General features: G+C 63.0%; 58 protein-coding genes, 1 tRNA gene and 1 riboswitch (1 of these 60 cut by a window edge). Of the genes, 7 read left to right on the forward strand and 52 right to left on the reverse strand.

The genetic code is table 11. From position 1 onward, the window contains the following. Positions 1–263 precede the first annotated feature (263 nt). The 7 genes from QCE58_RS14080 to QCE58_RS14110 form a co-directional block, all read right to left on the reverse strand. A tRNA-Thr gene (locus QCE58_RS14080) sits at positions 264–339 on the reverse strand. Between the two features lie 18 nt (positions 340–357). Beyond that, positions 358–840 (reverse strand): ClpXP protease specificity-enhancing factor, encoded by a 483-nt coding sequence (locus QCE58_RS14085; RefSeq protein ID WP_008344157.1) that lies wholly within the window; start codon positions 838–840, stop codon positions 358–360. Between the two features lie 62 nt (positions 841–902). Then, complete coding sequence (locus QCE58_RS14090; protein WP_008344155.1) at positions 903–1,514, reverse strand: glutathione S-transferase N-terminal domain-containing protein; 612 nt, start codon at positions 1,512–1,514, stop codon at positions 903–905. Between the two features lie 93 nt (positions 1,515–1,607). Then, complete coding sequence (locus tag QCE58_RS14095) at positions 1,608–2,363, reverse strand: cytochrome c1 (protein WP_008344153.1); 756 nt, start codon at positions 2,361–2,363, stop codon at positions 1,608–1,610. A gap of 23 nt (positions 2,364–2,386) precedes the next feature. Beyond that, a complete protein-coding gene (locus QCE58_RS14100) occupies positions 2,387–3,769 on the reverse strand; it encodes a cytochrome bc complex cytochrome b subunit (RefSeq protein ID WP_250435251.1) in 1,383 nt (460 codons plus the stop codon). Continuing rightward, positions 3,770–4,390, reverse strand: coding sequence for a ubiquinol-cytochrome c reductase iron-sulfur subunit (gene petA / locus QCE58_RS14105; protein ID WP_008344151.1), 621 nt, complete (start codon positions 4,388–4,390; stop codon positions 3,770–3,772). It abuts the gene before it with no gap. A 218-nt stretch (positions 4,391–4,608) separates the two neighbouring features. Beyond that, positions 4,609–5,355 (reverse strand): Nif3-like dinuclear metal center hexameric protein, encoded by a 747-nt coding sequence (locus tag QCE58_RS14110; RefSeq protein ID WP_250481685.1) that lies wholly within the window; start codon positions 5,353–5,355, stop codon positions 4,609–4,611. Between the two features lie 20 nt (positions 5,356–5,375). Here QCE58_RS14110 and QCE58_RS14115 point away from each other — a divergent pair, with 20 nt between their 5' ends. Further along, positions 5,376–6,593, forward strand: coding sequence for a S1C family serine protease (locus QCE58_RS14115; RefSeq protein WP_008344149.1), 1,218 nt, complete (start codon positions 5,376–5,378; stop codon positions 6,591–6,593). A 97-nt stretch (positions 6,594–6,690) separates the two neighbouring features. Here QCE58_RS14115 and tatC read toward each other — a convergent pair whose 3' ends face one another. From tatC to QCE58_RS14260, 29 genes are all read right to left on the reverse strand, one after another. Next, complete coding sequence (tatC, locus tag QCE58_RS14120; protein WP_008344148.1) at positions 6,691–7,467, reverse strand: twin-arginine translocase subunit TatC; 777 nt, start codon at positions 7,465–7,467, stop codon at positions 6,691–6,693. 44 nt (positions 7,468–7,511) lie between these two features. Then, on the reverse strand, positions 7,512–8,039 hold the full coding sequence (gene tatB / locus QCE58_RS14125; RefSeq protein WP_008344147.1) for a Sec-independent protein translocase protein TatB: 528 nt from the start codon (positions 8,037–8,039) through the stop codon (positions 7,512–7,514). 36 nt (positions 8,040–8,075) lie between these two features. Continuing rightward, on the reverse strand, positions 8,076–8,312 hold the full coding sequence (gene tatA, locus QCE58_RS14130; protein WP_008344146.1) for a Sec-independent protein translocase subunit TatA: 237 nt from the start codon (positions 8,310–8,312) through the stop codon (positions 8,076–8,078). 155 nt (positions 8,313–8,467) lie between these two features. After that, a complete protein-coding gene (locus QCE58_RS14135; RefSeq protein WP_008344145.1) occupies positions 8,468–8,830 on the reverse strand; it encodes a histidine triad nucleotide-binding protein in 363 nt (120 codons plus the stop codon). Positions 8,831–8,860: 30 nt separating this feature from the next. Then, the gene (locus tag QCE58_RS14140) at positions 8,861–9,253 is read right to left on the reverse strand and encodes a membrane protein (RefSeq protein ID WP_008344144.1); all 393 of its coding nucleotides are present in this window, start codon (positions 9,251–9,253) and stop codon (positions 8,861–8,863) included. A 32-nt stretch (positions 9,254–9,285) separates the two neighbouring features. After that, a complete protein-coding gene (locus QCE58_RS14145) occupies positions 9,286–9,654 on the reverse strand; it encodes a phosphoribosyl-ATP diphosphatase (protein ID WP_008344143.1) in 369 nt (122 codons plus the stop codon). Then, positions 9,651–10,043, reverse strand: coding sequence for a phosphoribosyl-AMP cyclohydrolase (hisI, locus tag QCE58_RS14150; RefSeq protein WP_174447750.1), 393 nt, complete (start codon positions 10,041–10,043; stop codon positions 9,651–9,653). The genes QCE58_RS14145 and hisI overlap by 4 nt, the downstream gene beginning before the upstream one ends. Before the next feature lie 16 nt (positions 10,044–10,059). Beyond that, positions 10,060–10,833 (reverse strand): imidazole glycerol phosphate synthase subunit HisF, encoded by a 774-nt coding sequence (gene hisF / locus QCE58_RS14155; RefSeq protein WP_008344141.1) that lies wholly within the window; start codon positions 10,831–10,833, stop codon positions 10,060–10,062. 77 nt (positions 10,834–10,910) lie between these two features. Further along, positions 10,911–11,663 carry a 1-(5-phosphoribosyl)-5-[(5-phosphoribosylamino)methylideneamino]imidazole-4-carboxamide isomerase gene (gene hisA / locus QCE58_RS14160; protein WP_008344140.1) on the reverse strand — a complete coding sequence of 251 codons (753 nt, stop codon included), beginning with the start codon at positions 11,661–11,663 and terminating at the stop codon, positions 10,911–10,913. Between the two features lie 152 nt (positions 11,664–11,815). Further along, positions 11,816–12,457, reverse strand: a complete 642-nt coding sequence (hisH, locus tag QCE58_RS14165; RefSeq protein ID WP_008344139.1) for an imidazole glycerol phosphate synthase subunit HisH — start codon at positions 12,455–12,457, stop codon at positions 11,816–11,818. Next, positions 12,454–13,074 carry a YchE family NAAT transporter gene (locus QCE58_RS14170; RefSeq protein ID WP_008344137.1) on the reverse strand — a complete coding sequence of 207 codons (621 nt, stop codon included), beginning with the start codon at positions 13,072–13,074 and terminating at the stop codon, positions 12,454–12,456. Before QCE58_RS14170 ends, hisH begins: the two co-directional genes overlap by 4 nt. Before the next feature lie 41 nt (positions 13,075–13,115). Further along, positions 13,116–13,703, reverse strand: a complete 588-nt coding sequence (gene hisB / locus QCE58_RS14175) for an imidazoleglycerol-phosphate dehydratase HisB (RefSeq protein ID WP_008344136.1) — start codon at positions 13,701–13,703, stop codon at positions 13,116–13,118. A 16-nt stretch (positions 13,704–13,719) separates the two neighbouring features. After that, complete coding sequence (gene hisC / locus QCE58_RS14180; RefSeq protein WP_250481687.1) at positions 13,720–14,796, reverse strand: histidinol-phosphate transaminase; 1,077 nt, start codon at positions 14,794–14,796, stop codon at positions 13,720–13,722. 75 nt (positions 14,797–14,871) lie between these two features. Beyond that, on the reverse strand, positions 14,872–16,194 hold the full coding sequence (hisD, locus tag QCE58_RS14185) for a histidinol dehydrogenase (RefSeq protein ID WP_008344133.1): 1,323 nt from the start codon (positions 16,192–16,194) through the stop codon (positions 14,872–14,874). A gap of 46 nt (positions 16,195–16,240) precedes the next feature. Then, the gene (hisG, locus tag QCE58_RS14190) at positions 16,241–16,933 is read right to left on the reverse strand and encodes an ATP phosphoribosyltransferase (protein ID WP_008344130.1); all 693 of its coding nucleotides are present in this window, start codon (positions 16,931–16,933) and stop codon (positions 16,241–16,243) included. Beyond that, positions 16,930–18,201, reverse strand: a complete 1,272-nt coding sequence (gene murA / locus QCE58_RS14195; protein ID WP_008344128.1) for a UDP-N-acetylglucosamine 1-carboxyvinyltransferase — start codon at positions 18,199–18,201, stop codon at positions 16,930–16,932. Before murA ends, hisG begins: the two co-directional genes overlap by 4 nt. 151 nt (positions 18,202–18,352) lie before the next feature. Continuing rightward, entirely contained in the window at positions 18,353–18,592 is a 240-nt protein-coding gene (locus QCE58_RS14200; RefSeq protein WP_008344127.1) for a BolA family protein, read from the reverse strand. A gap of 20 nt (positions 18,593–18,612) precedes the next feature. Next, positions 18,613–19,368 carry an ABC transporter permease gene (locus QCE58_RS14205; RefSeq protein WP_008344126.1) on the reverse strand — a complete coding sequence of 252 codons (756 nt, stop codon included), beginning with the start codon at positions 19,366–19,368 and terminating at the stop codon, positions 18,613–18,615. Continuing rightward, positions 19,365–20,291 (reverse strand): ABC transporter ATP-binding protein, encoded by a 927-nt coding sequence (locus QCE58_RS14210; protein ID WP_008344124.1) that lies wholly within the window; start codon positions 20,289–20,291, stop codon positions 19,365–19,367. The genes QCE58_RS14205 and QCE58_RS14210 overlap by 4 nt, the downstream gene beginning before the upstream one ends. Positions 20,292–20,489: 198 nt before the next feature. Continuing rightward, entirely contained in the window at positions 20,490–20,777 is a 288-nt protein-coding gene (locus QCE58_RS14215) for a lipid asymmetry maintenance protein MlaB (protein ID WP_081851876.1), read from the reverse strand. Then, positions 20,774–21,403, reverse strand: coding sequence for a phospholipid-binding protein MlaC (locus tag QCE58_RS14220; protein WP_008344118.1), 630 nt, complete (start codon positions 21,401–21,403; stop codon positions 20,774–20,776). The genes QCE58_RS14215 and QCE58_RS14220 overlap by 4 nt, the downstream gene beginning before the upstream one ends. A gap of 124 nt (positions 21,404–21,527) precedes the next feature. Beyond that, a complete protein-coding gene (locus QCE58_RS14225; RefSeq protein ID WP_008344117.1) occupies positions 21,528–22,430 on the reverse strand; it encodes a VacJ family lipoprotein in 903 nt (300 codons plus the stop codon). A gap of 10 nt (positions 22,431–22,440) precedes the next feature. After that, positions 22,441–23,037 carry an outer membrane lipid asymmetry maintenance protein MlaD gene (gene mlaD, locus QCE58_RS14230; protein WP_008344116.1) on the reverse strand — a complete coding sequence of 199 codons (597 nt, stop codon included), beginning with the start codon at positions 23,035–23,037 and terminating at the stop codon, positions 22,441–22,443. A 93-nt stretch (positions 23,038–23,130) separates the two neighbouring features. After that, positions 23,131–23,898, reverse strand: coding sequence for a lipid asymmetry maintenance ABC transporter permease subunit MlaE (gene mlaE, locus QCE58_RS14235; protein ID WP_008344114.1), 768 nt, complete (start codon positions 23,896–23,898; stop codon positions 23,131–23,133). Continuing rightward, positions 23,895–24,710, reverse strand: a complete 816-nt coding sequence (locus QCE58_RS14240) for an ABC transporter ATP-binding protein (protein ID WP_008344112.1) — start codon at positions 24,708–24,710, stop codon at positions 23,895–23,897. The genes mlaE and QCE58_RS14240 overlap by 4 nt, the downstream gene beginning before the upstream one ends. A 97-nt stretch (positions 24,711–24,807) precedes the next feature. After that, positions 24,808–25,881, reverse strand: a complete 1,074-nt coding sequence (thiE, locus tag QCE58_RS14245) for a thiamine phosphate synthase (RefSeq protein WP_250521405.1) — start codon at positions 25,879–25,881, stop codon at positions 24,808–24,810. Continuing rightward, on the reverse strand, positions 25,878–26,684 hold the full coding sequence (locus tag QCE58_RS14250; protein ID WP_008344109.1) for a thiazole synthase: 807 nt from the start codon (positions 26,682–26,684) through the stop codon (positions 25,878–25,880). Before QCE58_RS14250 ends, thiE begins: the two co-directional genes overlap by 4 nt. Before the next feature lie 23 nt (positions 26,685–26,707). Further along, entirely contained in the window at positions 26,708–26,905 is a 198-nt protein-coding gene (thiS, locus tag QCE58_RS14255) for a sulfur carrier protein ThiS (RefSeq protein WP_250480712.1), read from the reverse strand. 16 nt (positions 26,906–26,921) lie between these two features. After that, positions 26,922–28,064: an FAD-dependent oxidoreductase gene (locus QCE58_RS14260; protein ID WP_250435260.1), complete on the reverse strand. Its 1,143-nt coding sequence runs from the start codon at positions 28,062–28,064 to the stop codon at positions 26,922–26,924. A 187-nt stretch (positions 28,065–28,251) separates the two neighbouring features. After that, positions 28,252–28,376, reverse strand: a riboswitch (TPP riboswitch). Positions 28,377–28,607: 231 nt separating this feature from the next. Between QCE58_RS14260 and QCE58_RS14265 the strand changes: the two genes are divergently transcribed. Next, entirely contained in the window at positions 28,608–30,350 is a 1,743-nt protein-coding gene (locus tag QCE58_RS14265; RefSeq protein ID WP_008344104.1) for an ABC transporter ATP-binding protein/permease, read from the forward strand. A gap of 69 nt (positions 30,351–30,419) precedes the next feature. On the opposite strand, the gene QCE58_RS14270 is transcribed toward QCE58_RS14265, so the two are convergent. The 3 genes from QCE58_RS14270 to QCE58_RS14280 form a co-directional block, all read right to left on the reverse strand. Further along, a complete protein-coding gene (locus QCE58_RS14270; RefSeq protein ID WP_008344103.1) occupies positions 30,420–31,886 on the reverse strand; it encodes a glutamate synthase subunit beta in 1,467 nt (488 codons plus the stop codon). A gap of 68 nt (positions 31,887–31,954) precedes the next feature. After that, on the reverse strand, positions 31,955–36,658 hold the full coding sequence (locus QCE58_RS14275; RefSeq protein ID WP_250440239.1) for a glutamate synthase-related protein: 4,704 nt from the start codon (positions 36,656–36,658) through the stop codon (positions 31,955–31,957). Between the two features lie 330 nt (positions 36,659–36,988). Next, positions 36,989–37,696 (reverse strand): transposase, encoded by a 708-nt coding sequence (locus tag QCE58_RS14280; RefSeq protein ID WP_008344100.1) that lies wholly within the window; start codon positions 37,694–37,696, stop codon positions 36,989–36,991. Between the two features lie 206 nt (positions 37,697–37,902). On the opposite strand from QCE58_RS14280, the gene QCE58_RS14285 reads away from it, so the two are divergent. Both QCE58_RS14285 and QCE58_RS14290 read left to right on the forward strand, forming a co-directional pair. After that, positions 37,903–38,628, forward strand: a complete 726-nt coding sequence (locus QCE58_RS14285) for an OmpW family protein (protein WP_034473121.1) — start codon at positions 37,903–37,905, stop codon at positions 38,626–38,628. A 294-nt stretch (positions 38,629–38,922) separates the two neighbouring features. Beyond that, positions 38,923–39,300 carry a YqjD family protein gene (locus tag QCE58_RS14290; protein WP_033536968.1) on the forward strand — a complete coding sequence of 126 codons (378 nt, stop codon included), beginning with the start codon at positions 38,923–38,925 and terminating at the stop codon, positions 39,298–39,300. A 10-nt stretch (positions 39,301–39,310) separates the two neighbouring features. On the opposite strand, the gene ugpQ is transcribed toward QCE58_RS14290, so the two are convergent. The 12 genes from ugpQ to pilM form a co-directional block, all read right to left on the reverse strand. Then, a complete protein-coding gene (gene ugpQ, locus QCE58_RS14295) occupies positions 39,311–40,060 on the reverse strand; it encodes a glycerophosphodiester phosphodiesterase (protein WP_008344094.1) in 750 nt (249 codons plus the stop codon). A 13-nt stretch (positions 40,061–40,073) separates the two neighbouring features. Further along, a complete protein-coding gene (locus QCE58_RS14300) occupies positions 40,074–41,159 on the reverse strand; it encodes a sn-glycerol-3-phosphate import ATP-binding protein UgpC (protein WP_250480715.1) in 1,086 nt (361 codons plus the stop codon). A 3-nt stretch (positions 41,160–41,162) separates the two neighbouring features. Beyond that, a complete protein-coding gene (gene ugpE / locus QCE58_RS14305) occupies positions 41,163–42,008 on the reverse strand; it encodes a sn-glycerol-3-phosphate ABC transporter permease UgpE (RefSeq protein WP_008344090.1) in 846 nt (281 codons plus the stop codon). Beyond that, positions 42,005–42,889, reverse strand: a complete 885-nt coding sequence (gene ugpA, locus QCE58_RS14310) for a sn-glycerol-3-phosphate ABC transporter permease UgpA (protein WP_008344088.1) — start codon at positions 42,887–42,889, stop codon at positions 42,005–42,007. The genes ugpE and ugpA overlap by 4 nt, the downstream gene beginning before the upstream one ends. Positions 42,890–42,938: 49 nt before the next feature. Beyond that, positions 42,939–44,264 (reverse strand): sn-glycerol-3-phosphate ABC transporter substrate-binding protein UgpB, encoded by a 1,326-nt coding sequence (gene ugpB / locus QCE58_RS14315; protein WP_034473119.1) that lies wholly within the window; start codon positions 44,262–44,264, stop codon positions 42,939–42,941. Between the two features lie 29 nt (positions 44,265–44,293). Further along, positions 44,294–45,514, reverse strand: coding sequence for a deoxyguanosinetriphosphate triphosphohydrolase (locus QCE58_RS14320; RefSeq protein WP_034473118.1), 1,221 nt, complete (start codon positions 45,512–45,514; stop codon positions 44,294–44,296). A gap of 44 nt (positions 45,515–45,558) precedes the next feature. Further along, on the reverse strand, positions 45,559–46,635 hold the full coding sequence (gene aroB, locus QCE58_RS14325; protein ID WP_034473117.1) for a 3-dehydroquinate synthase: 1,077 nt from the start codon (positions 46,633–46,635) through the stop codon (positions 45,559–45,561). Positions 46,636–46,651: 16 nt separating this feature from the next. Further along, positions 46,652–47,197, reverse strand: a complete 546-nt coding sequence (locus tag QCE58_RS14330; protein ID WP_008344080.1) for a shikimate kinase — start codon at positions 47,195–47,197, stop codon at positions 46,652–46,654. A gap of 93 nt (positions 47,198–47,290) precedes the next feature. Continuing rightward, positions 47,291–48,745 (reverse strand): type IV pilus secretin PilQ, encoded by a 1,455-nt coding sequence (locus QCE58_RS14335; RefSeq protein WP_241484882.1) that lies wholly within the window; start codon positions 48,743–48,745, stop codon positions 47,291–47,293. Between the two features lie 53 nt (positions 48,746–48,798). Continuing rightward, positions 48,799–49,668, reverse strand: coding sequence for a type 4a pilus biogenesis protein PilO (pilO, locus tag QCE58_RS14340; protein WP_250480718.1), 870 nt, complete (start codon positions 49,666–49,668; stop codon positions 48,799–48,801). After that, the gene (locus QCE58_RS14345) at positions 49,665–50,345 is read right to left on the reverse strand and encodes a fimbrial assembly family protein (protein ID WP_250481692.1); all 681 of its coding nucleotides are present in this window, start codon (positions 50,343–50,345) and stop codon (positions 49,665–49,667) included. Before QCE58_RS14345 ends, pilO begins: the two co-directional genes overlap by 4 nt. After that, a complete protein-coding gene (pilM, locus tag QCE58_RS14350; protein ID WP_175983049.1) occupies positions 50,342–51,343 on the reverse strand; it encodes a type IV pilus biogenesis protein PilM in 1,002 nt (333 codons plus the stop codon). The genes QCE58_RS14345 and pilM overlap by 4 nt, the downstream gene beginning before the upstream one ends. A gap of 262 nt (positions 51,344–51,605) precedes the next feature. Here pilM and QCE58_RS14355 point away from each other — a divergent pair, with 262 nt between their 5' ends. Further along, the gene (locus QCE58_RS14355; RefSeq protein ID WP_175983048.1) at positions 51,606–54,014 is read left to right on the forward strand and encodes a penicillin-binding protein 1A; all 2,409 of its coding nucleotides are present in this window, start codon (positions 51,606–51,608) and stop codon (positions 54,012–54,014) included. Positions 54,015–54,076: 62 nt separating this feature from the next. Here the strand turns inward: QCE58_RS14355 and cyaY are convergent, their stop codons facing one another. Then, complete coding sequence (gene cyaY / locus QCE58_RS14360; RefSeq protein WP_008344070.1) at positions 54,077–54,394, reverse strand: iron donor protein CyaY; 318 nt, start codon at positions 54,392–54,394, stop codon at positions 54,077–54,079. A 35-nt stretch (positions 54,395–54,429) separates the two neighbouring features. On the opposite strand from cyaY, the gene lptM reads away from it, so the two are divergent. Both lptM and lysA read left to right on the forward strand, forming a co-directional pair. Continuing rightward, positions 54,430–54,711, forward strand: a complete 282-nt coding sequence (gene lptM, locus QCE58_RS14365; RefSeq protein WP_008344068.1) for an LPS translocon maturation chaperone LptM — start codon at positions 54,430–54,432, stop codon at positions 54,709–54,711. A gap of 44 nt (positions 54,712–54,755) precedes the next feature. Beyond that, a protein-coding gene (gene lysA, locus QCE58_RS14370; protein ID WP_250481693.1) for a diaminopimelate decarboxylase crosses the window boundary here: on the forward strand, positions 54,756–55,397 show its 5' portion. It continues 621 nt past the right edge of the window; 642 of the gene's 1,263 nt are visible here — the first part of the coding sequence; it begins with the start codon at positions 54,756–54,758; the stop codon falls past the right edge of the window.

Below are 55,397 nucleotides of genomic sequence, written 5' to 3' on the forward strand. Positions count from 1 at the left end.
CGATTCCGAAGAACCAGCCGCACTCGCCATCAAGCGCCCACACTTATCGGCTGTTAGTTTTTAAAGAGCACATCGCAAGACAAGCCTTACTTCAACTTCTGTCTTGCGTCGCTGCATCAGCAGCAGAGAAACGAGATTATGAAGAACGTTTCGGTTCGTGTCAACAAGTTTTTGAAACGTTTCTTATCGATTCGACCTACTCGTCTTACCGACTCAAAGCAAACGGGTCGTGCGGACATCGCACGACCCGTCGACATAAGTCTTGGTGCCGGCTGCAGGACTCGAACCCGCCACCTGATGATTACAAATCAACTGCTCTACCAGATGAGCTAAGCCGGCGAAGCACCGAATTCTACTTCATTTAACGACTTTGAGGTGAGACCTCGCAGGCGATTTCGAATCGTCATCCGCTGCAGTTTGCGCATCCTCTTTCGGCGCGGTGTCTGCGGGTTCCTCGATCTGCCGCGTATCGCGCTCGGCCGATCGCGCGCCCACGGGAGCGCTCGTCAAATCCGAGCCGGAATGCGACTGCTCGACCGGGAACGCCATCCCCTGTCCGTTCTCGCGTGCGTAGATAGCGAGCACGTTCGCGACCTGCACTTCGATCTTGTGTGACTTGCCGGAGAAACGCGCGCTGAACTCGATCCACTCGTTGCCCATCTGCAACTGGCTCGTCGCCTCGAAACTGATGTTCAACACGATCTCGTCGTTGCGGACGAACTGGCGCGGCACGCGCGTAGCCGCATCGACCCGAACGGCGATGTGAGGCGTAAAACCATTGTCCGTGCACCATTCGTACAGTGCGCGCAACAAATACGGCTTGGTGGAAATCTCTTGCATCAACTTTCCTCTGTCGGAATGCGGCCGCGCAACGCGCGCCGCCGCGTCCCAACGCACTCAAACTATCGACGCATCACCTTTTCGGAAGGCGTCAGCGCTTCAATATAGGCCGGACGGCTGAAAATCCGCTCGGCGTACTTCATCAACGGTGCTGCGTTCTTCGACAGTTCGATGCCGTAGTGATCCAGACGCCACAGCAGCGGCGCAATCGCGACGTCGAGCATCGAGAACTCCTCTCCCAGCATGTACTTGTTCTTCAGGAAGATCGGGGCGAGCTGAGTGAGGCGATCGCGGATCGCGCTGCGCGCCTTCTCGTGATTCTTCTCGGCGGCCTTGCCCTTTTCGTTTTCCAGCGTGCCGACGTGAACGAACAGTTCCTTTTCGAAGTTCAGCAGGAACAGGCGTGCGCGGGCGCGCTGCACCGGATCGGCCGGCATGAGTTGCGGATGCGGAAAACGCTCGTCGATATATTCGTTAATGATATTCGACTCGTACAGGATCAGGTCACGCTCGACGAGGATCGGGACCTGTCCGTAAGGGTTCATCACCGCGATGTCTTCCGGCTTGTTGAACAGGTCAACGTCGCGAATCTCGAAATCCATGCCCTTTTCGAACAACACCAGCCGGCAGCGCTGGGAGAAGGGGCAAGTAGTGCCGGAATACAGAACCATCATGTTTTTAAAGTTCCTTCAGTAAACTCGAAGGGCCGGCCGCGGCGTTTCCTCGCGGAAAACGCCGTCGCGCCGACCCACGCCTTCGAAGGCGCGCTATTTGATATCTTTCCAGTATGCCGCGTTCAGGCGCCACGCGAGGAAGCTCAAGAACGCCAGGAACAGCAAAACCCAGACGCCGAGCCGCTTGCGCGTCTGCTGCGCGGGTTCCGCCATCCACGACATGTACGAAACGAGATCGGCCACAGTTGAATCATAATCCACGGACGACATGGCACCAGGTGTAACCTGAGTGTAACCGACGAATCTTCGTACCTTTTCGCCCGTCTTTTCGTCCGTATCGGTCTCGAATTTCGCGTCCCGGACGCCTTGGAGCGTCCAAAGCACGTGCGGCATGCCGACGTTTTCGTAGACGCGATTATTCCAGCCGGTCGGCCGCGTCGGATCGTGATAGAAACTCCGCAGGTACGTGTAGAGCCAGTCCCTGCCGCGCGCCCGCGCTTCGACGGACAGATCCGGCGGCGACGCACCGAACCACGCTTTCGCATCTTCCGGGCGCATCGCGATCGACATCGTGTTGCCGACCTTGTCCGTAGTAAAGAGCAGATTCTCTCGAATCTGCTTCTCGCTGATGCCGATATCGGTCAGCCGGTTGTACCGCATCAACGTCGCGCTGTGGCAATTCAGGCAGTAGTTTACAAAAACTTGTGCGCCGTGCTGCAAGGACGCGAGATTGTCCGAACTGTCGGGCGCCCGATCGAGCACCGCTTCTTCCTGCGCGAACGCCGGCGGTGCGCAGAACGAGAGCATCGCCGCACCGATCATCGCTATTGTAGAGAGCCATTTTTTCATCGTATTCGTCTCCGGACGTGCGCTCAGTGAGGTTTGTAGTGCACTCGCTCAGGCGGCGTCTTGAATTTGCCGCGCGGCGTCCAGAAAGGCATGCCGAGGAAGAACGCGAAGTAGATCAGCGCGCAGATCTGCGCGATCAGCGTCGCGGCCGGCGATGGCGGTCGCGTGCCCAGGAAGCCGAGCATCAGGAACGCGAACACGAATATCGCGTAGAAGACCTTGTGAAAGAGCGGCCGATAGCGAATCGACTTCACCGGACTGCGGTCCAGCCAGGGCAGGAAGAACAGCGACACGACCGCCGTGCCCATCACGACGACGCCCCAGAACTTCGATTCCGTCAGCGCCATGAAAACCAGCACCACCACGGCGAGCACCGGCAGGCCGAGCTTCCATTTCCCGCGCGCCTTGACGAGCGCGAGCACGCCGAGCAGCGCGATCACGATCATCAGCACGATCTTGAACGGATCGGTCGTCGCGCGAAGCATCGCGTAGAACGCGGTGAAGTACCACACCGGCGCAATTTCCGGCGGCGTCTGCAACGGATTGGCCGGCACGAAGTTGTTGGCTTCGAGGAAATAGCCGCCCATTTCCGGCGCGAAAAAGATGATCGCCGCGAAGATCAGCAGGAACACGCACACGCCCATGAAGTCGTGCACCGAGTAGTACGGATGAAACGGAATGCCGTCGAGCGGAATGCCGTTCGCGTCCTTCTTCGCCTTGATCTCGACGCCGTCCGGATTATTCGAGCCGACTTCGTGCAGCGCGACGAGGTGCGCGACCACGAGTCCGATCAGCACAAGCGGAATCGCGATGACATGGAACGCGAAGAAGCGGTTCAGCGTGACATCGGAGACGACGTAATCGCCGCGAATCCACAGCGACAGATCCGGACCGATGAACGGAATCGCCGAGAACAGGTTGACGATCACCTGCGCGCCCCAGAACGACATCTGCCCCCACGGCAGCAGATAGCCGAAGAACGCTTCGGCCATGAGGCACAGGAAGATCGCGCAACCGAAGATCCACACGAGTTCGCGCGGCTTGCGATACGACCCGTACATCAGCCCGCGGAACATGTGCAGATACACGACGACGAAGAACATCGACGCGCCCGTCGAATGCATGTAGCGAATGAGCCAGCCCCACGGCACCTCGCGCATGATGTACTCGACCGAGGCGAACGCGAGCGTCGCATCGGGCTTGTAGTTCATCGTGAGGAAAATACCGGTGACGATCTGATTCACCAGCACCAGCAACGCGAGCGAGCCGAAGAAGTACCAGAAGTTGAAGTTCTTCGGCGCGTAATACTCGGATACGTGTTTCTTCCAGGTCGAGGTCAGCGGAAACCGGCGATCGATCCAACCGGTCAGGCCCGTTGTCTCTACTTCCTTGTCTGCGGTCGCCATTTACGCCTCTCCCTTTTCGTCCTTGCCGATCACGAGTTGCGTCGCGGAAGTGAACATGAACGGTGGAATGTCCAGGTTCTGCGGCGCGGGCTTGTTCTTGAAGACGCGGCCGGCCATGTCATAGGTCGAGCCGTGGCACGGGCAAAGGAAGCCGCCCGGCCAGTTATCGGGGAGATTGGGTTGGGGACCCTCGGTGAAACGCGGCGTCGGCGTGCAGCCCAGATGCGTGCACACGGCAACCGCCACGAAAATGTTCTTGTGATCCGCGCGCGAACGATACTCGTTGTTGCAGTACTCGGGCAACGGCATCGAGAATTCCATCTTCGACTTCGGGTCGGCTACTTCGTTGTCGGCCTTCTTGACGTCGGCCAGCATTTCGTCGGTGCGATTCACGATCCACACCGGCTTGCCGCGCCAGGCGACGGTCATCATGTCGCCCGGCTTCAGTCCGCTGATATCGACCTCGACAGGCGCGCCCGCCGCCTTGGCCTTCTCCGATGGAGCAAACGAACCTACAAAGGGAACTACGGTTGCCACTGCTCCGAAACCACCTGCTGCGGTCGTCGCAATCAGCCAGGTACGGCGGCCGCCGTCGACGCGTTTTTCATCCTTGTCTCGCATCACACGCCCCACTTCTGAGTTGGATTTATACCGTCACATCAGTTGTTCCGCCGTTAGTGTGCGCGAATGGAGTTGGCATTTACAAGGGCTGACTAGCAAAAATCACTCGAAGTGATTGATGCTTCAGGGTTTTCCCCACGTTTTTCGCGCAACATCGTGAAGCGTTCATTTAAGGCAACCGCAAGCGCAGATAATCGCGCCCACAGCTTAATCGGTCATTAAACCGGATTATCGATATCGATAAAAAGATGCTCGATATCGAATTGCTCGGACAGATGCGCGCCCAGGGCCTGCACGCCATAGCGCTCCGTCGCGTGATGCCCGGCCGCGATGTACGCCACGCCCGATTCCGCCGCGATATGCATGGTTTGCTCCGAGACTTCGCCGCTCAGATACACGTCCGCGCCCGCCGCGATGGCCTCTTCGAAGTAACCTTGTGCGCCGCCCGTGCACCACGCCACGCGGCGCAATTCCTTGTCTGTGTCGCCGAACACGAGCGGCTTCCTGCCGAGCGCGTTCTCGACCATCGCGCTGAAGTGCTCGAGCGGGAGCGGCATGCCGAGCGTCGCGATCCAGCCGAGATCCTGATTCGCGAAGCGCGCGTCCGCGATCAGTCCGAGGCGTGCGCCGATCTGCGCGTTGTTGCCGAGTTCCGGATGCGAGTCGAGCGGAAGATGATAGGCGAAGAGATTGATGTCGTTGGCAATCAGCGTGCGCAATCTTCGATGCTTGCGCCCGGTGATCTGCGGCGCCTCATTGCGCCAGAAGTAGCCGTGATGCACGAGCACCGTGTCCGCGCCCCACTCCAGCGCGGCTTCGAGAAAGGCTTGCGAGGCGGTCACGCCGGTTGCGATCTTCTGCACGCGGCGCGCGCCTTCAACCTGCAGACCGTTCGGGCAATAGTCCTTGAAGCGGCCGATTTCCAGCAGATTGTTCAGATACAATTCGAGTTCGATCCGATCCATGAATTCCTCTATCCCTTCAAATGCTTAGACGCTTCTGGCTATTTTTTGCCCAAGCGGTCACCGTGCTTTTGGCCCTGATGTTCATCATCGCGACCTTGAAGCCGCAGTGGCTTCAACGTCAGGGTCAATTCGGCAAGCAGCTTGCCGAGCCGATCGTCGCGTTGCAGGAAGTGGCGCCGAGCATCGGCTCGCGCCCCGTTCAGTCGTCCTTTTCGGAAGGCGCGCAAAAGGCGATGCCGGCCGTCGTGAACGTGTTCTCCAGCAAGGACGGCAATCTGCCGCCCGACCCGCGCGCGAAAGACCCGCTGTTCCGCTACTTCTTCGGCGACAAGAACAAGCGCAAGAGCGACGAGCCGCCCGCGTCGAATCTCGGCTCCGGTGTCATCGTCAGCTCGGAAGGTTACATTCTAACGAACCAGCATGTCGTCGACGGGGCGGATCAAATCGAAGTCGCGCTCGCCGATGGTCGCACGTCCAGCGCGAAAGTGATCGGCGTCGATCCGGAAACCGACCTCGCCGTGCTGAAGATCAACATGACCAACCTGCCGACCATCACGCTCGGGCGAATGGATCAGACGCGCGTCGGCGATGTCGTGCTCGCGATCGGCAATCCGTTCGGCGTCGGCCAGACGGTCACGATGGGCATCGTCAGCGCGCTCGGGCGTAATCACCTCGGCATCAACACGTTCGAGAACTTCATCCAGACCGACGCCGCCATCAACCCCGGCAATTCGGGCGGTGCGCTGGTCGACGTGAACGGCAACCTGCTGGGCATCAACACGGCGATCTATTCGCGCAGCGGCGGCTCGCTCGGCATCGGCTTCGCGATTCCCGTGTCGACCGCGCGCAGCGTGCTGGAAAGCATCATCACGACGGGCAGCGTGACGCGCGGCTGGATCGGCGTCGAACCGCAGGACGTGACGCCGGAGATCGCCGAATCGTTCGGGCTGGATCAGAAGTCCGGCGCGATTGTCGCGGGCGTGCTGCAGGGCGGCCCGGCGGACAAGGCGGGCATCAAGCCGGGCGATATCCTCGTGTCAATCAACGACGACACGATCACCGACACGACGCGCCTGCTCAACGTCGTCGCGCAGATCAAGCCGGGCACGTCGGTGAAGGTCCATCTGATGCGCAAGAACAAGGAACTGGATCTCAACGTGATGATCGGCAAGCGCCCCGCGCCGCCGCGCGCACCGCAAATGCCGGATGACGATCAAGGCGATCAGGGCGACGAGTAAAACGCGACGTCCGTAAAACGAAAAGGCAGCTTCGATGGCTCGAAGCTGCCTTTTTCTTATCTCGAACACTCGCTCTGGCGCGACAATACGCCGCACTTTACTCCGCCGCCGGCTCCTCGTTCTTGACCTGTTCCTTGCCGACGACGAGCCGCGCCGCGATGATCCCCGCTTCATAAAGAATGACGAGGGGAATCGCGAGAATGAGTTGCGAGAAAACGTCGGGCGGCGTGACGACCGCGGAAATGATGAACGCGCCGACGATCACGTAAGGACGAATCTGCTTGAGCTTTTGAATCGACACGACGCCCATGCGCGCAAGCAGCACGACGACGATCGGCACCTCGAACGTCACGCCGAACGCGATGAACATCGTCAGCACGAAGCTCAGGTAATTGTCGATATCCGTGGTCATCTCCGCGCCGAGCGGCGCGTTGTAGTGCGCCATCACGCGGAAGATGGTCGGGAACACGACGAAGTACGCGAACGCCATGCCGCACAGAAAAAGCGTATAGCTGCTGAAAACGAGCGGCCCGACGAGCTTCTTTTCATGCTGATACAAACCCGGCGCGACGAACGCCCAGACCTGATACAGCACGAAGGGCAGCGCGATCACGAAGGCGACGAGCATCGTGACTTTCATCGGCACGAAGAACGAGCCGGTGACGTCCGTGACGATCATCTTGCCGTCCGCGGGCAGGTTCTGCATCAGCGGACGCGCCAGCAACTTGAAGATGTCCGGCGCCCAATACACAAGCGCGATGAACACGACGATGACCGATGCGCCCGCGCGGATGATGCGGTCGCGCAATTCGACCAGATGCGAAATGAACGTCTCTTCGACGGGCTCTTCTTTAGTGTGTTGCGGGTCGCTCACGCCGGCCCTCGGTAGAAATCATCGATGAAGGAATCGCGGCACGCTCAGAAGAACTTCGTCTGCCGGCGCAGGGTGGCGGGCGTGTGGCGAGCGACGCGCGCCGCGCCCGATTGAACCCGCGTGCGACGCGAGGTCGTGCGCTTGTACCAGTTGGGAATCGCCGCCTGCTTCACGCGCCAGTTCTTGCGCCGGGTCGACGTCGATGAAGACGTAGCGGCCCAGGGCTTGTCCGACGCGGCGCTGTCCGCTGAATCAGCGCCGCCAGCGATGCTCGGCGCGACCGACGTGCCGTCTTTCCAGGCATCGTTCAGCTCGGATTCGTGGCGCTTCAGCGTGTCGTGAATCGTCGATTCGACATTCGACGCCGCGTTTTCGAACTCGGTCCGCATTTTCTTCAGCTCATCGAGTTCCATCTCGCGCGCGACTTCCGATTTGACGTCGTTGATATAGCGCTGCGCGCGCCCGAAGAGCGCCCCCGCCGTACGTGCGACGCCGGGCAGGCGCTCCGGCCCGAGGACCACCAGCGCCACGACGCCGATGACCGCCATTTTGGTCAGACCGAGATCGAGCATTGAACGAAAAGTGGAGAGTTACCGTCGGCAGACGGATCAGCGATAGTCGCCCGAGCGCGACTTGTCTTTCGCCTCGACGTCCACGGCGCCGTTACGCGGCAGTTCGCGCTGATCGGCCGAATTCGCCGGCGTGTCGCCCTCGCGCATACCTTCCTTGAAGCCCTTCACCGCGCCGCCCAGATCGCCGCCGATATTGCGCAGCTTCTTCGTGCCGAACACGAGCGCCACGATCAGCAGAACGATCAACCAATGCCAAATGCTTAACGAACCCATGAATGAAAACTCTCCGTGATTCCGCCCCGATTTGGGTACCGATGACGGAAGATCGGCCTGGCGGCCCCGGCCGAGGCACGTCGCCTCGGCTCAACTATCGATTTTGCTCGCCCAATATTTCATTGGAAAGGAGAATGCAAACAAAGATTGCAGCATTACCCCATTCGGCGCCACGGGCGCTCGCCGGCCAACAAATGCGCGTGGATGTGATACACCTCTTGCCCGCCGCCCGGACCGGTATTGATTACCGTTCGAAAGCCGGTGTCGCCTCCCGTGTAGGAGACACCCAGATCTTTCGCCAACCGTCCGACGAGACTCACCATTCTACCAAGTAGCGGACTGTCACTTTCTGTGCAGTGGGAAAGTGTTTCAATATGTTTGCGCGGAATGACCAGCACGTGCACCGGCGCGGCAGGATTGATGTCGTTGAAGGCGACGAACTCATCGTCCTCATAGACCTTCGTGCTCGGCAGTTGCCCGGAAGCGATCTTGCAGAAAATGCAGTTGTCTTGACTCATTGAGTTGCCGGATTTCGTTGACGGATGTGATCAAAACCACGCGCGCGGTTCGATCGGCTTGTTCTCGTAGAGAAACAGCCAGCCTTTGATGATGCGATAAAGCGTCCAGATGCTGACCGCACCGAGAATCAGAAAGCCGATGCCGATCCAGATCGTCGCGAAACCGATCACGTGGCCCAGCACCGCCCACCAGAAGGTGCGGATCTGCCAGGTGAAGTGATCTTCGTACGGCGTGCCCGCCGCATCGCCGCGCTTGATGTAGTTGAGGATGATCGCGACCAGTCCCGTGAGACCGCCGGTCAGCCAATAGACGGCGTACAAGCCGTACAGAACATGCGTGAACGTGCGCATGTTGCGCAGGCGTTCGGGATCGTTCGCGTTCTGAACGACGGGCGGCGGATAGGGTTCATATTGCCGGTTCATTCGTGCCCTCCTTCGCTGATGCCAGACGCTCGTCAGCCGCCGTTCTGCTCACGCTCGCGCGACTTGCGCAGCGCCTTTTCCTCGATTCCCGACAGACCTTCGCGACGTTCCAGTTCCGCGACCACGTCGGCGGGGCTCAGATCGAAATGGGACAGCATGACGAGACAATGAAACCACAGATCGGCGACTTCGCCGACGAGCGCCTTCGGCGCGCCGCCATGACGGGCGTCCTTCGCGGCAAGCACGACTTCCGTCGCTTCCTCGCCGATCTTCTTCAGGACCGCATCGTCGCCCTTGTGAAAGAGTCGGGAAACGTAAGATTGTTCCGGATCGCCGCCCTTGCGACTGTCGATGACCGAGGCGAGGCGCAGCAGCGTGTCCAGCGTATTGGCTTGCGTCATTTGTAGATGCTTTCTGGGTCTTTCAGGACCGGCTCGACGGCGACCCACTCGCCGTTCTCCGCCGTGCCTTCGAATTTCTGGAAAAAACAGGAATGGCGGCCGGTGTGGCACGCGATGCCCGAAACCTGCTCGACCTTGAGCAGCACGACGTCTTCGTCGCAATCGAGGCGCACGTCGTGAACGTGCTGAACGTGGCCCGACTCTTCTCCCTTGAACCACAGGCGCTGCCGCGAGCGCGAGAAATACACCGCGCGCTTCAGTTCGATGGTCTTTGCGAGCGCCTCGCGATTCATCCACGCGAACATGAGCACGTCGTTGGTCGATGCTTCCTGCGCGATCACCGGCACGAGGCCGTTCGCGTCCCACTTGACTTTGTCGAGCCAGATCATCTGATCGCTCACGGTTTCAAGTCCTCACCGAAATGCCGTGATCGGCCATGAAGCGCTTCGCTTCGCCGACGGTGTGCTCGCCGTAGTGGAAGATGCTCGCGGCAAGCACCGCGTCCGCGTGACCTTCGACGATGCCATCCGCCAGATGCTGCAACGATCCGACGCCGCCCGACGCGATCACCGGCACCGGCACCGCGTCCGACACGGCGCGCGTCAACGCGAGATCGAAGCCGGCTTTGGTGCCGTCACGATCCATGCTGGTGAGCAGGATTTCGCCCGCGCCGAATTCGGCCATCTTGCGCGCCCATTCGATCGCGTCGATGCCCGTCGCCTTGCGGCCGCCGTGCGTGAAGACTTCCCAGCGCGGCGTTTCGCCTTCGGCCGACACGCGTTTCGCATCGATCGCGACGACGATGCACTGCGAGCCGTGCTTGTCCGACGCGTCGCGCACGAGTTGCGGATTCGCGACCGCCGACGAATTCATGCTGATCTTGTCCGCGCCCGCGTTGAGCAGACGCCGCACGTCTTCGACCGCGCGCACGCCGCCGCCGACCGTCAGCGGAATGAACACCTGCGACGCCACCGATTCGATGATCGGCAGAATGAGATCGCGTTGATCGGAAGTCGCGGTGATATCGAGGAACGTGAGTTCGTCGGCGCCCTGATCGTCGTAACGCCGCGCGATTTCGACGGGATCGCCCGCGTCGCGCAGTTCGACGAAATTGACGCCCTTCACGACGCGGCCGGCGGTCACGTCGAGACAGGGAATGATGCGTTTTGCGAGAGCCATGTTCTTGCCACTTACGGAGTAAGGGCGGCGCCGCGGCCGCCCGGAGTGCTGCTCAGATGTGCTCGCGCTCGGGCGTATCAGGCGCCGTCGGCCTCGCGCAGCGCGTCGGCGCGGGTCTGGGCGGCCTTGAAATCGAGATCGCCGGAGTAGATCGCGCGGCCGCAGATCACGCCTTCGATGCCTTCGTCCTCGACTTCGCAGAGCGATTCGATGTCCGCGATGCTCGACAGCCCGCCGCTCGCGATCACTGGAATCTTCACCGCCCGCGCGAGACGCACGGTTGCTTCGAGGTTGAGGCCCTGAAGCATGCCGTCACGGCCGATGTCCGTGTAGATGATCGATTCGCAGCCGTAGTCTTCGAACTTGCGGCCGAGATCGACGACCTCGTGACCGGTGAGCTTGCTCCAGCCGTCCGTCGCGACCTTGCCGTCCTTCGCGTCCAGTCCGACGATGATGTGTCCCCCGAACGCGCTGCACGCGTCCTGCAGGAAGCCCGGATTCTTCACCGCCGCCGTGCCGATGATGATGTACGACAGGCCGTCGTCCAGATAGCGCTCGATGGTTTCCAGATCGCGGATGCCGCCGCCCAACTGCACGGGAATCTCGCTGCCGACTTCATCGAGGATCGCGCGGATCGCGTCGCCGTTTCTGGGCTTGCCGGCGAACGCGCCGTTCAGATCGACCAGATGCAATCGCCGTGCGCCGCGATCGACCCAATGTCGGGCCATGGCCGCCGGATCCTCTGAAAAAATGGTCGCCTGGTCCATATCGCCCTGCTTGAGGCGCACGCACTGACCGTCCTTAAGATCGATGGCCGGAATGAGCAGCATAGGTATCGCGTATTTTCTGGGTGAAGTTGATCAAAACGGCGCGCGTGCGGTCTTTCGTGCCTGTGCCGCGGGCCGTCTCGCTAGTGTAGTACAAGTCTTGCAACGGTCATGCGCCCGTAGTAATAGGCGAAAACGCTAGCGGGCACGGTATTTCACGGGTTCCAGTGCACGAAATTGCGATAGAGACGCAATCCTGCGTCCGCGCTCTTTTCGGGGTGGAATTGGGTGGCGAAGATATTGTCGCGCGCCACCGCCGACGTGAACGCGCTGCCGTACACGGTCTCGCCGGATGTGTGAGCCGGATTGTCCGGCACCACGTAGTAGCTGTGGACGAAGTAGAAGAACGCGCCGTCCGCGACGCCGTCCCAGACCGGATGCGCCTGTGTCTGACGCACGCGATTCCAGCCCATTTGCGGCACCTTGAAGCGCGAGCCGTCGTCCTGCAGCAGACCGTCGAGCTGGAAGCGCACGACCTTGCCGGGCAGAAGACCGAGGCCCTTCGTGTCGCCTTCCTCGCTCCAGTCGAAGAGCATCTGCTCGCCGACGCACACGCCGAGCATCGGCTTTTCGCGCGCCGCCTGCATCACCGCTTCCTGCAGGCCGGATTCGGCGAGATGCCCCATGCAGTCGCGCATCGCGCCCTGGCCCGGCAGCACGACGCGATCCGCCGCGTGAATGCCTTGCGGCTGATCGACGATCGCCACGTTCGCTTCGGGTGCAGCCTTCTTCAGCGCCTGGTAGACCGAGCGCAGGTTGCCCATTCCGTAATCAACAATCGCAATCGAAGTATTCATTTCAAAGATGGCATCAAGGCCTTCAACCCGTCGACGATGAACTCCACCGCCAATGCGGACAACATCAAACCCATGAGACGCGTGCCGATGTTGATTCCCGTGCGCCCGACGACGCGCGCGATCGGCTCGGCGAGATTCAGCGCGCCGAAGCACAGCCCCGCGATGATCGCGCCCAGCACGACGAGCCCGAAGCGGTCGTACCAGTGTTGCGCATTCGCAGCATAGACGATCACCGTGCTGATCGAGCCGGGACCGGTGAGCAGCGGAATCGCGAGCGGCACGACCGCGATGCTATTGCGCTCCTCGGCTTCCATGCGTTCTTCCGGCGTCGAACGCGCATTGCCGACCTGCGCGTTCAACATGCTGATCGCCATGAGCAGCATGATGATGCCGCCGCCCACTTCGAACGACCCGACCGAAATCCCGAAGAACGCGATGATCTGCTGGCCGAGCAGCGCCGTCACCGCGATCACGCAGAAGACTGAAATCGAAGCGACGCGAATCGTGTTGCGTCTTTCGAGATCGGATTGCTGCGAGGTCAGGCTGAGAAAAAACGGTATCGCGCCGATCGGGTTGATCAGCGCGAGCAATGAGATAAACGACTTGAACAAATCCATCTTTTTTCCGGCGCAGCAACGCGCCGAACCGGTCAGTCGGCTTAGAGACTGCCTTTGGTCGACGGAATCTGCCCCGCCGCGCGCTCGTCGACTTCGCACGCCATGCGCAGCGCGCGGCCGAACGCCTTGAACACGGTTTCGACCTGATGATGCGCGTTGATGCCGCGCAGGTTGTCGATATGCAGCGTCACGCCGGCGTGATTCACGAATCCGCGGAAGAATTCGATGGTCAGATCGACGTCGAACGTGCCGATGCGCGCGCGCGTGAACGGCACATGGAACTCGAGCCCCGGACGCCCCGAAAAATCGATGACGACGCGCGACAGCGCTTCGTCGAGCGGTACGTACGAATGCCCGTAACGGCGAATGCCCTTGCGGTCGCCGATGGCCTTCGCGATGGCCATTCCGAGCGTGATGCCGGTGTCTTCTACCGTATGGTGATCGTCGATATGGAGGTCGCCATGCGCTTCGATGTCGAGATCGATGAGCCCGTGACGGGCAATCTGGTCGAGCATGTGATCGAGGAACGGGACGCCGGTGGCGAGCTTCTGCTTGCCGGTGCCGTCCAGATCGAGCTTCACACGGATCTGCGTTTCGCTGGTGTTGCGAACGACTTCCGCAATACGCATGGTGATTCCTTGAGACTTAATCGAGAGTGGGGAGCTTCTTGAGCGCGGCGATCATTTGCGCGTTTTCTTCGGCAGAGCCGACCGTCAAACGCACGCAGTTAGCCAGCAATGGGTGCATTTTACCCACGTTTTTTACCAAAACCCGCGAAGTCAGAAGGGTTTCGAAAGCAACGGCGGCGTCCGGAACGCGCACGAGCAGGAAATTGCCCGCGCTCGGGAATACCGTCATGCCGGGCAGCGCCGCCACTTCGCGTGCGAGTTTCGTGCGTTGCGCGCGCAGTTCGGCCGCTTGAGCGTCGAGCACGTCGAGGTGATCGAGCAGGAAATCGGCCGTGGCCTGCGTCAGCACGTTGATGTTGTACGGCGGGCGCACTTTGTCGAACTGCGTGATCCACGAGGGCCGGCCCGCCATGTAGCCGAGACGGATGCCCGCGAGCCCGAGCTTCGAGACAGTCCGCATCACGACGACGTTGTCGAACTCCGCCGCGCGCGGCATCCAGCTTTTTTCGGCGAACGGCTGATACGCCTCGTCGATCACGACGAGACTCTTCTTCGACGCGGCGATCACGCGTTCGATGTCGGCGTCGTCGTAGAGCGTGCCGGTCGGGTTGTTCGGATACGCCAGATAGACGAGCGCCGGCGCGTGTTCATCGATGGCGGCGACGAGCGCGTCGGCGTCGAGCGTGAAGTCGGCCTTCAGCGGCACACCGATGAACTCGAGATGCGCGAATTTCGCCGACATTTCGTACATCACGAAGCCCGGCACCGGAGCGACGACCTTCGCGCCCGGCTTCGAGCACGCGACCGACATCATGCTGATGAGCTCGTCCGAACCGTTGCCGAGCAGCACGTCGCAGGCGTCGGGCACGTTCATGGTGCGCTTGATGTTGGCGAGCAATTCCGCCGGACGCGGCGCGGGATAACGGTTCAGCGCGACGCCCGCGAGATGCTCGCCCAATGCTTTGGCGAGGTCGACGGGCAGCGTGTAGGGATTTTCCATCGCGTCGAGCTTGATGAGGCCCGTGGCATCGGGCACGGGATAGCTCGTCATCGCGAGGACGTCGGGTCGGATGATGTCTTGTGATGTCGTCATGTTTTCCCGGCGTCTCTCTCGCCGGTTCGGGTGGCGGCTCTCAGGCCGCCTCGTTCATTCGGGCCGGTTTTCGCTTCAGCCGACTTTTTTCATCCGGTATTCGGCGCTCTTCGCGTGCGCCTGCAGGCCTTCGCCGTACGCCAGTTCCGCCGCGATTTCGCCGAGCGTCTGCGCGCCGTCCGCGCTCACTTCGATCACGCTCGAACGCTTCATGAAGTCGTAGACGCCGAGCGGCGACGAGAAGCGCGCGGTGCGCGACGTCGGCAATACGTGGTTCGGGCCCGCGCAGTAATCGCCGAGGCTTTCGCTCGTGTAGCGGCCGAGGAACATCGCGCCTGCGTTGTGAATTTGCGCGGCCCACTGATGCGGATCGAGCGCGGAAATCTCAAGATGCTCCGGCGCGATATCGTTGGCGATCGCGCACGCCTCGGCCATGTCCTTCACCTTGATGAGCGCGCCGCGATCTTCGAGCGAGCGCTGGATGACGTCGCGACGCGGCATCGCCGGCAGCAGCTCGACGATCGCGTCTTCCACGCGCTGGATGAAGTCGTCGTCCGGGCACAGCAGAATGGATTGCGCGAGTTCGTCGTGCTCGGCCTGCGAGAAGAGGTCCATCGCGACCCAGCGCGGATCGGTGGTGGCGTCGCAGATCACGAGAATTTCGGACGGCCCCGCGATCATGTCGATGCCGACCGTGCCGAACACGCGCCGCTTCGCCGACGCGACATACGCGTTACCCGGACCGCAAATCTTGTCGACGGCAGGCACGCTTTGCGTGCCGTACGCGAGCGCGGCCACCGCTTGCGCGCCGCCGATCGTGAACACGCGATCCACGCCGCCGAGCAGCGCCGCCGCGAGCACCAGCGGATTCTTCACGCCATCGGGCGTCGGCACGACCATCACGATTTCCTTCACGCCCGCCACGCGCGCCGGAATCGCGTTCATCAGCACGGACGACGGATACGCCGCCTTGCCGCCCGGCACATAGATGCCCGCGCGATCGAGCGGCGTGACCTTCTGGCCGAGCACGGTGCCGTCGGCTTCGGTGTAGTGCCAGCTATGGCTGCCGCATTCGATGCGCTGCTTCTCGTGATAGCCGCGCACGCGCGCCGCCGCCGCTTCGAGCGCCGCGCGGCGCTTCGGTTCGAGCCCTTCGAGCGCGGCTTCCATCTCCGAGAGCGGCAGTTCGAGCGCCGCGACGCTGTCCGCCTTCAGACGATCGAACTTGTTGGTGTATTCGAGCACGGCTTCGTCGCCGCGCGCCTTCACGTCCGCGAGAATCTGCGCGACCGAGCGCTCGATCGCCTCATCCTCGCTCGCTTCGAACGCGAGGACCGCACGCAGCGCCTTCTGGAAACCGTCGGCGCTGGAATCGAGTTTGCGAATCTTGATAGACATGCTGGTTTTCCGTTTTGCTGTTGGCGCGCCGCGTCGTGCGGCCCGCCTAATTTCCCTTGCTGACCGTCGCGCGCTCGAACGCGTCGAGGAACGGCTTGAGCGCCGCGCGCTTCAGCTTCAGCGCCGCCTGATTCACGACGAGGCGCGAGGAAATCTGCATGATCTCTTCGACTTCGACGAGATTGTTCGCCCGCAGCGTGCCGCCCGAGCTGACCAGATCGACGATCGCATCGGCCAGGCCGACGAGCGGCGCGAGTTCCATCGATCCGTACAGCTTGATCAGATCGACGTGCACGCCCTTCGCCGCGAAATGCTGACGCGCGGTTTCCGTGTACTTCGTCGCGACCTTCAGACGCGCGCCCTGGCGCACCGCGCTCGCATAGTCGAACCCGTTCTTCACGGCCACCGACATACGGCAGCGCGCGATATCGAGATCGACCGGCTGATACAGGCCGCTGCCGCCGTGCTCGATCAGCACGTCCTTACCCGCGACGCCGAAATCGGCCGCGCCGTACTCGACGTAAGTCGGCACATCGGTCGCGCGCACGATGATCACGCGCAAATTCGGATTCGTCGTCGGAAGGATCAGTTTGCGCGAGCTTTCCGGATCTTCGGCCACCTGCACGCCGGCGGCGGCGAGCAGCGGCAGCGTCTCCTCGAAGATACGCCCTTTCGACAACGCGAGCGTGAGGGGCGCGCTCGGCTGCACCGACGACGACGTCTGCGGCAGCGAACTCATTGCTCGCTCCCGCTGCCCTTGATGCGGCGCACGTTCGCGCCGACCGCCGTCAGCTTCGATTCCATGCGGTCGTAGCCGCGATCCAGATGGTAGATGCGGTCGATCAGCGTTTCGCCGTCCGCGCACATCGCCGCGATCACGAGACTCGCCGACGCGCGCAGATCGGTCGCCATGACCTTCGCGCCGGACAGCTTCTCGACGCCGGCGATGAGCGCCGTGTTGCCGTCGATGGTGATGCTCGCGCCCAGACGATTCAGCTCCTGAACGTGCATGAAGCGGTTCTCGAAGATCGTCTCGACGACTTGCGAGGTGCCCTTCGCGATCGTGTTGAGCGCCATGAACTGCGCCTGCATGTCGGTCGGGAACGCGGGGTATTCGGACGTGCGGATATTCACCGCCTCGGCGCGCTTGCCCATACGCACGCGCATCCAGTCGTCGCCTTCCTCGATCGTCACGCCGGCTTCGCGCAGCTTCGCCGTCACGGCGTCGAGCAGATGCGAGCTCACGCGACGCAGCGTGACGTCGCCGCCCGCGGCCGCGACCGCGCACAGGAACGTGCCCGCTTCAATGCGGTCCGGCACGACGTCGTGCTTCGCGCCGTGCAGCTTGTCGACGCCCTGAATCACGAGACGGTCGGTGCCGATGCCGTCGATCTTCGCGCCCATCTTCACGAGCAGATGCGCGAGGTCGCTCACTTCGGGTTCGCGCGCGGCGTTCTCGATGACCGTCTCGCCGTCGGCCAGCACCGCCGCCATCAGCAGGTTCTCGGTGCCGGTGACGGTGATCATGTCGGTGATGATGCGCGCGCCCTTCAGACGCTTCGCGCGCGCTTCGATGAAGCCGTGCTCGATGTTGATCTCGGCGCCCATCGCCTGCAGGCCCTTGATGTGCTGATCGACCGGACGCGCGCCGATCGCGCAGCCGCCGGGCAGCGACACCTTCGCTTCGCCGAAGCGCGCGACGAGCGGACCGAGCACGAGAATCGACGCGCGCATCGTCTTGACCATTTCGTACGGCGCGACGAGCTTGTCGACCTTCGACGCGTTGAGGTTCACGCGCCCGTCGCCGGACACTTCGGACTGCACGCCCATCTGGCGCAACAGCTTGACCATCGTGCGAACGTCCTGAAGATTCGGCACGTTCGACAGATGGACGTCGTCGGCGGTGAGAAGGCTTGCGCAAAGAATCGGCAGCGCCGCGTTCTTCGCACCCGAAACGGTGATTTCGCCGGAGAGCTTCGCGCCTCCCGTGATGACCAGTTTATCCATGGCTTGTCCTTCGACCGAGCTGCCTGCGGTGCCCTTTTCAGCGCCGCCGTTGTCTTGAATGAATCGCACTCTTTACTGCCTTTGTCTTTCCGGTGATGCCGGTGTTACGTGTGTTGAGTCGTATGACCTGATTTGGCTTCGCCGGGTGGACTCAGGCCGATTTCCACTCGTCGGGGGTCAGGGTCTTCATGCTGAGTGCATGAATCTCCTGTTTCATGCGCTCGCCGAGCGCCGCATAAACCAGTTGATGACGCGCGATCAGCCGCTTGCCGACGAACGCGTCGCTCACGATGGTCGCGAAAAAATGCTGGCCATCGCCCTCCACTTCCAAATGCTGGCAAGCGAGGCCTTTGGCGATGTAATCCTTCACCTGCTCCGGAGTCGGCAACATGGTGGAAGTCTCCTTGAGAATTAGTGACGCAGCTTGTAGCCGCTCGCGAGCAGTCGCACGGCGATCAACGCCAGCACGGCCAAAAATCCGCCGACGATGCCGAGGCTCATCAACGGATTCACGTCGGACAGGCCGAAGAAGCCATAGCGAAAGCCGTCGATCATGTAGAAGAACGGGTTCAGATGCGACACCGCGCGCCACACGGGCGGCAGCGTATGTGTCGAGTAGAACACGCCTGAAAGAAACGTGAGCGGCATGATGAGGAAGTTCTGGAACGCGGCCAGCTGGTCGAACTTGTCGGCCCAGATGCCCGCGATCAGACCCAGCGTGCCGAGAATGCCCGAACCGAGGATCGCGAACGCAATGATGTAAAGCGGCGCGGAAAACGACATCGGGATGAACCATATCGTCACGACGAACACGCCGAAGCCGACGCACAGGCCGCGCACGACCGACGCCAGCACATACGCAAAGAACATCTCCCAATGCGCGATCGGCGGCAGCAGCACGAACACCAGATTGCCGGTGATCTTCGACTGGATCAGCGACGACGAACTGTTCGCGAACGCGTTCTGCAGCACGCTCATCATCACGAGGCCGGGCACGAGAAAACTCGTATAACCGACGCCGGGATACACCTCGACGCGGCCGGAAAGCGCATGACCGAAGATCGTCAGGTACAGAAGCGCCGTCACGATCGGCGCGAGGACCGTCTGAAACGAAACCTTCCAGAAGCGCAGCAGCTCCTTGTAGAACAACGTCTGGAAGCCGCTCATGAAAGTCCCTCGACCACTTCCGGCTCGTTCATCACCTGCACGAACACGTCTTCCAGATCCGCCTTGCGCACTTCGATTTCATCGAACGTGCAGCCGGCCGCGCGGCATTTCGCGAGAATCGGCTCGACGTCGTCATAGCTCGCGAGACGCAGCAGATGTTGCGCGCCCATCACCGCGTGCGGATCGACTTCGAGCGCGCGCAAGTCCGCCGGCAACGCGCCGTTCGACAGACGCAGATACAGTTGCATGCCCGAAAAGCGCTGCAGCAGCGTGCTCGTGCGTTCGAGGGCGACGACTTCGCCGCGACGAAGCATCGCGAGCCGATGACACAGCGACTCGGCTTCTTCGAGATAGTGCGTCGTCAGGACGATCGTGTGGCCCTCGCGATTCAGGCGCGAGATGAATTTCCAGAGTGTCTGACGCAGTTCGACATCGACGCCGGCGGTGGGCTCGTCGAGCACGATCACCGGCGGCCGATGCACGAGCGCCTGCGCCACGAGCACGCGGCGCTTCATCCCGCCCGAGAGGGCGCGCGTGTTGACGTCGGCTTTCTCGGTGAGATCGAGATTGGCCATGACCTCGTCGATCCAGTCGTCGTTGTTGCGCAAGCCGAAATAGCCCGACTGGATGCGCAACGACTCGCGCACGGTGAAGAACGGATCGAACACCAGTTCCTGCGGCACGACGCCGAGCGCACGGCGCGCGGCCCGGAAGTCGCTGACGACATCGTGACCACGCACGGAGATCGTGCCGCTATCGGCGCGCGCCAGACCGGCCAGAATGCTGATCAACGTGGTTTTGCCCGCACCGTTGGGGCCGAGCAAGCCGAAGAACTCGCCCTCTTCCACCGTGAGGCTCACGCCTTTGAGCGCCTGGAGATCCTTGTAGCGCTTCCTGACGTTTCGGATTTCTATGGCTGACATGGACAGTGCGCGCGCCTCGTGCGGCCGCGCCTCGATTGTGCGGACTTTCGCCTGACGTTCCCTTCCTCAGACAAAAAGGGCCGGGAGCGGCTGCGAAAAAAACGTTTGATTATAGGGCAAAGCCGTTGGAGCCGACTTCGGAGCGATCCTGATTGCGGCGACGCAGCGCCGCCGCTTCTGCGCGGAGTCAGAACAGGATCAATGTCGGAACGAGAGGAGCGTATCGACGCCATAGGCTCGCGCAAGACTGACGAGCCCGGAAGGAAGATTGACGACGCCGAGCGCGGCGCCGCGCGCGGTGGCTGCGCGCTGCCATGCGAGCAGCACGGCGAGCGCGGAAGAATCGAACTGCGTGAGCGGCGCGCAATCGACTTCGGTCGCGCCCGCAGCGATGCGCGACAGACCCGCTTCGAGCGCGGCCTTCGCGCTCTCGTGGGTCAGCGTCGCGGCCGTCTGAAAACGGCCGCCTGTGGCTGGCGTGCTCACGATGCCTTGCCGCTCGCGAGTTGCTCGTTACGCTGCGTCAGGAACTGCAGCAAGCCGCTCACGCCATTGCGCGAGATCTGCTCGTTGAATTGCTGCTGATACGCCTGGATCAGCCACGCGCCGAGCACGTTGATGTCGTACACGCGCCAGCCTTGCGCCGTCTTGTACAGGCGATAGTCGAGCTCGACCGGCGAGCCGTTGTTCATCACGACCGAGCGGACAACGACGTCGGTGTCGTCCGGATTGGCGCGGAACGGCTTGTATTGAACCGTCTGGTCGCGCACTTGCGCGAGCGCGCCGGAATACGTGCGGATCAGGAGCATCTTGAACTGCTCGACGATCTGCTTCTGCTGTTCGGGCGTCGCCGAATTCCAGTTGCGGCCCATCACGAGACGCGTCGTGCGCGTGAAATCCGTGTACGGCAGGATCTTTTGATTGACGAGCTCGGTGATCTTGTTGATGTCGCCCGAGCGGATCTTCGAGTCCGACTTGATTTCGTCGAGGACTTGTTGCGTGACCGTCTTGATCATCGTGTCGGGCGAGCTCGTATCGACGCTTTGCGCCGACGCTGTGCCACAAAACGCGACGAACATCGCGAAGATGGGGAGAAGCAAGAATTTTTTCATCACGGACCCTGCAAAAGTAGATGCTCCGGTTTGAGCGCGCCGCCCGATTCGAGTTCAGGCGACGCGGCATCCAAAGCGTAAGAAATATCGTTAGATATGTTACCGCGCGTTAGCGACAGGCCGCTCAACGCAAGCGGAATGAAGGGAAACCCGGCGGCGCGCGCGGCGGAACATACTGGTTGCCCGGCACGGTGTTGGCGCTACCGCTCGCCGGTGCGGGTGCCGCCGCCGTACCCGAAGCCGCCGATGCGGCCGCGGCAGGCGCCGCCGTCGCCGATGCGCCTTCCGTGCCTTCATCGCCGTAATTCGGCAGCGGCGCTTCGCCGTAGTCCGGCATGCTGCCGTCGCCGCCCGAAATCAGATACTGACGACGCTGCAAGTATGCGTTTCGGACGAACGAATACTTGTCGAGCGCGGCATCGGCGAGCACGTCGGTCGCCCCCAGAAGATTTGCGCGCACGTTGACGAGGTTCACGCCATAGAGCGCCCAGCTCACCGAATCCGGGCTCACGTAGGTGAGCGGATTGCCGAAATAGTCGACCACGAGTCCGGCGGAATCTCGCACCGTGCTCGGCCCGAGCAGCGGCAGCACCACGTACGGACCGGACGGCACGCCATAGTGGCCGAGCGTCAGCCCGAAATCGCCGGAATGCTTCGGCAGCCGCGCGATGGTCGCGACGTCGAACAGGCCGCCGACGCCGAACAGCGTGTTGATCGCGACGCGCATGATGTCCGACACGCCGTCCGCAATTTTCAGTTGCGCCAGATTGTTCGCGGCGATGTACACGTCGCCGATATTCGAGAAGAAGTTGGTCACGCTGTTGCGCACCGGCTCCGGTACGAGCCACACGTAACCCTTCGCCACCGGCTTCACCGCGTACTGATCAACAGTGTCGTTGATCGTGAACATCGTCCGGTTATAGCTCTCGAATGGGTCCCCTTTGGTCGGCGTCGTCACCGTCGCGCAACCGGTGAGCGCAACGACGCCCGCCACCATGATTGCGCGCCGCATCCCAATCGCCTGCATGTTCTTCTCCTTATTGAGCGGCGCCCGATGCGGCGCTCGCACCTGCCGCGCCCGCCGCACCCGATGCGCCCATCGCGCTCGCCGCGCCCGGGAAAGCCGGCGCGGGTGCGGGCTCGGGCACAGCCGGCGCCCCCGACGATTTCGAGGCGCCCGAATCCGCCGCCTTGTTGTAGAGGAACTGGCCGATCAGGTTTTCGAGCACCACGGCCGATTGCGTCATCGTGATGGTGTCGCCGTTCTTGAGCATCTGATCGTCGCCGCCCGGCTCGAGGCCGATGTATTGCTCGCCGAGCAAGCCGGAAGTCAGGATCTTCGCGGACGAATCCTTCGGAAACTGATACTGCTTGTCGATATCGATCGTGACCACGGCCTGATACGTGTTCGCATCGAAGCCGATGCTGCCGACGCGCCCGACCGTCACGCCCGCGCTCTTCACGGGCGCGCGCGCCTTCAGTCCGCCGATGTTGTCGAACTTCAGTTTCACCGCGTAGGTTTGCTGGAACGACAGGGAGCTCATGTTGCCCGCCTTCAGCGCGAGAAAGAGCAGCGCCACGAAACCGAGCACCACGAAGAGGCCGACCCAAAAGTCGAGAGCAGTCTTTTTCATCGTCTTCCCAAAGAGAATCTTTTCGCAGATGGCGCGTGACGGTCTGTGCCCTTCACAACGCCTGCGCCTCGTGCGGCGCCTGCGCTTGGTTCATTAGCTGAACATCAGTGCGGTGAGCAGGAAATCGAGCCCGAGCACGGCGAGCGACGCATACACGACCGTTTTCGTCGTCGCGCGCGACACGCCTTCGGGCGTTGGCCGTGCTTCGTAGCCCTGGAACAACGCGATGAACGTCACCGCGAAGCCGAACACGATGCTCTTGATGACGCCGTTCCCGACATCGCGCCACACGTCCACGCCGCCTTGCATCTGCGACCAGAACGCGCCCGGATCGACGCCGATCAGCATCACGCCGACGACATAGCCGCCGATGATGCCGACCGCGCTGAAAATGGCCGCCAGCACCGGCATAGCGACGATGCCCGCCCACATGCGCGGCGCGACGACCACCTTGAGCGGATCGACCGCCATCATTTCCATGGCGGTGAGTTGCTCGCCGGCTTTCATCAAGCCGATTTCGGCGGTCAGCGACGTGCCCGCGCGCCCCGCGAACAGTAGCGCCGTGACGACCGGCCCGAGCTCGCGCACGAGCGAGAGCGCCACCAGAAGCCCGAGCGCCTGTTCCGAACCGTAGCGGCTCAGCGTGTAATAGCCCTGCAAGCCGAGCACGAAGCCGACGAACAAACCCGACACCGCGATGATGACGAGCGAATAATTGCCGACGAAGTGGATCTGTTTCGTGACGAGGCGCGGGCGGCGCAACAGCGGAAAAAATTCGACCACGAGGCGCAGGAACATGCGCGTTGCGTAGCCTGCGGTGCCGAAACCGTCGAGCACCCAGCGTCCGAGCGCGCTGATCATGCCTGCCCTCCGATGCCGAAATCTGCGGCGAGCGGCGTGCTCGCATAGTGGAACTTGAATGGGCCGTCGGGCGTGCCGTCGATGAACTGGCGCACGGTCGGATCCTGCGATGCGCGCAGTTGCGCCGGCGTGCCTTCGGCGTGAATGCCGCCGTTCGCGATGAAATACACGTAGTCCGCGATCGCGAAGGATTCCGGTACGTCGTGCGTAACGAGAATGGACGTTGCGCCGAGCGCGTCGTTGATCGTGCGGATGAGTTGCGCCGTGATGCCGAGCGAAATGGGATCGAGGCCGGCGAACGGCTCGTCGTACATCATCAACTGGGGATCGAGCGCGATTGCGCGGGCGAGCGCCACGCGGCGCGCCATGCCGCCCGAAATCTCCGACGGCGCGAGATCGCGCGCGCCGCGCAGGCCGACCGCGTTCAGCTTCATCAGCACGAGATCGCGGATCAGCGCTTCTGGAAGGTCCGTGTGTTCGCGCAGCGGGAACGCGACGTTCTCGAACACCGTCTGGTCGGTGAACAACGCGCCGAACTGGAACAGCATGCCCATCTTCCGGCGCAGCGCGTACAGACCGTCGCGCGTCTGGGCGCCGACGTCCTGTCCGTCGAACATGACTTTGCCGCGACTCGCCTTCACGAGACCGCCGACCAGACGCAAGGTCGTGGTTTTGCCGCAGCCTGAGCCGCCCATGACCGCGACCACCTGCCCACGCGTGAATCGCATGTTCAGGTTCGACAGGACGAGCCGGTCGCCGTAGCCGAAGTCGACGTCGCGTAGCTCTAGCAGAGTCTCGGAGAAAGCAGGCACTGGGTAAGAGATTCCGTTGGCGCAAGAGGCCGAATTATAGGGCCTGCGCGCAATCGGTGCTTTGCCTAGGCGTGTATCCCCTTGCTTTTGGGACTTTTCACCGTTGACCTGCGAACATTTTTTGCAGTGACAAAACCGCCGCGGCTGTGTCCGGTGCCTCGGTGACCGCGCGCACGACCGCCGCGCTGCGCACGCCGGTTTCCAGCACGCCCGGCATCGCCTTGGCGTCGATTCCACCAATGGCGACAAGCGGCACCCGGCCCGACAGCAGTTGCACGTAGCGCGACAGGCGCGCCAATCCTTGTGGCTTGGTCGGCATGACTTTCGTCGTGGTCGGGAAGACGGCGCCGAGCGCAAGGTAGCTCGGCTTGAAGTGCAGCGCGCGCAACATCTCGTAATAGCCGTGCGTCGACAGACCGAGCCGCACGCCGGCTTTCGCGATGGCGCTCAGGTCGGCCGTCTGCACGTCTTCCTGTCCGAGGTGCACGCCGTACGCGCCCGCCGCAATCGCCTCGCGCCAATGATCGTTGATGAAAACCTGTGCGTCATGCCGACGTCCCGCCTCGACCGAGCGCGAGATTTCGCGCTGCAAGTCGGCGGCGTCGGCGGTTTTGCGGCGCAGTTGCGTCGTGCGGACGCCGAGACCGAGCACGCGCTCGACCCAGTCGGCGCTCGGCAGCACCGGATACAGGCCGAGCCGATCGGGGCACGCCGGGAATCCGCCTTCGGGCGCGGCGGGCAGATCGGCGACACGCGGAAACGTCGCGAAATCGACGGGCCACGCGTCGTCCTTGTTCTCATCGCCCGCGCGCCAGGCGAGCGCGAGCGTCAGCGCGTCGTGCGGCTCGAAGTTGCAGTCGAGGAAAGCGGCGAGCGCGGACAGCCAATCATCCGACCATTCGCCTTCGAGCGCGAAACGCTCGTCGCCACGACGCAGCGTGACGCGATCGCCATGCGCTTCAAGGATTGCCGCGGCGCCGTTCGCGGCCACATCGTGCGGCTCGTTGAACACGATGATGTCGCTCGCCTGCGGCGATTCCGGCGCGGTCAGGCAGATGCGCCAGCGCGTTTCCGCCGTCGGCCATTCGCCGAGACGCGCGCGAATCCGCTCGGCGACTTCAGTCAGCTCGTCCGCCGGCGGCCAGAACACTTCACGATTCAACAAGCTCATGCCGCGCCTCCGTCCTGATGCCAGAACGGCATGCCGACGACCGGCGTGCTCGCCTGCGCGCTGTCGCGCTCGGCCATGGGGCCCGCGAGGAACGCGGTGCGCCCCGCTTCGACGCCGAGCGCGAACGCGCGCGCCATCTGCGGCGGGAAGGTTGCCTGCGAGACGGCCGTGTTGAGCAGCACGCCATCGAAGCCCCATTCCATCACCTGACACGCATGCGACGGCACGCCGAGACCGGCATCGACGATCAGCGGCACATCCGGCAGACGCTCGCGCAAGGTGCGCAGCCCGTATGGATTCGTCACGCCCTTGCCCGTGCCGATGGGCGCGCCCCACGGCATCAGCGCTTCGCAGCCGGCATCGAGCAGACGCCGGCCGATGACGAGATCTTCCGTGCAGTAAGGCAGCACCTTGAAGCCATCGCGGATCAGCTTGGCCGCCGCTTCGACGAGGCCGATCGGATCGGGCTGCAGCGTGTAGTCGTCGCCGATCAATTCCAGTTTGATCCACGGCGTCTCGAACACCTCGCGCGCCATGTGCGCGGTCGTGAGCACCTCGTCGACGCTCTGGCAGCCCGCCGTGTTCGGCAAAAGCGCGACGCCGTGGCGCTTGAGCACATCGAAAAAGCCGGCTTCGCCAGTCTCCGACTGACGGCGCAGCGCGACCGTGACCATGCCCGGCCGAGCGGCGTCGATGGAGTCGGAAAGCGATTGCAGCGACGGATAACGCGACGTGCCGAGCAGCACGCGGCTCGGAAACGTCTCGCCGTAGAGCGTGAGGACGTCGGCGGTGGAAATGGTCATGGTTCGATCCTTCGGTTCGGAGTTCAGCCGCCCGCGACGGGCGACACGACGTCGAGCTTGTCGCCGGCGGCGAGCATTTTCGTGGCGTGTTCGCCGCGCGCGACGAACTGGCCGTTCAGCGCGACCGCGAACGGCGGTTTCGCGCCGAACGCGGCGAGCGCGTCGGTGACGGTGGTGGCGTCGGGCAAATCGAAGACGCGCTGATTGATGTGGATGTTCATGGTTGTTTCCTGATGACTAGAGCGCTGGCGCAACCGCGAACTCGCCGTGCAGCAGTTCGGGCCAGCGCGCGGCGCTGCGGAAATCGGAGAAGGCCTCGGCATCGGCGATATCGCCGGAAGCGAGCGCGTCGGCGAGACGGCACGCGGCATCCGCGACTTCGGGCGCGATCATGAAGCCGTGCCGGTACAAGCCGTTCACGCGCAAGGTCCGCGCCCCGTCCCAGACGATCGCCGGCCGGTGATCCGGCAAGGTCGGCCGGCAATGCGAGTTCAGTTCGAGGATGCGCGCCTCGCCGAAACCCGGATGCACCGCGAACGCGGCGCTCAGCAGCTCGAGCGCCGAACGTACGCTCACGGGCGACATGTCCTCGCCCTCGACTTCCGTCGCGCCGATCACGTAGAGATCGTTCTCCTTCGGCGCGATGTAGAGCGGATAGCGCGGATGCAAGAGCCGCACCGGCCGCGTCAGCCCGATGCCCGGCGCGTGCACGCGCGCGACTTCGCCGCGAATGCCGCGCAGCGCGGGCCACGCGGGCTTGCCGCCGAGGCCGCGGCAATCGATGATCCAGCGCGCGTCGGGCATCGCATCGACGGCGGTGTTCCAGTGCGTACGCACGCCGCGCGCGGCAAGTCCGGCGGCGAGCGCGCCAAGCGCCTGACGGTTGTCGAGTTGGCCTTCGTTCGGCAGCAGCCAGCCCTGCGCGAAGCGCGTTCCGAGCGCCGGTTCGGCTTGCGCGACTTGCGCGCCCGCGAGCTTGACGAAGCCGCCGTCGAGCAGATTGGCGGGCGAATTGGCCTTGAGACGGCGTTCGAAGAGCGGCGCTTCGGCGCGATCCGCGCCGTGCCAGACGACGAGCGTGCCGTTGCGCTGAAAGAAAACCGGCTCGGGCAATTGCGCGATGAGTTCAGGCCAGCGTTCGAGCGATGCCGCCCCCAGCCCGACGACGAGCGGCTCCGCGCTCGCCGCTTCCGCGAGCGGCGCGAGCATGGCGGCGGCGACCCACGCGGCCGACTGTGTGCCGGCGGCGTCGCCGCGTTCGTAAAGCGCGACGTCGTGGCCCGCGCCCGCGAGTTGCCAGGCGACGAGCCGTCCGACGAGCCCGCCGCCGACGACGGCGAAATCCGGCCGGCGCGCGGCGCCCTGATCGATTCTGTTCATCAATTCGATGTCTCCATACGCGTAACGCTGCGGTGCACGATGGAGACGAAAGACGCGATCCCGATCGTGCTGGCGCGGCGCCACATCACGAGGACGAAATCAGCGGGAGAGACCGGCTCGGCAGCGCATGAAGCGCGCCGGGCGCGAAGAAAGGACTGGAAGAGACTGGAGGAATGGCGCGAGGCTCGCGCGGTCTCCGGAAACTTCCCTCGCCGGTATTACCCGGATCGGGTGCAAAGGGTCTCTCTCAGCCTCGCCGCGCTGCCGACCGTTCCGGCCGCCGATGCACGCGAAGCACCCCTGTTTCGTCGAGGGTCATTAAAACATGAAAGGCGAAGGCGCTGCAAACCGGGATTCCCCGCCTTTTATCGTGCGCGGCGGCACTCTGGCACAATGCCGCGAACATGGTTCGCAGGACGATCGCCCGAAATTAAGTGAGCGTTAAGCGAACCCCGGAACAATCTGCGGAGCCGGAAAACGCCGCGCGCGGCCCGGCCGCGGACGTAACAATCGGGCGCCACGAGGCGCATCAGCAGGAAGCTCATGACCAACACCCATACCGAAAGCACGCAGCAGAAGGCCGACGAAGTCTCGGCGTGGAGCCTCATCAAGCCCTACTGGGTGTCGGAGGAGCGCGGCTTCGCGTGGGGCCTTCTCGTCGCGATCATCGCGATCAACATGACCGTTGTGTGGATCAACGTCCGGCTCAACAGCTGGAACGCCGACTTCTACAACGCGCTGCAGAACAAGAACGTCAAGGACTTTCCGCATCTGCTGCTGATCTTCACGGGCCTCGCGTTCGCGTACATCCTGCTCGCGGTGTACGGTCGATATCTGCGGCAGATGCTCGCGTTTCGCTGGCGTCAATGGCTCACCAACCGCTTTCTGGAACAATGGCTCGGTGACAAGGCGTTCTACCGCATCGAGCGCGACCGCCTCGCCGACAACCCCGACCAGCGTATTTCCGACGACCTGCAATCCTTCGCCACCACCACGCTTTCGCTCTCGCTCGATCTGCTTTCGACGCTCGTCACGCTCGTCACTTTCATCACGATTCTCTGGACCATCGCGGGCGCGCTGACCTTCTCGCTCGGCGGCACGCCGATCACGATTCCGGGCTATATGGTCTGGGCCGCCGCGCTCTACGCGATTCTCGGCTCGCTGATCATCCAGAAGGTCGGGCATCCGCTCGTGTCGATCAACTATCAGCAGCAGAAGGTCGAGGCCGATTTCCGTTTCGGCCTGATCCGCGTGCGCGAGAACGCCGAACAGATTGCGTTTTATGACGGCATCGCGACCGAAACGGCGAACGCAAAGACCATCTTCCAGCGCATTCGCGACAACTGGTGGATGATCATGAAGTACACGAAGCGCATGACCTTCGTGCTGTCGTTCTACGGGCAGATCGCGATCATTTTCCCGATCATGGTCGCCGCGCCGCGCTACTTCGCGGGCGCGTTTTCGTTCGGCGTGCTGATGCAGATTTCATCGGCGTTCGGCACGGTCAGCGATTCGTTTTCGTGGTTCATCAACAGTTATTCGACGTTGGTCGAATGGCGCGCGACCGTGAATCGTCTGCGCGAATTCAAGCGCGTGATGCGCTCGACGCATATCCGCGAAGAAACGTCGCCAGCGACGGAGCGCGGCGGCATCAACCTGCACTACACGAGCACGCCGTCGCTCACGACGAACGGGCTCATGCTCGCGCTGCCCAACGGCACGCCGCTTTCGCGCGTGGCGAACGTGTCGATCGAGCCGGGTTCGCGCTGGCTGGTCGTCGGTCCATCGGGCTCGGGCAAGAGCACGTTGATGCGCGCGCTCGCGGGTCTTTGGCCGTTCGGCGACGGCACGATCGACGCGCCCGTCGACGCGAAGATGATGTTCGTCCCGCAGATGAGTTATCTGCCGATCGGCACGTTGCGCGCGGCGCTTTCGTATCCGTCGGCGGGTGGAACGTTCAGTGATGAAGAGTCGCGCGACGCGCTGCGTCTGTGCAATCTCGAGGCGTATGCGGATCGGCTGGAGGAAAGCGCGCATTGGGCGCGGAGTCTGTCGCCGGGCGAGCAGCAACGGCTTGCTGCCGCGCGCGTGCTGTTGCACAAGCCGGACTTCGTGTTCCTCGACGAAGCCACGAGCGCGCTCGACGCCGAGAACGAGCTGCATATCTACAACATGCTGGTCGAGCGGCTTCCGAAGGCGGCGATTGTGAGCGTGGCGCATCGCGAGTCGGTCGCGATGTTCCATGATTACAAGATCGAGATCGAGAGGGCGATGGCGGAGGTTTGACCCGTCCGCGCTCAAAAGCAAAAGGCCACGCAATCGCGTGGCCTTTTTGCATGAAGCGTCGAGCGACGCTTACCGCGGCAACTCGCTCGATCCCATCAGATACGCATCCACCGATCGTGCGCACTGACGTCCTTCGCGAATCGCCCAGACGACCAGCGACTGCCCGCGACGCATATCGCCGGCGGTGAAGACTTTATCGACCGACGTGTAATACGCCTTGTCGCCTTCGGTCGCGGCGCGCACGTTGCCGCGCGCATCCTTCTCGACGCCGAACGCATCCAGCACCGGCGACACCGGCTGCGTGAAGCCCATCGCGAGCAGCACGAGATCGGCCTTCATCTCGAACTCGGAACCCGGCACTTCCTGCATCTTGCCGCCCTTCCACTCGACGCGCACGGCGATCAGCTTCTCGACCTTGCCGTTCTTGCCTTCGAAGCGCTTCGTCGCAACCGACCAGTCGCGCTCGCAACCTTCTTCATGCGACGACGACGTACGCAGCTTGATCGGCCAGTACGGCCACACGAGCGGCTTGTTCTCTTCCTCGGGCGGCTGCGCGAGCAGTTCGAACTGCGTCACGCTCTTCGCGCCATGACGATTCGACGTGCCCACGCAATCCGAACCCGTATCGCCGCCGCCGATCACGACGACATGCTTGCCCTTCGCGAGCAGTTGATCCGGCAGCTTGTCGCCCGCGTTGACCTTGTTCTGCTGCGGCAGGAATTCCATCGCGTAGTAGATGCCTTCGAGCTCGCGCCCCGGCACCGGCAGATCGCGCGGCGTTTCCGAGCCGCCCGCGATCACGACCGCGTCGAACTGTTCCTTCAGCTCGTCGGGCGTGATGGTTTCCTTCGCCGTATTCGCGATGTATTCCGGCAGCGCATCCTTGCCGATGAACACGTTCGTGCGGAACGACACGCCTTCCGCCTCCATCTGACGCATGCGGCGATCGATCAGCCACTTCTCCAGCTTGAAATCGGGGATGCCGTAACGCAGCAGACCGCCGATGCGATCGTTCTTCTCGAACACGACGACTTCATGGCCCGCGCGTCCGAGTTGCTGCGCGGCCGCGAGACCCGCGGGCCCCGAACCGACGACGGCGACCTTCTTGCCCGTCTTGTGCTTCGGCGGTTGCGGCACGACCCAGCCTTCGGCGAAAGCCTTGTCGATGATCGCGTGCTCGATCGACTTGATGCCGACCGGATCGTCGTTGATGCCCAATGTGCACGCCGCTTCGCACGGCGCCGGGCAGATGCGGCCCGTGAATTCCGGGAAGTTGTTGGTCGAATGCAGCACGTTGATCGCGCTCTTCCAGTCCTGCTGGAACACGAGATCGTTGAAGTCCGGAATGATGTTGTTGACCGGGCAGCCGTTGTTGCAGAACGGAATGCCGCAGTCCATGCAGCGCGCGCCTTGAACCTTCGCGTCTTCATCGGTCAGCGCGGCGACGAATTCCTTGTAATGCTTGACGCGGGTAAGCGGAGCTTCGTACGCCTCGTGGCGGCGTTCGAACTCGAGAAAACCGGTTGCCTTGCCCATTTCTTTCTCTGTATTTGGTGAGGATCGCGCGCGCTCCCGGAGCGCGCGTCTGTCTGATTGAACGAGGCTTAAGCCGCGACCGCTTCCTTGCCCTTCTTCGCGCCCATTTCGGTGAGCGCGCGACGGTACTCGGTCGGGAACACCTTGACGAACTGACGGCGAGCCGAATCCCAGTTTTCCAGCAGCGACTTCGCGCGCGGCGAGCCGGTGAACTGGAAGTGACGCTCGATCAGCCCCTTGAGCAGCGCTTCGTCGGTCTTGCCGGCGTGCCACAGCGTGCGATCCACCGTGCGCTCCTGTTCGGCCTGCTGCAGCACCGGATCGAGCGCGACCATCGACTTGTTGCACTTGCCGGCGAACGCGCCTTCCGGGTCGTACACGAACGCGATGCCGCCCGACATGCCCGCCGCGAAGTTGCGGCCCGTCTCGCCGAGCACGACCACCGTGCCGCCCGTCATGTATTCGCAGCCGTGATCGCCCGTGCCTTCGACGACCGCCGTCGCACCCGAGTTGCGCACGCAGAAGCGCTCGCCCGCGACGCCGCGGAAATACGATTCGCCTTCGATCGCGCCGTACATCACCGTGTTGCCGCAGATGATGTTTTCCTCGGACTTGCCGCGGAAGTCGTTGGTCGGGCGAATGATGATGCGCCCGCCCGACAGGCCCTTGCCGACGTAGTCGTTGCCGTCGCCGACGAGATCCAGCGTCACGCCCTTCGCGAGGAACGCGCCAAAGCTCTGGCCCGCCGTGCCCTTCAACTGGATGTGAATCGAGTCGTCGGGCAGGCCGTCGTGACCGTGCGTCTTCGCGATGAGGCCGGACAGCATCGCGCCGACCGTGCGATTCACGTTGCGCACCGGCTGGATGAACGACACATGCTCGCCCTTCTCGATCGCCGCCTTCGACTTCTCGATCAGCACGTGATCGAGCGCCTTGTCGAGACCGTGATCCTGCACGTCGACGTGCTTGCGCGCGACGTCTTCGCCCACCGGCACCTGATAGAAGATGCGCGAGAAGTCGAGGCCCTTAGCCTTCCAGTGCTCGATGCCCTTCTTCATGTCGAGCAGATCGACGCGGCCGATCAGGTCATCGAACTTGCGGATACCGAACTGCGCCATGATTTCGCGCACTTCTTCCGCAACGAAGAAGAAGAAGTTGACGACGTGTTCCGGCTGGCCCGAGAACTTCGCGCGCAGCACCGGGTCCTGCGTCGCGACGCCGACCGGGCACGTGTTCAGATGGCACTTGCGCATCATGATGCAGCCTTCGACGACGAGCGGCGCCGTCGCGAAGCCGAATTCGTCCGCGCCGAGCAGCGCGCCGATCACGACGTCGCGGCCGGTTTTCATCTGACCGTCGGCCTGCACGCGAATGCGCCCGCGCAGACGGTTCAGCACCAGCGTCTGCTGCGTTTCGGCGAGGCCGAGTTCCCACGGCGTGCCAGCGTGCTTGAGCGACGACAGCGGCGATGCGCCCGTGCCACCGTCATGGCCCGCGATCACGACGTGATCCGCCTTCGCCTTCGCAACGCCCGCGGCCACCGTGCCGACACCGACCTCCGACACCAGCTTCACCGAAATGCTCGACGACGAATTCACGTTCTTCAGATCGTGAATGAGTTGCGCGAGGTCTTCGATCGAATAGATGTCGTGGTGCGGCGGCGGCGAAATGAGGCCGACGCCCGGCACCGAATAACGCAGCTTGCCGATGTATTCGGACACCTTGTGGCCCGGCAGCTGACCGCCTTCGCCCGGCTTCGCGCCCTGCGCCATCTTGATCTGGATCTGGTCCGCCGACGACAGATACTCCGCCGTCACGCCGAAACGTCCCGACGCGACCTGCTTGATCTTCGAGCGCAGCGAATCGCCTTCCTTCAGCGGGATGTCGGTGACGACTTCCTTGCCGATGATCGATTGCAGCGTGTCGCCGTTCTTGATCGGAATGCCGCGCAGCTCGTTGCGATAACGCGTTTCGTCCTCGCCGCCTTCGCCCGTGTTCGACTTGCCGCCGATGCGGTTCATCGCGACGGCGAGCGTGGCGTGCGCTTCCGTGCTGATCGAGCCGAGCGACATCGCGCCCGTCGCAAAGCGCTTGACGATTTCCTTCGCCGATTCGACTTCATCGAGCGGAATCGCCTTCGACGGCGACACCTTGAACTCGAACAGACCGCGGAACGTCATGTGACGCTTCGTCTGGTCGTTGATGATGTGGGCGTATTCCTTGTACGTCTGATACGAGTTGCTGCGCGCCGAGTGCTGCAGCTTGGCGATCGCATCCGGCGTCCACATGTGCTCTTCGCCGCGCACGCGATACGCATATTCACCGCCCGCGTCGAGCATGTTCGCGAGGACCGGGTTGTCGCCGAACGCTTCGCGATGCAGATGAATCGCTTCTTCCGCCACTTCGAAGATGCCGATGCCGCCGACCTTCGTCGCCGTGCCCTTGAAATACTTCTCGACGAGTTCCGACGACAGGCCGACGCCTTCGAAAATCTGCGCGCCGGTGTAGGACATGTACGTCGAAATGCCCATCTTCGACATGACCTTCAACAGGCCCTTGCCGACCGCCTTCGTGAAGTTGTAGATGACCTTGTCCGCCGACAGATCGCCCTTCAGGCCTTCGGCCATGTTGGCGAGCGTTTCCAGCGCGAGGTATGGGTGAACGGCTTCCGCGCCGTAGCCCGCGAGCAGCGCGAAGTGATGCGTTTCGCGCGCCGAGCCCGTTTCCACGACGAGACCCGTGCTCGTGCGCAGACCGTGCGCGACGAGATGCGAGTGGATCGCGGAGGTGGCGAGCAGCGCCGGGATCGCGACGTTGTCGCGGTCCATCTTGCGGTCGGACACGATCAGGATGTTGTAGCCGGAGCGCACGGCATCCACGGCTTCCGCGCACAGCGACGCGATACGCGCCTCGATGCCTTCCTTGCCCCACGCCACCGGATAGCAGATGTTCAGCTCATACGAGCTGAATTTGCCGCCGGTGTACTTGTCGATCGCGCGGATCTTCGCGATGTCCTTGAAGTCGAGCACGGGCTGCGACACTTCGAGGCGCATCGTCGGGTTGATGTTCGTCGTGTCGAGCAGGTTCGGTTTCGGGCCGATGAACGAGTTGAGCGACATGACGAGGTTTTCGCGGATCGGGTCGATCGGCGGGTTCGTCACCTGCGCGAACAGCTGCTTGAAGTAGTTGTAGAGCGTCTTGTTCTTGTTGGACATGACCGCGAGCGGCGAGTCGTTGCCCATCGAGCCGACGGCCTCTTCGCCCGATTGCGCCATCGGCGCCATCAGGAACTTGAGGTCTTCCTGCGTGTAGCCGAACGCCTGCTGACGGTCCAGCAGTGCGGCGGCTTCGCGGCGCTGCGTTTCGACGTCTTCCGCCTTCGGCTCGATCTCGTCGAGCTTGATGCGAACCGCGTCGATCCAGCTCTTGTACGGCTTCGCGTTGGACAGGTTGTCCTTCAGCTCCTTGTCCTCGATGATGCGGCCCTGCTCCATGTCGATCAGGAACATCTTGCCCGGCTGCAGACGCCACTTCTTGACGATCTTCGACTCGGGAATAGGCAGCACGCCGGATTCCGACGCGAGGATCACGAGATCGTCGTCGGTGACGAGATAGCGCGCCGGACGCAGGCCGTTACGGTCCAATGTCGCGCCGATCTGGCGGCCGTCCGTGAACGCGATGGCGGCGGGGCCGTCCCACGGTTCCATCATCGCGGCGTGGTATTCGTAGAACGCGCGGCGGTTGTCGTCCATCAGCGTGTGCTGTTCCCACGCTTCCGGGATCATCATCATCATTGCGTGGACGAGCGGGTAGCCGGCCATCACGAGCAGTTCGAGACAGTTGTCGAACGAAGCCGTGTCGGACTGGCCCGGATAGATCAGCGGCCAGAGCTTCGGCAGATCGTCGCCGAGCACGTACGACGCGATCGCGCCGGTGCGCGCGTTCAGCCAGTTGACGTTGCCCTTCACGGTGTTGATTTCACCGTTGTGCGCGATCATGCGATACGGGTGCGCGAGTTCCCACGCGGGGAACGTGTTCGTCGAGAAGCGCTGGTGCACGAGCGCGAGCGCCGACACGACGCGCTCGTCCTGCAGATCGCGGTAATACACGCCGACCTGGCCGGCCAGCAGCAGACCCTTGTAGACGACCGTGCGCGACGACATCGACGGCACGAAGTATTCCTTGCCGTGCTTGAGCTTCAACGCCTGGATGCGATGGCTCGCCGTCTTGCGGATGATGTACAGCTTGCGCTCGAGCGCGTCCGTCACGACGATGTCCTTGCCGCGCCCGATGAAAATCTGGCGGATCAGCGGCTCGCTCGCCTTCACGGTCGGCGAAATCGGCATGGTGGAATCGACCGGCACGTCGCGCCAGCCGAGCACGACTTGGCCCTCGGCCTTGACCGTGCGCTCCAGTTCCTGCTCGCACGCGAGACGCGATGCATGCTCCTTCGGCAGGAAGATCATGCCGACGCCGTATTCGCCAGCAGGCGGCAAGGTCACGCCTTGCTTGGCCATTTCTTCGCGATAGAAGCCGTCCGGCACCTGAATGAGGATGCCGGCGCCGTCGCCCATCAGCGGATCGGCGCCGACCGCGCCGCGGTGATCGAGATTCTCAAGAATCTTGAGACCCTGCTGAATGATCTCGTGGCTCTTTTTTCCCTTGATATGGGCGACGAAACCGACGCCGCACGCGTCGTGTTCGTTCGCAGGGTCGTACATGCCCTGCGCGGCGGGAAGCGAACCGGCTGCCGGCTGCTGATGATCGTTCATGGGGACACCGTCTCTACTGTGAGGGGCCGAATCGACTCGGCCGTTGAACCATTTTCTTGTCGCTTGCGACGGTTTCTTTCAACTTGATGTGTCACGAAGCACGGTCGTGCGCGGCACGCTGCACCGCGGCAATTGCCGGAAATCGAAATATACGCGACGAATCAAAGCGATGGCAAATAAAACTTGATGATCTGACACCGATTATCGATATGGTGCAAATGTGCCCCAACATATTGGGGCCGCATCGCCGGGAGTCAAAAAGAAACGGCGAGACTCGGAAAATTCGAGACGCCGTTTCGTTTTTTGCTTCAGGAACGCCCGTGAAGGCCGTTATTGAGTCTGTGGAGTTTCGCGAATCTTGCGCGGACGTCCGCGCGGCAGCGGCGACACCCGGCGGTTGGCAGCATGCGACGCCCATTCCCGATAGGCATCGCTGCCGAGCACCCAGCCTTTAAGTGTCGCTTGCAGGAGACGGTTGGCCTCGCGCTCATCGGGCGGTTGCTCGCACAGTTCCTTGTAGGCGTGCTGGCGTTCGAACGGCGTATTGCCGAGCGACCAGAACAGCGGATGGTCGGTGATGAGGCTATCGAGCGTGAGCCCGATGTGATGACGGAAGCTGGACCATTTGTAGTCCTGCGGCGCCGCGACCAGTTGCGCGCGCACGGGCGCCATTTCTACGACGCGCGTGGCGAGCAGAAAGTATCGTTCGCCCTCGATGACCGTCGCGCGATAGCGGCCTTCCCAGAGCGTGCCGCGTCGCATGTATCGGCGATTGAAGTGCGCCACGTAACGACGTCCCACCGCTTGCATCGCTTTGGGCAGACTGGATTCGTCGCGCGGCGTGACGAGCAGATGTACCGCCTGCGGCATCAGCGCATAGGCGTGAATAGAGAGGTGATGATCACGTGAAGCAGTCCTCAAGCAGTCGATGAAGAGCTCGTAGTCCTGGTCGTCGACGAAGGCGGGTTGCTGGTCGAGACCACGCAGGATGACATGCTGCGGCTGTTCGGGAACGTAGAGTCGTGCAAGCCGTGCCATTCTGGATTTTCCGTTGGTCGCGTTTGTGTTACCCCGTTCGGGGACCTTTTGGAGCCGTTGCGGCAGCGTGGAGAGAACACATGCAATTGCCGTGCAACCAGACCCCAAAGCCGCTCTTTGCCCTAGGGAGAATGCTCTACGGCACCGCTATGGTTAATGTGAAATCTTGTGTTCATAATGAGCGTGCTTTTTCGGAGGAGCACAAATTGAAAATAAAACAAGTCATCACGGGGATCGCGGCATTAGCGTGTGTGTCCACCGCGGCACATGCGCAATCTGCTGGATCCTTCTATGCAACAGCAGGCTGGTTTCACTTCGCCCCGCAAGACAGTAGTGGTCCGCTCAAAGAAACAAGTGTAGGCGGATCTCCGGTCAATATCGACGTTCCCGGCACAGGCGCAGGCATTTCGAGCGCCGACACCGCCGGCTTCACGTTGGGCTACTTCGCGACCGACCACATTGCCGCCGAACTCGAAATGGGCGTGCCGCCCACGTTCGATCTCGAAGGCAAGGGCACCTTGTCCCAGTACGGAAAGCTCGGCAGCGCGAAGCAGTGGAGCCCGACGCTGCTATTCAAATACTTCTTCAATGCTCCCACGGCGAAGTTCCGTCCGTTCGTGGGTCTTGGCGTGACGCGCACCTGGTTCACCGACGCGCAGATCACGAATCAGCAATTCGAAGGCTCGGTCCTGCATGGTCCGACCACCGTCGACACGGATAGTTCGTGGGCGCCCGTGTTTAATGTCGGCGCAACCTACAATTTCACGGAGCACTGGTTCGCCGGATTTTCCGTGTCGTTCATTCCGTTGAAGGCCACCGCGAAGTTGAACACGCAGGCTCAAACGCCTGTCGGCACGCTCAACGTTCAATCGCAGGCGAAAATCACGCTGAACCCGATCGTCACATATTTGCGAGTGGGCTATCGATTCTGAAGTGAGACTGCTCACAAGCATGTAACGACGATATAAGCGCCATAAAAAGAGAGATAACGCCGGCATGATTCACATATGCCGGCGTTACTTTTTGCATCGCCCTTGTAAATGTGACCTTCGTAAAAACGGTTTGCTTGCAGTTCTTACGCGCGATCGCGCGCGGAATGTGTTTCGCGGTCGCGCTTACCGAAGCTTTGCGCAACGTCGAAGCATCGGCATCGAATTTGCTGCATGATGAGTTTCCCCGCCACCTCGCGCGGGCTATCCACGACTCATCCATCGACGGAGCGATCTATGAACGCACTGCCTAATACGCGAGACGCCATCGGAGATTCCTGGACCACGACGAGCCGCCGCGCACGACGCATGGCACGGCATGGCCGCGAAGCAGCCGAGGATATCGGCTCCGAACTGCGCACCCTTCTCAGCGAACTCGAAAACACCCTGGCCGAAGGCACGTCGGCCGATGCGGCTGCGCTACGCGCGCAGATCAGCGACCGGCTCGTCAGCGCGCGCGCACGTCTGAACGATACGCACGCGGCGCTTCGCGAGCGCGCGGGCGCAGCGTTCGAAGACGCCGACGCCTTCCTTCACGAAAAGCCCTGGCAAACCATTGCATTGGTTGGCGGGTTGGCGCTGGTTGCGGGCGTGCTGCTCGCTCGCGTTCGCTGACATTTCAACCCTACGACGCCTCCAGAAAATCCGCGCCAATAATGTCGATGCGATCCGTGCAGATCGCATCGACGCCCCATTGCGCGAGCAACCGCGCGCGCGCCGGATCGTTCACCGTGTAGGCGAGAATGCGCAAGCCGGCATCCTTGATCTGCGCGACGAGCGCTTCATCGAGCGTGCGATGGTTCGCGTGCAGCGACACACACGATAACGCTGAAGTTTGCGCGCGCCAGTTCACGGGAACGCGCTCGTAAAGCATCCCTCGCGGAAGATTCGGCGCGACGTCGCGTGCGGCTTCCAGCGCCGCATATGAGAACGACGACATCAGCGGCGCAACTTCAGCGTCTGCCCACAAGTGCGCCGCCTCACGCGCGACGAGCACGCCTGTTTCCACGTCGCGCCCCTGACTCGGCTTGATCTCGATGTTCACCGCAAGCCCATGCTTCACGCATCGCTCGTGCACTTGGGCGAGCGTCGGCATACGCGCGTTTGCGAATTCGGCGCCGAACCAGGTGCCTGCATCGAGCGCGCGCAACTGCGCGTAGGTCATCGCTTTTGCCGCGCCGCGTCCGTTCGACGTTCGATCGACCGCGTCGTCGTGCAGCAGGAAGACGATGTCGTCAGCAGAAAGCTTGGCGTCGAACTCGATCATCTTGTGGCCGAAGCGCGCGCCCACGTCGATTGCTTCGAGCGTGTTCTCCGGCGCGAGTTTGCCGCCGCCGCGATGCGCGACGATCGCGGGATAAGGCCAGGTTCTCATCGCATCGCCTCCTTTAGTTCGCGCGCAGTCGCGTTGCCGGATCGAAAAAATGCAGATGCCGCGCGGGCAACGATACGCTCAACCGCTCGCCACGCTGCGGGCGATGCTCATGCGGCAAGCGCGCTGCGACGTCGTGCTTGCCCCACTTGCCGTGCGCGAGATTGTCCGCGCCAAGCAGTTCAGCCGAATCCACATCGAGCGTGGCGCTTGGCGCGTTCTCGTTGCCGGGCGTCATGTGCTCGGGACGAATGCCCACGATCCACTCGCGCCCGTGCATCGCGCTCGTCACGCCATTCGCGCCCGCGACCGGCAGCTTCGGACCGCCGCCCGCGATCTCGAAAGTCGATCCGTCTTCGGACAGACGTCCTTCGAGCAGATTCATCGCCGGCGATCCGATGAAGCTCGCCACGAATACGGTTGCCGGGCGTTCGTACACTGCGGTCGGCGCGCCGATCTGCTCCGCGTGACCCTTGTTCATCACGATGACGCGCTGCGCGAGCGTCATGGCTTCGATCTGATCGTGCGTAACGTAAAGGCTCGTGGTCGCGAGACGCGCGTGCAGCCGCTGAATTTCGAGGCGCATCTGCACGCGCAGCTTGGCGTCCAGATTCGACAACGGTTCGTCGAACAAGAACACCGCCGGCTCGCGGACAATCGCGCGGCCCATTGCAACGCGCTGCCGCTGACCACCCGACAATTCGCGCGGCTTGCGTTCGAGCAGATGTTCGAGTTCGAGGATACGCGCGGCATTCGCGACGCGCGACTCGATGGTCTTCTTGTCCGCGCCGCCGATCTTCAGCGCGTACGCCATATTCTGCGCGACGCTCATGTGCGGATAAAGTGCGTAGTTCTGAAAAACCATCGCGATGTCGCGATCCTTCGGCTCCAGCTTGTTCACGACCTTGCCGCCGATTTCGATCGCGCCTTCGGACACGCTTTCGAGCCCCGCGACCATGCGCAGCAAGGTCGACTTTCCGCAGCCCGACGGCCCGACCATCACGACGAATTCGCCGTCCTCGATCGCGGCGTCGATGCCGTGCAGTACGTAGTTCGAGCCGTCGTATGTTTTCTTGACGCTTTTTAGATTCAATGCAGCCATGTTTTATTTCTCGGAATCGACGAGTCCGCGCACGAACCAGCGCTGCATCGTCAGGACCACCGCGAGCGGCGGCAGCATCGCGAGCAGCGTCGCGGTCATCACGTAGTGCCATTCGGTCGCTGTGTCGCCGGACGCGATCATGCTCTTGATGCCGACCACCGCCGTCTGCAGCGACACTTCGTTGGTGATGAGAATCGGCCAGAGATATTGATTCCAGCCGTAGATGAACGTGATGACGAAAAGCGCCGCGATGTTGGTCTTCGAAAGCGGCAGCACAACGTCCCAGAAGAAACGCAGCGGCCCCGCGCCGTCGATGCGCGCCGCTTCCATCAGTTCGTCGGGCAGCGTCATGAAGAACTGCCGGAAGAGGAACGTAGCCGTTGCGGAGGCGATCAGCGGCAGCGTCAATCCCGCATACGTGTTCGACAGATGCATCGACGAAACGACTTGCACCGTCGGGAAGATACGCACTTCGACGGGAAGCATCAGCGTGATGAAGATGAGCCAGAACGCGAGGTTCTTCAGCGGAAAGCGGAAGAAGACGATCGCGTAAGCGGAGACGATCGACACCGCGATCTTGCCGATGGAGATGACCAGCGCCATCACGAGACTGTTCGCCAGCATGCGTCCGAAGGGAGCGGCCGCGTTGCCGCTGCCGTGCGCCCAGATATACGCGATGTTCTCGAACAGATGCGTGCTCGGCACGAGCGAGAGCGGCACGCTGAACACTTCCTTCGAATTCATCGTGGCCGCGCAGAACGCGACGTACACAGGAAACACGATCAGCGCGACGCCGAGCAACAGCACCGCGTGACAGAAGATATCGAAGCCGCGACGGTTTTCGATCATGAGTATTGCACCCTGCGTTCGACGAAGCGGAACTGGACCACGGTGAGCACGACGACGATCACCATCAGCACGACCGACTGCGCGCCCGAACTGCCGATGTCGAGTCCCTGGAAGCCTTCCGCGAAGATCTTGTAGATGAGCGTCTTGGTCGATTGCGCGGGACCGCCGCCGGTCGCGGCGTCGATGACGGGGAACGTATCGAAGAACGCGTAGACGAGATTCACGACGAGCAGAAAGAACGACGTCGGCGACAGGAGCGGCAGCGCGATGCCGAAGAAGCGGCGCACCGGACCGGCCCCGTCGATGGCGGCGGCTTCGATCAGCGATTTCGGGATCGCCTGAAGACCCGCATAGAAGAACAGGAAGTTGTAGCTGACCTGCTTCCACACCGACGCGAGCACGACGAGGAACATGGCCTGCGTGCCGTTCAACGCGTGATTCCAGATGACGCCCTGCTTCGCCAGCGCATACGTCACGAGCCCGATGCTCGGATTGAACAGGAACGACCACAGCACGGCGGCGATCGCGGGCGCGACCGCATACGGCCAGATGAGCAGCGTCTGATACGCCTTCGCGCCGCGCGTCACGCGATCGGCGCACGCGGCGAGCAGAAGCGAGATCACGAGGCCCGAGACTGTGACGAGCGCGCAGAAGATCATCGTCGTGTTGAACGACGACAGGTAGAGCGGATCGGCGAACAGTTGTTTGAAGTTCTGCAGGCCGACGAACTCGCTCGACGTGCCGAACGCATCCTGGCTTTGCGTGGCCTGCCAGAGGGCTTCGCCCGCGGGCCAGAGAAAGAACAGCGCGGTGATCGCGAGTTGTGGCGCGACGAGCAGATACGGCAAGACGCTCGTATCGAAACGAGAGCGCTTTTCCATGCTTTGATTTCCCGGAAGCGCCCGCGCTTCTACACGCGGGCGCGTGACCTTAATTGCCCGCCTTCTCGAAGCGGCGCAGCAGTTCGTCGCCGCGTTGCACCGACGCGTCCAGCGCCTGTTGCGGCGTCTTCTTCTCGGCCCAAACTTGCTCGAGCTCTTCGTCGACGATCGTGCGGATCTGAGGCATGTTGCCGAGGCGCAGGCCCTTCGTGTACGCGAGCGGCGGCTTGTTCAGCATCTGCTTGATCGCGATGTCCGCGCCGGGATTCTTGTCGTAGAAGCCCTGCTTTTGCGTGAGCTCGTACGCGGCCTGCGTGACCGGCAGATAGCCCGTGTCCTGATGCCACTTCGCCGCCACTTCCGGCGTCGCGAGATACGCGAGGAACTTGGCGACGCCCTTATAGACGGCCGGATCCTTGCCCGCCAGAACCCACAGACTCGCGCCGCCGATGATCGCGTTCTGCGGCGCGCCCTTCACATTCGCGTCGTACGGCATCATGCCGACGCCGTAATCGAACTTCGCGAATTTCGCGATGGTCGCGCGCGAACCCGACGAATTCGTGATGATCCCGCAATCGCCGCTATAGAACTTCGACACCGGCTCGTCCTTGCGGCCGACATACGTGAACGTGCCTTCCTTCGCCATGTTTTGCAGGAACTGGATGTGCGCGACCTGCAGCGGCTTGTTGAATTCGAGCTTCGCATCGAGGCCGTCGAAGCCGTTGTTCTTCGTCGCGAACGGCGCGGCGTGCCACGCGCTGTAGTTCTCGAGCTGAATCCAGCTCTGCCAGCCCGACGAATATCCGCACGAATAGCCCGCGGCCTTCAGCTTCTTCGCGTCGGCTTCGACATCGGCCCAGGTTTTCGGCGGCTGGTTCGGATCGAGGCCGGCCTTCTTGAACGCGTCCTTGTTGTAGTAGAGAACGGGCGTCGAGCTGTTGAACGGCATCGAGATGAGATGGCCGGTCTTCGCGTCGCTGTAGTAACCGGCGATGGTCGGCACGAACGCCTTTTCGTCGAGCGGCACGCCAGCCTGCTTGAACACGTCGGAGACCGGGATGACGGCCTTTTTCGCCTGCATCATCGTCGCGGTGCCGACTTCGTAGACTTGCAGGATCGCGGGCGCATTGCCGCTGCGATACGCCGCGATGCCCGCTGCGAGCGCCTGGTCATACGTGCCCTTGAACACCGGGACGATCTTGTAATCGCTCTGAGACTTGTTGAAATCGTTGGCGATGTCGTTCACGCGCTCGCCGAGCGCGGCTTCCATCGCGTGCCAGAACTGGATTTCCGTCGCGGCGTGCGCGGCGGTGCTGACGCCGAACGTCAAGGCGGCAGCGGTCGTGACCAGGCGAAACAGGGGCTTGCGGACCATCGATGAGTCTCCGTATAAAACGTTATAAGTTAATTGTTATCGATGACAAACAGTCGTTGATATTCCTTCAATGCGTAACGGTCCGTCATTCCGGCGATGTAATGCGCGATGAGCCGCGCCTGCGAACTGTCGTGGCTCGACGAAGCCGCGTCGTTCGCCGATTCCTCCGTCACCGGTCCGCGCGCCTGATACGCGGGCGGCAAGAGACGCGGATCGTCGGAGAAGGCTTCGAAAAGGCCCGTCACGACGCGCTTCGCCTTGTTGGCCATACGCATCACGCGATAGTGCCGGTACAGGTTCTTGAACAGGAAACGCTTGAGTTGCGCCGCCTGTGCCGCGACTTCATCGCTGTGCGCGACGAGCGTGGGCGCGTTGCGCACGTCGTCGAGCGATTGCGGCGCGACGCGTTGGAGATTGCGGCTCGTCGCCTCGATCAGATCGACGATCAGCGTATTGATGATGCGGCGGATGGTTTCGTGAATGAGCCTGCGCCCTTCGATGTCCGGATACTCCGCGCGCGCCGCGTCGAAATGCGTGTGCCAGAGGCTCACTTCGGAAAGCTGCTCGAGCGTGATGAGGCCGGAGCGCAGGCCGTCGTCGACATCGTGATTGTTGTACGCGATTTCATCGGCGACATTGGCGATCTGCGCTTCGAGGGAAGGCTGCTTGCCCGTGAGAAAGCGCTCGCCGAGATCGCCGAGCTTGCGCGCGTTCTCGCGCGAGCAATGCTTGAGAATGCCTTCGCGCGTCTCGAAGCACAGGTTCAGGCCGTTGAACGCGCCGTAGTGCTCTTCGAGCTGATCGACCACCGCGAGGCTTTGCAGGTTGTGCTCGAAGCCGCCGTGATCGCGCATGCAGTCGTGCAGCGCGTCCTGTCCGGCGTGACCGAACGGCGTGTGGCCGAGATCGTGCGCGAGCGAAATGGCTTCGACGAGATCCTCGTTCAGCCGCAGATTGCGCGCGACGGAACGCGCGATCTGCGCGACTTCGAGGCTGTGCGTGAGGCGCGTGCGAAACAGGTCGCCTTCGTGATTGACGAAGACCTGGGTCTTGTATTCGAGCCGCCGAAACGCGGTCGAATGCACGATGCGGTCGCGATCTCGCTGGAACTCGGTGCGCGCCGCCGGGGGCGCTTCGGCGAAACGCCGTCCGCGCGATTGCGACGCGTGCGCGGCGTACGCCGCGAGATGCGCTTCGAGCGCGAGCGTCGACGGCGCGCCCGGCAAAACTTGATGCTCTTCTTCGCTCACCGGCTGCTCCGCATCGTCATGGTTCTGGCCGCCGCTCGCGCGGATCAGACGCTGGCTGCGAGCGTCGCGCGCACGGCCTGATCGGGCGCGCTCGTGATCTCGGTCGCGCCGAAGCGGGTCAGCAAAATGAATTTGATTTCACCGGCTTCGGCCTTTTTGTCGACCTTCATCAGATCGACGTAGCGGTCGTCGCCGAGCTTCGGCGCCGTGACCGGCAGCTTCGCCGCTTCGATCACGCGCACGAGACGCTGGCGCGCGGCTTCGTCGAGCCTGCCGAGGCGCACGGACAAATCCGCCGCCATCACCATGCCGCAACCGACCGCCTCGCCGTGCAGCCATTCGCCGTAGCCGAGACCGGCTTCGATCGCATGACCGAACGTATGGCCGAAATTGAGAATCGCGCGCTGCCCGCCTTCGCGCTCGTCGGATGCCACCACCGACGCCTTGATCTCGCACGAACGCTTCACCGCGTGCGCGAGGGCGTCGTCGTCGCGGCGATTCAGCGCGTCGATATTGCTTTCGATCCAGTCGAAGAATTCGGCGTCCGCGATGGCGGCCGTCTTGATGACTTCCGCGATGCCCGCCGCCAGCTCGCGCTCCGGCAAGGTGTGCAGCGCGCCGATGTCCGCGATTACCGCTTGCGGCTGATAGAACGCGCCGATCATGTTCTTGCCGAGCGGATGATTGATGCCCGTCTTGCCGCCCACCGACGAATCCACTTGCGAGAGCAGCGTGGTCGGCACCTGGATGAACGGCACGCCGCGCATATACGATGCGGCCGCGAAGCCCGTCATGTCGCCGACGACGCCGCCGCCGAGCGCGATCAGCGTCGTCTTGCGGTCGGCGCGCTCGGTCAAGAGCGCGTCGAAGATCGTGTTGAGCGTTTCCCAGTTCTTGTGCGCTTCGCCGTCCGGAAGCACGACGGTCGTGACTTTCTTGCCGAGCGGCGCGAGAGCCGCGCGCAACTGCTCGCCGTAGAGCGGATCGACGGTCGAGTTCGTGACGATCGCCACGGACGCGCCCTTGATGTGCGGAGCAAAGAGCTCGGTGCGGCCGATCAGCCCTGCACCGATATGAATGGGATAGGCGCGCTCGCCCAGTTCGACGTTGACGGTAATCATGGCGGACATGTGATCTTCAGGCCGGTTTGACGACGCCGGCGACCTCCAGTTGCATCAGGACCATATTGACGAGCGCGTTCACGGTCGGCCGTCCGGTTTCCACGACGAAATGCGCGCATTCGTGGTACAGCGGATCGCGCGCCTGAAAGAGCGCTTCGAGCTTGCCGCGCGGATCTTCGGTCTGCAGCAGCGGGCGATTCTTGTCGCGCCGTGTACGCTGCCAGAGATCGTGCGGATTGGCGCGCAGATAGATGACGATGCCGCGATTCTTCAGATGTTCGCGATTGTCGGGGCGCAGCACCGCGCCGCCGCCCGTCGCGAGCACGATGCCATCGCGCTGCGACAGCTCGTCGATGACGTTCGCCTCGCGCTGGCGGAAACCCGCTTCGCCCTCGAGTTCCCAGATCACCGGGATGCGGGCGCCCGTGCGCGCCTCGATCTCATGATCCGAATCGATGAAGGAGCGCTGCAGACGGCGCGCAACCGCACGTCCCACGGTGGTTTTACCCGCCCCCATGAGTCCGACGAAAAAAATGTTCGCGTTCGCGTGCCCTTCCTGCAACTCGGTTTCCTTCCAGTTCGATGCAATTTGTTCGTGCGGCAGCTTAAGGGCAAACCGCCCGCTTTGTCGAGTTTCGCGGCCCTCGTGACGGGCCTAGCCGCTCGACGCGATCACATGCGGCGTAATCAAAATGACGAGCTCGCTCTTCGAGCTGCGCCGCGCGTCGTTGCGAAACAGCCAGCCGATCAGCGGCAATTTCGACAGTCCCGGCACGCCGGTCGTGTCTTCGTGTTCGTCATCGGAATAAATGCCGCCGATCGCCACGGTGCCGCCGTTTTCCACTTCCACGCGCGTCTGGATATGCTTGGTATGGATTGCCGGCCCGTTCGCCGTCTGCTCGCCGACACTGTCTTTCGTGATGTCGAGATCGAGAATGACGTGGCCATGCGGCGTGATCTGCGGCTCAACCTCCAGTTTGAGCGTTGCGCGCCGAAACTGCACGCCCGACATGCCATTGCCGACCTTCGCCTGATACGGCACTTCCATGCCCTGCTCGACGATCGACTTCACGCGGTCCGCCGTCACGACGCGCGGCCGCGAAACGATTTGTCCGCGCCCTTGCGCCTCCAGCGCGCTCAGTTGCACGTTGAGCAGCCGCGTCGCCTGCGCGACGAACAACGTGAGCCCGGCCGTCGCCGCGTCGAAACCGTTGATCGGCCCCGCCGACAAATCGTATACCACACCGTCCGCGCCGCCCGCGAACCCGGTCGCCGGATCGTTCTGCGCCGCGATGCCCAGCTTGACGCCGAGATTGCGCGACAGTCCCGCCTCGCCCTCGACGATCTTCGCCTCGATCATCACCTGCGGCGTCGGCTTGTCGATCAGCGCGACGAGTTCGGCGATCTGCCGCACGCGAGCGTCGAGATCGGTGATGAAGAGCAGATTCGTGCGCGCATCGGAGATGGCGGAACCGCGCTTCGACAGCACGCGCTGGCTGCCCGAGCCGGACAGCATCTTGCGCAGCTCTTCCGCGCGCGAATAACGCAGCACGAACGTACGGCTCGCGAGCGGCTCGAGGTCCGCGGCGCGCGCGTGGGCCTCGAACCGCAGCTTCTCGCGCGCCGCCAGTTCCGCGAGCGGCGCGACCCAAATGACATTGCCGTGCCGCTCCATCGCGAGTCCGTGGACTTCGAGGAACGTGTCGAACGCGCGCCGCCACGGCACGGCGACGAGATTCATCGACACTTGTCCGCGCACCTTTTCGCTCGCGACGATGTTCAGGCCGGTGAAGCGCGCGAATGCGTGCAGCGCGGCGCTCAAGTCGGCGTTTTTCAGATCGAGCGTGATCGGCTTGCCGTCGTCGTCGCTCTGCGATGCGTCGCTCAGACGCTCGAGTTTCGGCAAAGGCACGGGCGGGCCTTCCAGCGCCTCTGCCGTTTCTGTCTTCTCCGTTTCCGCCTGCTCCGCCGCGGGCTTCGCGGGCTGCGCGTCGGACGTCGCGACGATAGGCGGGTCGACAGCCTGCGCGTCGAACGATGCGGGCAGCGGCGGAAGCGGCGGGACGATCGCATCGGCGCTATCGGCGGCAAACGCCGTGTGCGCAGACATCGACAGCGCAGCCGCCATTCCGACGAATCTGCCTGAAAGCTTCGCGAACCGGCTCACGTGCGATCCTCCGCGAAAGTCAGCTTGCGCGACATGCCGTCTTCTCGGGCGAGTTCGATTGCGCGCGGCACGACGCGCCCGAGCCGTTCGTCGCCGATTTTCTGCCCCGGCGCGAAGCTGTCGACGTCGCGGCCGCTTTGCAAAAGCGCCATCGCGCGACGCCGTGCGACGAACGTGCCCACCAGCAGCATGTCGCTTCCCTGCGCGGCGGCGTCCGCGCTGCCGAACGGATCGATGACGAACGCGTTGGCGCGCGACACTGCGGCGGGCGCGACCGCCGGCAACGTTTCGAAGATGCGCAATGTCGCTTCGATGGCGAGCGCGTTCGCCTGCCGCTTGATCTGCACGTTCTCGGGAACGACGAGTCGCGGCAGGCCGGCGAGCGCATCGAGAAAGCGCCGTAGCTCCGCGAAGCTGCCGTCCGCGCGCAGCTTGAGCGCGCGCTCAGGAAACGGCTCTCGCTGCTTCGGCGCCCCGCCCTTGACGGCGACAGGCTCGATGTCCGCGACGCGCACGCCGCTCTGGGCGGCCAGATCCGCGACCGCGCGCAACGCGTCGGCGGCGCTCCAGTGCTCCGGATCGAGGCGCCCCGACGACGCGCGCGCTCGCAAGCCGGACAGTTCGTCGGCAATGCGCGCCGCGTCCTGCGCCTTCGCTTGTGCCGCGGCCAACGCGACGCGGCTTTCATCGAGCCGGCTCGCGTCCGACATGCGCCACGCGCGCAGGCCGAACGCAAACACGACGACACTCAACGCGAGCGCGACACACGCGGTCCGTCGCCACGACCAGTCGTCGAGCGGTTGCAGGATGGAGAGCGCGCCGCGCGAGCGCGTCTTCATGGCGATGTTCATCGGAATCGTGCTCATGGGCGTTCCCCCTGCGTTGCCGCCAAAACCGGACGTGCCTGACGCGACGCCGTTTCATCGCGCGAATGATCCGGCGCATAGCGCACCAGCGCGACGAACTCGAATCGCGCGGCGTGCTCGTCGGAGGCCGTCGATGCAGCGCGCCTGGCAGGCTGCGTCGACGGAATTCCGTTCGCGCGCCGTTTCATTTCGATCACGTCCACCGCCTGCACGCCGCGCAGGCGCTCCAGCCGCTTGAGCCATTGCGACGCTGCCTGCGAATCGGGTGCGAGCGCCGCCAGCTCGACCTCATTCGTTCGCTGCGACACGCGTTGAAGCGCGACGCCGCGTTGAAGAGGCGAGTCGGCGAGCGCTTCGAGCAGCGCGAGGAAACGCTCGCGCGGCAACGCCAACGGCTGCGCGGCCTCACGCGCGCGCCGCCGTTCGCTTTCTGCGCGCACAAGCCGTGCGTGTTCGTCGATCTGCGCGCTCGAAGCACGCAGCGACGTCTCCAGCGCGACACGCCGTTCATCCAGTCGCGCGCGCTCGAACAAGTCGTGGCCAGCGACGGCGCCAACGGCCGCGCAGCCCGCGAGCGTCACCGCGCCGATCAGCGCGAGCCGCTGCCGCCGTAGCTCGCGTCGCTTTCGCGCGCGATAAGGCAACAGATTGAATCCGTCGAGCATGGCAGCGTTCATTGCATCACCTCGCGCAACGCCAGGCCTACCGCAACCGCGAAACGCGGCGAATGCTTGTGCACCGTCTGAATCTCGGCCACCCCGTTGCAATACGGCGCGGCTTCGAACGGCAATGCCGCGCAGCCGAAAGTCTTGCCGAGCACGGGAAGCGGAAGGCCCGCGTGCGCCATCAACTCGATCTGCCCGCCGACGTAGATGCAATCGAGCGGCGCGTGTTCGCCAGCGAGTTCGTGCAACGCGTCCGAAATGCTCCGATGCTCGGGCGCGGGATACCGGACTTCGTTTTCGACGCCGCGCGAGCCGACGAGCCAGCCGTGCAAGCCGCTGCTTTCCAGCCAGCAGACGAGATAGCGCGCGTCGGCGTCCAGTTCGACGGAACCTGCATGGCGCATCGCGCGCAATGCGGCGGCCGGCTCGCTGTCGATGGCCGATAGCGCGATGCCCGCCTCCGCCGCGGTCTCGACTCGCGCCTCGACGTGTCGCCGCGCCGTCGCCGCTATCGCGACCAGCGCGTCGCCGTCTTCCCGCGTCTGCACGGACCAGTCGACCGCCAGCGCGCCGCGTTCGATGCCCGCCGCGCGCTCGGCTTCGGCGAGTACGGCCGGCTCGAGCAAGCCGCGCGGATCGCCGCCGATCGGGGCTGCGAGCTGCTCGTGGGTGTCGATGAGTCGGGCGAGCGGAACTTGCGTCGTAAGCGTCGCCGACGACGGCAAGCCCATCGCGCAACGCAGCGCACGCCAAGCGCCGCTTTCCGGCAGCCGCCCGAACGCCTCGCGCAACGCCGCGACGATAGGCGCGCGATCGACGAAATCGCCGCCGACCACCGCACCCGACGGCAGCGCCACCGACTCCAGATGCTCGACGCACACCGCCGCATTCGCCCTCAACCGCCTGCTCACGATGGCGAGGCGCACCGCGTCCTCGCTCACGTCGATGCCCGCCGCGTAGCGCCGCGTGACCGTCAGCATCGTGCCGCGCAGCATGTTTTCCTTGCTCATGACCGCTCCTTCCATTCGATCGCGCACCGAACCGTTCGGGCGCTTGATGTCGGAAGAATTGTCGCGAGCGCCGATCGCGGCGAACACTCGGCCGAATGGCCAACGCTCGCGTCGGAGGGATGCTTCCGCGCAGGATCGCGCGTATCTTGAAGACAACGGCAGACGCGTGTGCAGGCGCACACGGCGGCAGCGTGCGCCGTGTGCGTCAAGAAAAGTCCGAAACCCGGGCAGCTATAATCGCGTGACTGTTTTTGGTGGTGCTATGCAATCCTCTTCCCCGTCCAACCCGCCGTCCACGCCGCCCGAGAAGCCGAAAAAAGCCAAACGCCCATGGTGGGCGAGGCTCATGCTCGGATTTTTCGTCAGCGTTTTCGCGCTCGTCGTCTGCGCGGGTCTGGTGCTCGGCTACGCGCTCGTCGTTGCGATGCCGAACCTGCCGTCGCTCGAAGCGCTCACCGATTACAAGCCGAAGGTGCCGCTGCGCATCTACACGGCCGATCACGTTCTGATCGGCGAATTCGGCGAAGAGCGCCGCAGTGTCGTGCGCATTCAGGACGTGCCCGATCATCTGAAAAAAGCCGTGCTCGCCATCGAAGACGCGCGCTTTTACGATCACGGCGGCGTCGATCTCACCGGCATTCTGCGCGCGGGCTCGGTCGCCCTGACCAACGGCCACGCGTCGCAAGGCGCGAGCACGATCACGATGCAGGTCGCGCGCAATTTTTTCCTGTCGAGCGAGAAGACCTACACGCGCAAGATTTATGAAATGCTGCTCGCGTACAAGATCGAGCGCGCGTTGACGAAGGATCAGATTCTGGAGGTCTATATGAATCAGATCTATCTCGGGCAGCGCGCGTATGGTTTCGCGAGCGCGGCGCGGGTCTATTTCGGCAAGGATCTGAAGGACGTCTCGCTCGCCGAGGCGGCGATGCTCGCGGGTCTGCCGAAAGCGCCCTCGGCGTACAACCCGGTCGTCAATCCGAAGCGCGCGAAGGTGCGGCAGGAGTACATCCTGCAACGCATGCGCGAGCTGAACTTCATCACGCAGGCTGAGTACGAGCAGGCCGTGCAGCAGCCGCTCGTCGTGAAGGGACAGGGCCGCGAATTCAGCGTGCACGCCGAGTACGTCGCGGAAATGGTGCGTCAGATGCTGTACGCGCAATACCGCGAAGAAGCGTACACGCGCGGCCTGAATGTCGTGACGACGATCGATTCCGCCGACCAGGACGCCGCGTATCGCGCGGTGCGCAAGGGCCTGATGGATTACGAGCACCGGCACGGCTATCGCGGGCCGGAAGGTTACATCGATCTGCCGGCGAACGCGGATGACCGCGAGCAGGCCATCGACGATGCGCTCGCCGAGCATCCCGACAACGGCGAGATCGTCGCGGCGGTCGTGACGTCGGCGAGTCCGAAGGAAGTGAAGGCGAGCTTCATCGACGGCAACACGGCAACCATCAGCGGCAACGATCTGCGTTTCGTGCAGTTCGCGCTCTCGTCGCGCGCGCAGCCGAACTCGCGCATTCGTCCGGGCGCGATCGTGCGTCTCATGAAGGACGACGACGGCGACTGGATCATCACGCAATTGCCGCAAGTCGAAGGCGCGCTCGTGTCGATGGTGCCGCAGGACGGCGCGATCCGTGCGCTCGTCGGCGGCTTCGACTTCAACAAGAACAAGTTCAATCACGTCACGCAGGCATGGCGCCAGCCGGGATCGAGCTTCAAGCCGTTCATCTATTCGGCATCGCTCGAAAAGGGTCTCTCGCCCGCGACGATCATCAACGACGGACCGCTTTTCTTCAGCGCCGCCGAGACGGGCGGCCAGGCGTGGGAGCCGAAGAACTACGGCGGCGGCTTCGACGGCCCGATGACCATGCGCTCCGCGTTGCAGCGCTCGAAGAACATGGTGTCGATCCGCATCCTGAGTCATATCGGCACGAAGTACGCGCAGCAGTACATCACGCGCTTCGGCTTCGATGCGGACCGTCATCCCGCCTATCTGCCGATGGCGCTCGGCGCCGGCCTCGTCACACCGCTGCAAATGGCAGCCGGTTACGCGGTGTTCGCGAACGGTGGATATCGTGTGAATCCGTATCTGATCGCCGATATCACCGATCCGTACGGGCGCGTCGTGTCGCATCCGCAGCCGCTCGTCGCGCAGCAAAGCGCGCCGCTCGCGATCACGCCGCGCAACGCTTTCGTGATGAACAGCCTGTTGCAGAGCGTCGCGCAGCACGGCACGGGCGCGAAGACGAATCAACTGAAGCGCGGCGATCTGGCCGGCAAGACGGGCACGACGAACGATTCGCGCGATGCGTGGTTCGCCGGTTATCAGCGCACGCTCGTGGCGATCGCGTGGATCGGCTATGACAATCCGCGCAGCCTCGGCGACAAGGAAACGGGCGGCGGTCTCGCGCTGCCGGTGTGGATGGATTACATGGGCCGCGCGCTGAAGGGCGTGCCCGAGTACAAGCCGATGATGCCGCCCGATATCACGTCGCTCGGCAACGAGCTGTACTACGACGACATGACGCCGGGCCGCGGCTTCGTCGCAACGATCGGCGTGAGCCAGGCGCCGCCGCAGGAAGGCGTGTCAGGCGTGACTGCGCCCGCGCCCGAGGTTGGCGAGCAGGAAAAGCAGGACATCATGAATCTGTTCAAGGGGCAGTAACCCGGCCCCTGCAAAGCGAAGCGAGCGGACCGAAAGGCCGCTCGTTTTTTTTACGCCTCGATTTATGCCTTGAAGCGGATCGGCTCGCCGGCCTGCTCGCTCGAATATTTGCTCAGCGTCGCGAAGAATTCGCTGTTGTCGCGCGTGTCGCGCCAGGCGCCGTCGACGTATTTGTAGTGGAATCCGCCCGCCTTCGCCGCGAGCCAGATTTCGTGCTTCGGCGGCTGCAAGTTGACGATCACCTTCGTGCGATTCTCGAATTCCAGCGTGAGCACATTGCCGCTGCGCTCGAATTCGATGTCCGCTTCGGCGTTGTCCACCGAGCGCTCGATGGCCGTCAGCGCGGCCTCCGCCAGCGTCAGGTATTCCTGGTCTGTCATGCTAAACTCCATCGATTAAACGTATAGGGACGGTCATGCGAGTCGTTTTCAAGATGAGCGCGATTGTAGCGGCTTTGAGCATCGGCGCCGCGGCAACGCTCTCGCTCGGCGGTTGTGGGCAACGCGGTCCGCTGTATCTGCCAAGAGTGCCGCCGCTGCCGCAACGTCCCAACGACCTCCAGAATACGCCGCCTTCGAACGTCGCTCCGGACAGCGAAACGGCATCGAGACAGCCGCTCTCGCTTTCGCCCGAGACCGATCTCAAAACCAGTCCCAATGGTGCATCGGCGCCGAAAGCCGCGTCGTCCGCTTACTGATCCTCGAGCCTTAACGCCTTCCTGGCGCACTTTCGATTCCACGCATGAGTGATTCCGCATTCCACTACGTCGACGGCGTGTTGCACGTCGAAGGCGTCTCAGCCGCGTCGCTCGCGGACCAGTTCGGCACGCCGCTCTACGTCTATTCGCGCGATGCCCTCACGCGCGCCTATCACGCTTACGCCGATGCCTGCGCCGGCCGCAAGGCAACGGTGCACGTCGCGGTAAAGGCGAACAGCAATCTCGCGGTGCTCAACGTGTTCGCGCGCATGGGCGCGGGCTTCGACATCGTGTCGTCGGGCGAGCTCGCGCGCGTGCTCGCGGCCGGCGGAAAGGCGGAGAACACGGTGTTTTCGGGCGTCGGCAAGACGGCGGCCGAAATGCGCGAGGCGCTCGAAGCGGGCGTCAAGTGCTTCAACGTCGAGTCGATTCCCGAGTTGCACGCGCTCAACGAAGTCGCGAAGTCGCTCGGCAAGAAAGCGCCGGTTTCGCTGCGCGTGAATCCCGACGTCGATGCAAAAACGCATCCGTACATCTCCACCGGCCTCAAGTCGAACAAGTTCGGCGTCGCGTTCAGCGATGCGCGCGCGACGTACGCGCAAGCGCATGCCATGCCGAATCTCGATGTCGTCGGCATCGATTGCCATATCGGCTCGCAGATCACCGAAATCAGCCCGTATCTCGAC

It is taken from the genome of Caballeronia sp. LZ028 (genome assembly GCF_031451415.1).
Lineage (GTDB): Bacteria > Pseudomonadota > Gammaproteobacteria > Burkholderiales > Burkholderiaceae > Caballeronia > Caballeronia zhejiangensis.

What these genes read in the sequence shown, in the direction of transcription:
- QCE58_RS14085 (WP_008344157.1), bottom strand. Translation starts at nt 840, where the DNA reads ATGCAAGAGATTTCCACCAAGCCGTATTTGTTGCGCGCACTGTACGAA.
- QCE58_RS14090 (WP_008344155.1), bottom strand. Translation starts at nt 1,514, where the DNA reads ATGATGGTTCTGTATTCCGGCACTACTTGCCCCTTCTCCCAGCGCTGC.
- QCE58_RS14095 (WP_008344153.1), bottom strand. Translation starts at nt 2,363, where the DNA reads ATGAAAAAATGGCTCTCTACAATAGCGATGATCGGTGCGGCGATGCTC.
- QCE58_RS14100 (WP_250435251.1), bottom strand. Translation starts at nt 3,769, where the DNA reads ATGGCGACCGCAGACAAGGAAGTAGAGACAACGGGCCTGACCGGTTGG.
- petA (WP_008344151.1), bottom strand. Translation starts at nt 4,390, where the DNA reads ATGCGAGACAAGGATGAAAAACGCGTCGACGGCGGCCGCCGTACCTGG.
- QCE58_RS14110 (WP_250481685.1), bottom strand. Translation starts at nt 5,355, where the DNA reads ATGGATCGGATCGAACTCGAATTGTATCTGAACAATCTGCTGGAAATC.
- QCE58_RS14115 (WP_008344149.1), top strand. Translation starts at nt 5,376, where the DNA reads ATGCTTAGACGCTTCTGGCTATTTTTTGCCCAAGCGGTCACCGTGCTT.
- tatB (WP_008344147.1), bottom strand. Translation starts at nt 8,039, where the DNA reads ATGCTCGATCTCGGTCTGACCAAAATGGCGGTCATCGGCGTCGTGGCG.
- tatA (WP_008344146.1), bottom strand. Translation starts at nt 8,312, where the DNA reads ATGGGTTCGTTAAGCATTTGGCATTGGTTGATCGTTCTGCTGATCGTG.
- QCE58_RS14135 (WP_008344145.1), bottom strand. Translation starts at nt 8,830, where the DNA reads ATGAGTCAAGACAACTGCATTTTCTGCAAGATCGCTTCCGGGCAACTG.
- QCE58_RS14140 (WP_008344144.1), bottom strand. Translation starts at nt 9,253, where the DNA reads ATGAACCGGCAATATGAACCCTATCCGCCGCCCGTCGTTCAGAACGCG.
- QCE58_RS14145 (WP_008344143.1), bottom strand. Translation starts at nt 9,654, where the DNA reads ATGACGCAAGCCAATACGCTGGACACGCTGCTGCGCCTCGCCTCGGTC.
- hisI (WP_174447750.1), bottom strand. Translation starts at nt 10,043, where the DNA reads ATGATCTGGCTCGACAAAGTCAAGTGGGACGCGAACGGCCTCGTGCCG.
- hisF (WP_008344141.1), bottom strand. Translation starts at nt 10,833, where the DNA reads ATGGCTCTCGCAAAACGCATCATTCCCTGTCTCGACGTGACCGCCGGC.
- hisA (WP_008344140.1), bottom strand. Translation starts at nt 11,663, where the DNA reads ATGCTGCTCATTCCGGCCATCGATCTTAAGGACGGTCAGTGCGTGCGC.
- hisH (WP_008344139.1), bottom strand. Translation starts at nt 12,457, where the DNA reads ATGAATACTTCGATTGCGATTGTTGATTACGGAATGGGCAACCTGCGC.
- QCE58_RS14170 (WP_008344137.1), bottom strand. Translation starts at nt 13,074, where the DNA reads ATGGATTTGTTCAAGTCGTTTATCTCATTGCTCGCGCTGATCAACCCG.
- hisB (WP_008344136.1), bottom strand. Translation starts at nt 13,703, where the DNA reads ATGCGTATTGCGGAAGTCGTTCGCAACACCAGCGAAACGCAGATCCGT.
- hisC (WP_250481687.1), bottom strand. Translation starts at nt 14,796, where the DNA reads ATGACGACATCACAAGACATCATCCGACCCGACGTCCTCGCGATGACG.
- hisD (WP_008344133.1), bottom strand. Translation starts at nt 16,194, where the DNA reads ATGTCTATCAAGATTCGCAAACTCGATTCCAGCGCCGACGGTTTCCAG.
- hisG (WP_008344130.1), bottom strand. Translation starts at nt 16,933, where the DNA reads ATGAGTTCGCTGCCGCAGACGTCGTCGTCGGTGCAGCCGAGCGCGCCC.
- murA (WP_008344128.1), bottom strand. Translation starts at nt 18,201, where the DNA reads ATGGATAAACTGGTCATCACGGGAGGCGCGAAGCTCTCCGGCGAAATC.
- QCE58_RS14200 (WP_008344127.1), bottom strand. Translation starts at nt 18,592, where the DNA reads ATGTTGCCGACTCCGGAGCAGGTGAAGGATTACATCGCCAAAGGCCTC.
- QCE58_RS14205 (WP_008344126.1), bottom strand. Translation starts at nt 19,368, where the DNA reads ATGAGCGGCTTCCAGACGTTGTTCTACAAGGAGCTGCTGCGCTTCTGG.
- QCE58_RS14210 (WP_008344124.1), bottom strand. Translation starts at nt 20,291, where the DNA reads ATGTCAGCCATAGAAATCCGAAACGTCAGGAAGCGCTACAAGGATCTC.
- QCE58_RS14220 (WP_008344118.1), bottom strand. Translation starts at nt 21,403, where the DNA reads ATGAAAAAATTCTTGCTTCTCCCCATCTTCGCGATGTTCGTCGCGTTT.
- QCE58_RS14225 (WP_008344117.1), bottom strand. Translation starts at nt 22,430, where the DNA reads ATGCAGGCGATTGGGATGCGGCGCGCAATCATGGTGGCGGGCGTCGTT.
- mlaD (WP_008344116.1), bottom strand. Translation starts at nt 23,037, where the DNA reads ATGAAAAAGACTGCTCTCGACTTTTGGGTCGGCCTCTTCGTGGTGCTC.
- mlaE (WP_008344114.1), bottom strand. Translation starts at nt 23,898, where the DNA reads ATGATCAGCGCGCTCGGACGCTGGGTGCTCGACGGTTTCGGCACCGCA.
- thiE (WP_250521405.1), bottom strand. Translation starts at nt 25,881, where the DNA reads ATGAGCTTGTTGAATCGTGAAGTGTTCTGGCCGCCGGCGGACGAGCTG.
- QCE58_RS14250 (WP_008344109.1), bottom strand. Translation starts at nt 26,684, where the DNA reads ATGACCATTTCCACCGCCGACGTCCTCACGCTCTACGGCGAGACGTTT.
- thiS (WP_250480712.1), bottom strand. Translation starts at nt 26,905, where the DNA reads ATGAACATCCACATCAATCAGCGCGTCTTCGATTTGCCCGACGCCACC.
- QCE58_RS14260 (WP_250435260.1), bottom strand. Translation starts at nt 28,064, where the DNA reads ATGAACAGAATCGATCAGGGCGCCGCGCGCCGGCCGGATTTCGCCGTC.
- QCE58_RS14265 (WP_008344104.1), top strand. Translation starts at nt 28,608, where the DNA reads ATGACCAACACCCATACCGAAAGCACGCAGCAGAAGGCCGACGAAGTC.
- QCE58_RS14270 (WP_008344103.1), bottom strand. Translation starts at nt 31,886, where the DNA reads ATGGGCAAGGCAACCGGTTTTCTCGAGTTCGAACGCCGCCACGAGGCG.
- QCE58_RS14275 (WP_250440239.1), bottom strand. Translation starts at nt 36,658, where the DNA reads ATGAACGATCATCAGCAGCCGGCAGCCGGTTCGCTTCCCGCCGCGCAG.
- QCE58_RS14280 (WP_008344100.1), bottom strand. Translation starts at nt 37,696, where the DNA reads ATGGCACGGCTTGCACGACTCTACGTTCCCGAACAGCCGCAGCATGTC.
- QCE58_RS14290 (WP_033536968.1), top strand. Translation starts at nt 38,923, where the DNA reads ATGAACGCACTGCCTAATACGCGAGACGCCATCGGAGATTCCTGGACC.
- ugpQ (WP_008344094.1), bottom strand. Translation starts at nt 40,060, where the DNA reads ATGAGAACCTGGCCTTATCCCGCGATCGTCGCGCATCGCGGCGGCGGC.
- QCE58_RS14300 (WP_250480715.1), bottom strand. Translation starts at nt 41,159, where the DNA reads ATGGCTGCATTGAATCTAAAAAGCGTCAAGAAAACATACGACGGCTCG.
- ugpE (WP_008344090.1), bottom strand. Translation starts at nt 42,008, where the DNA reads ATGATCGAAAACCGTCGCGGCTTCGATATCTTCTGTCACGCGGTGCTG.
- ugpA (WP_008344088.1), bottom strand. Translation starts at nt 42,889, where the DNA reads ATGGAAAAGCGCTCTCGTTTCGATACGAGCGTCTTGCCGTATCTGCTC.
- ugpB (WP_034473119.1), bottom strand. Translation starts at nt 44,264, where the DNA reads ATGGTCCGCAAGCCCCTGTTTCGCCTGGTCACGACCGCTGCCGCCTTG.
- aroB (WP_034473117.1), bottom strand. Translation starts at nt 46,635, where the DNA reads ATGATTACCGTCAACGTCGAACTGGGCGAGCGCGCCTATCCCATTCAT.
- QCE58_RS14335 (WP_241484882.1), bottom strand. Translation starts at nt 48,745, where the DNA reads ATGTCTGCGCACACGGCGTTTGCCGCCGATAGCGCCGATGCGATCGTC.
- pilO (WP_250480718.1), bottom strand. Translation starts at nt 49,668, where the DNA reads ATGAGCACGATTCCGATGAACATCGCCATGAAGACGCGCTCGCGCGGC.
- QCE58_RS14345 (WP_250481692.1), bottom strand. Translation starts at nt 50,345, where the DNA reads ATGAACGCTGCCATGCTCGACGGATTCAATCTGTTGCCTTATCGCGCG.
- pilM (WP_175983049.1), bottom strand. Translation starts at nt 51,343, where the DNA reads ATGAGCAAGGAAAACATGCTGCGCGGCACGATGCTGACGGTCACGCGG.
- QCE58_RS14355 (WP_175983048.1), top strand. Translation starts at nt 51,606, where the DNA reads ATGCAATCCTCTTCCCCGTCCAACCCGCCGTCCACGCCGCCCGAGAAG.
- cyaY (WP_008344070.1), bottom strand. Translation starts at nt 54,394, where the DNA reads ATGACAGACCAGGAATACCTGACGCTGGCGGAGGCCGCGCTGACGGCC.
- lptM (WP_008344068.1), top strand. Translation starts at nt 54,430, where the DNA reads ATGCGAGTCGTTTTCAAGATGAGCGCGATTGTAGCGGCTTTGAGCATC.